The organism is Brevundimonas sp. (genome assembly GCF_051858995.1).
GTDB lineage: Bacteria > Pseudomonadota > Alphaproteobacteria > Caulobacterales > Caulobacteraceae > Brevundimonas.
This window is the reverse complement of the sequence record NZ_JBHYGN010000013.1, coordinates 1-55,206: the sequence shown is the minus strand read 5'-3', so window position 1 is coordinate 55,206 and position 55,206 is coordinate 1. Positions and strand designations below refer to the sequence as shown.

Genomic DNA, 55,206 nt, shown 5'->3' with positions numbered 1-55,206 from the left:
AGGGATTAGGGAATAGGGACCAGGGATTAGGTAGGGGCGACGCGACCGGGGTACTGCCGACCTAATCCCCAATCCCCGATCCCTCAAAGCCGCGTCAAGCCGCCCGGATAATGCCCAGGAAGTCCGCCGCCTTCAGCGAGGCGCCGCCGACGAGGGCTCCACCGACCTCGGGAGTCGACAGGATGTCGCGGGCGTTGTCCGGCTTCACCGAGCCGCCGTACAGGATCGGCGTCGTGGCCGCGGCCAGCCCCAGCCGCTCGATCATGGCGGCGCGGACGGCCCGGTGGACCTCCTCGATCTGCTCCAGCGTCGGGGTCAGTCCGGTGCCGATGGCCCAGACCGGCTCATAGGCCACCGCGAAGGCCTGCCCGGCCAGAACCAGCGGCAGGGAGTGGATGACCTGTTCACGCACCACCTCGACGGCGCGCCCGGCCTCGCGCTCCTGCAGGGTCTCGCCCACACAGATGATCGGCGACAGGCCCGCGGCCAGCGCGGCCTCGGCCTTGGCCAGCACCAGGGCGTCCGTTTCGCCATACCCCTGACGACGTTCCGAGTGACCGAGGATGACCAGCGTCGCGCCCGCGTCCTTCAGCATGGCGGCGGAAATATCGCCGGTGTAGGCGCCTGAGGCCTCGGCGCGGCAATCCTGCCCCCCGACCTCGACGGGACCGCCCGCGCAGGCTTCCGTCATCCGGTCCACCAGCGTCGCGGGCGGGCACAGGGCCACCCGGCAGGTCGCCGGTTCCGCCTCCAGCGCGCTGCGCAGGGCCTCCGCCTCGGCCAGGCTCGCGCCCAGCCCGTTCATTTTCCAGTTGCCTGCGATCAGGCTCTTCACGGATTGTTTCATGCCGCCTCTCTAGGCGGGCGCGGCGGACAAGCCAAGACGTCCGGGACACTGTGAAGCGTCGCCATCGTCTTGCCGTGCTGGCCCGTCACGCCCTATAGGCCGAAGCGGCCATTCTCGCCGCCCATCCGTCAGGACCGACCATGCTCACCGCGTTCCGCAAATTCGCCAAGTCCAAGTGGGCTATCGGCCTGTTCGTTGTTCTGGCCCTGGGCTTGCTGGTCACCGGCGGTTCGCAGATGCCGGACCTGCTGGCCAGCTTCGGGCCCAAGCACGTGATCTCCGCAGGGGATCGCAGCATGGACGCGACGGAATTCCGCGCCGACATGGAGCGCGTCCGCAATCAGGCCCAGGAACAGGCCGGTCGCGCCCTGACGTTCGAGGAACTGATCGGCGGCGGGCAGCTCCCGGCTTATCTGGCCGAGCAGTCGCAGCGTCTGGGCTTCATGTCGTGGGCCAACAGCACCGGCATCCGCCCGAGCGAGGAACTGGTCCTGCGCCAGATCCGCAAGATCCCGGCCTTCTTCGATTCGGTCACCGGTCGCTTTGACCAGGAAGCCTACGCCTCGGCCCTGCAGCGCAACAATGCGACGCCCGAGCGGTTCGAACGCGAAATGCGCGACGAGATCGTGACCCGCCACTACGGCGCCGCCGTCGGCGCCGGCATCCGCCTGCCCCGCGTGTACGGCGCGGTTCTGGCCAATCAGGCCATGGAGACCCGCGACGGTCGCTGGTTCGCCGTCACCCAGGCGATGGCCGGCACGGCTTCGGCGCCGACCGATGACCAACTGAACGCCTTCATCCGCCAGAACCCCAACCAGTTCCGCCTGCCCGAATTCCGCAGCGCCTCCGTCGTGCTGTTCAACGCTCCCAACGATGGTCAGGGCGAGATCACCGAGGCCCGGATCGAGGAACGCTTCAACTTCCGTCGCGACGCCCTGTCGCAACCGGAAACCCGCACCTTCGTGACCCTGACCGCCCCGAACAAGGCGGTCGCGGATCGCATCGCCGCCGCCCTGCGCGCCGGTCAGGACCCGCAGGCCGTTGGTCAGGCCAACAACCTGCAACCGACGACCTTCACCGACCGCCCGCGTTCGGCCGTCACCGACCCGGCCGTGGCCGCGGCCGTGTTCGGCCTGACGGCGAACCAGGTTTCGGACCCGGTGCAAGCCCGCGTCGGCTTCGTCGTCGCCAAGCTGAGCGGCATCAAGGCCGGTCGTCCGTCGACCCTGAATGACGTCCGCGCCCAGATCATCGACGAACTGCGCGCCGAAGACGTCCGCGCCGCCGTCTATGCCCGCGTCGAGGCCTACGACAAGGCCCGTAAGGACGGCAAAACCCTGGAAGCCGCCGTGGCCGAGATCGGCGCCCGCATCCTGCCGGTTCCGCCTGTGACCCAGGACGGTCGCAGCATGGTCCAACCGAATTTCCGCGCCCCGCCGCAACTGCTGGAGGCCATGTGGAAGCTCGGCCGCAACGGCGAGAGCGAGGTCCTGGAAGCCGGTCAGGGCGAATACTTCGTCGTCCGCGTCAACGAGATCACGCCGCCGGCCCTGGTCTCGCTGAGCAGCCCGGGCGTGCGCGCTGAACTGGCCGCCAACTGGATCGCCCGCGAGAACAACCGCCTCCTGAGCGCCCGCGCCAACGCCCTGGCCGCCCGCGTTCGCGGCGGCGAGGACATCGCCGCCGTCGCCCGCTCCGCCAACGCCGCCCTGCAGACCGCCGCCCGTATCGGCGCCCAGGACCAGTCGGCGGGCCAGGGCGTGGTCACCGGCCTGTTCTCGACCCCGCGTGGTCAGGTCTTCGCCCAGCAGCAAGCCGCCGACACCTTCATCATCGGCCGTACGGAAGCCGTCACGGCCCCGAACGCGACCCTGGCCGCCGGTCCGGCTGACCAGTTCCGCGCCCGCATGGCCGGCGACAACCTGAACGCCATCGGCGAGACGGCGATCAAGGCCGCCGCCAACCGCGTCGGCGCCACCTTCAGCGAGCCGCAGGCCCGTCTGGCTCTGGGCCTGTCGGAAGTGGCTCCGGCGGCTCCGGCCACGGGTGGCGCGGCTCCGCGCCCCGCTCCGGCGCAATGACGGCGGCGGATCTTTCCGCCGTCTTCTCCGCCTTCCAGGACGGCTGGTCCTCGGATCGGCCGCAGGTGGTCGTCCGCCGTCTGGTGGACGATCTGGAGACACCCGTTTCGGCCTTCCTGAAGGTGGGTCGGGGCCGTCCCCACGCCTTCCTGCTGGAGTCGGTCGAGGGCGGCGCGGTGAACGGGCGCTATTCGATCATCACTCGCGAGCCGGACGTCGTCTGGCGCTGCCGGGACCGCAAGCCGGAACTGGCGCGCGGGGAAGCCGCCATCGCGGCGGGCGCCTACAGCCCTGATGGCGACGATCCGCTGGCTTCGCTGCGGGCCCTGATGGCCGCCTCACGCTTCGACCTGCCGGACGACCTGCCGCCCATGGCCGCGGGCCTGTTCGGGGTGTTCGGCTATGACATGGTCCGGCTGCTGGAGCCGCTGGGCGAGCCCAATCCCGATCCACTGAACCTGCCGGATGCGGTCCTGACCCGCCCGGCCATCGTCGGCATCTTCGATTCGGTGAAGCACGAGATCGTTCTGGTCTCGGCGGCCTATCCGGACAGCAGACTGGACGCGCGCGCCGCCTTCGACGCCGCCGTCGCCCGGCTGGACCGGTTCGAGACCGACCTGCGCACGCCCCTGCCTGCCCTGCCCGTTCCGGTCGAGGCGCCCGGTCCGGACTTCGCCTCGCCCGTGGACGAAGCCGCCTTCGGCCAGATGGTCGCCCGGGCCAAGGACTACATCGGCGCCGGCGACATCTTCCAGGTCGTGCTCAGCCACCGCTTCTCGGCGGACTGGGACGCGGACCCGCTGGCCTTCTACCGCGCCCTGCGCCGCCAGAACCCGTCGCCCTATCTGTTCTTCCTGGACTTCGGCGACTTCCAACTGGCCGGATCCAGCCCGGAAATCCTAGTCCGGCTGAAGGACGGTCGGGTGACCATCCGCCCGCTGGCCGGCACCCGGCCGCGCGGCGAGACGCCGGAAGCCGACAAGGCGCTGGAAGCGGAGCTTCTGGCGGATCCCAAGGAACGGGCCGAGCATCTGATGCTGCTCGATCTGGGCCGCAACGACGTGGGCCGGGTGTCCGCACCGGGCACGGTCGAGGTGACTGAGAGCTTCGTCGTCGAGCGCTACAGCTCGGTCATGCACATCGTCTCGGACGTGCAGGGCGTCGCCGATCCCAAGCTGGACGCCGTCGACACCCTGCTGGCCGCGCTGCCGGCGGGCACCCTGTCGGGCGCGCCCAAGGTGCGGGCGATGGAGATCATCGACGAATTGGAAGAGGTGAAACGCGGCGTCGGCTACGGCGGCGGCGTGGGCTACATCTCGGCGGGCGGCGAAGCGGACATCTGCATCGTCCTGCGCACCGCCCTGTTCGCCGACGGCCAGATCCACGTCCAGGCGGGCGCCGGCGTCGTGTCGGACAGCGATCCGGCGGCGGAGTATGCGGAGACCCAGGCCAAGGCCCGTGCGCCCATGCGGGCCGCGGACGAGGCTTGGCGCTATCCGTTCGGCAACAGGTCCTGAGCCACCGGCGGGGCGTCCTGGAAGCGGACGCCCGGTCCGAGGATCATCACCCCGGCCATCAGGACCGCCGCCGTCGCCGCCAGCGCAGCCGCGCCCAACGCGCTCCACGGACTGTCAGCGACCGCCTCCGGCGTCATCAGCAAGGCGCGCGCTTTCTGGATGCTGTCGGCCATTCGAGCCTCCCCCGTCGAAGAGTCCCAATTCGATCCAACAAGGTTAACGCCATCTTACCGCACCCCCGGTGCTTGGCCTGACGGCCTCAACTCCCTAGAACCAGAGCCATGATCCTCGTCGTCGATAACTACGACAGCTTTACCTACAACCTCGTCCACTACCTCGCGGAGCTGGGCGCGGAGACCAAGGTCGTGCGCAACGACGACCTGACCACCGCCGAGGCCTGGGCGCTGAAGCCCGAGGCCGTGCTGCTGTCGCCGGGCCCGTGCACGCCGAACGAGGCCGGCATCTGCCTGGCCCTGCTGGACACCGCGCCGCTAGAGATGCCGATCTTCGGCGTCTGCCTGGGCCACCAGTCGATGGGACAGGCCTTCGGCGGCGACGTGATCCGCGCCAAGGCCCTGATGCACGGCAAGACCTCGCCCATCCTGCACGAGGGCAAGAGCGTCTTCCGGGGCCTGCCCTCGCCCTTCACCGCGACCCGCTACCATTCGCTGGCCGTGAAGCGCGAGACCCTGCCGGACGTGCTGGAGGTCACCGCCTGGACCGCCGACGGCGAGATCATGGGGCTGGCCCACAAGACCCGGCCGATCCACGGAGTCCAGTTCCACCCGGAATCGATCGCCACCGAGCATGGTCACGACCTGCTGGCCAATTTCCTCGACCTGGCGAACGTGCGCCGGACCGCGATGGTCTGACGTGGCGGATGTAAAGCCTCTGCTGGCCAAGCTGGTCGACGGTCAGGTGCTGTCGGACGCGGAGGCGCACGCCTTCTTCGCCGCCTGCCTGCGCGGCGAGCCGACCCCGTCGCAGGTCGCCGCCGCCGTCACCGCGCTGCGCATCCGCGGCGAGACGGTCGGCGAGATCGCGGCCTTCGCCACCGCCATGCGCGAGGCGGCCCTGACGCTGGACCATCCGTGGGAGGTGATCGACACCTGCGGCACCGGCGGAGACGGCCAGCACACCTACAACATCTCCACCGCCGCGGCCTTGGTGCTGGCGGGCGCGGGGCTGAAGGTCGCCAAGCACGGCAACCGGGCGCTGAGCTCCAAGTCCGGCTCGTCCGACGTCCTGTCCGCGCTGGGCGTGAACCTGCAGGCCAGCGAGGCGCAGCAGCTGCGCGCGCTGGACACCGCCGGCATCGCCTTCCTGTTCGCCCCGACCTACCACGGGGCCATGCGCCACGTCGGGCCGGTGCGGGCCGAGATCGGCTTCCGCACTGTGTTTAACCTGCTGGGCCCCCTGTCCAATCCCGCGCAGGCCAAGCGGCAGGTCATGGGCGTCTATGACCCCCGCCTGCTGGAGCCCCTAGCGGAGGTGCTGGGCCGTCTGGGCGCGATCCGGGCCTGGACCGTCCATGGTCAGGGCCTCGACGAGCTGACCGTCACCGGCAAGACCGAGGTGGCGGAATGGAAGGACGGCGCCGTGCGCCGCTTCACCGTCACGCCCGAGGACGCCGGGCTTTCCCGCCACGACATCAGCGCCATCCGCGGCGGCGATGCCGAGGAGAACGCCGCCGCCCTGCGCGCCCTACTGGACGGCGCGACCGGCGCCTATCGCGATGTGGTCCTGCTGAACGCCGCCGCCGCCCTGGTCGTGGCCGACAAGGCCGCCGATCTGGCCGAGGGCGCCGCCCAGGCCGCCGCCGTCATCGACGAAGGCCGTGCGTCGCGGGCGCTCGCCGCCCTCGTCGAGGCCACCAACACCTCCATCAACAGTGAAGAGGACCCGGCATGACCGATGTGCTGGAACGGATCGCCGCCTACAAGCGCGAGGACGTCGCCGCCCGGAAAGCCGCTCTCTCACAGGATGCCGTCGAGGCCCGCGCGGCGCTCGCGTCGGCTCCGCGCGGTTTCCGCGCCGCGCTGGAAAACCACGTCGAGGAAACCGGTCGCCCGGCCCTGATCGCCGAGATCAAGAAGGCCAGCCCGTCCAAGGGCCTGATCCGCGCCGACTTCGATCCGCCCGCGCTGGCGCAGGCCTATGAGGGCGGCGGCGCCACCTGCCTGTCGATCCTGACTGACGGCCCGAGCTTCCAGGGCGACGACAGCTATCTGGCCGCCGCCCGTGACGCGGTGGCCCTGCCCTGCCTGCGCAAGGACTTCCTGGTCGATCCGTGGCAGGTGGCCGAGAGCCGGGCCCTGGGCGCCGACTGCATCCTGATCATCCTGGCCATGATCGACGACGCCTTGGCCGCCGAACTGCTGGCCGAGGCCGAGCGCTTCGGCATGGACGCCCTGATCGAAACCCACGACGAGGCCGAGATGGCCCGCGCCTGCAAGCTGGGCGGGGATCTGGTGGGCGTGAACAACCGCTCGCTGCGCACCTTCGAGGTCGATCTGGAGACGACCGAACGTCTCGCCATGCTGAGCCCGGTGAAGGCCCTGCTGGTCGCCGAAAGCGGCATCTTCACCCCGGACGACGTCCAGCGCGTCTCCGACGCCCACGCCCAGGCCATCCTCGTCGGCGAAAGCCTGATGCGTCAGGACGATGTGGAAGCGGCGACGCGGGCGCTGCTGGGGTGAGCGAGGACCAGCCGAGGATCAGCTCTGTCAAGGTCACTCTCGCTGTCCTTGGCGCCGTTGCCCTCCTGTTCGTCGGCTGCGTTCAGATATCCACGCAAGGACAGGCGTTTAACGTCAGCGGGAACGCCAAGTTGTTCGGCGGAGCTTATCTGATCGCCGGCGCCGCGCTCGTGTTCTGGCTCTACCGCATCGCTTTCAAGTCGAAGCCGTCCTTCGTCTTGCATGGGGATCGGATCGAATTCTACGGCCAGCCGACCCATTTTCGAGACATTGATGAGGTCGTTTTCACACCTGCGGAAATCTGGCTGAAGCGCCCGCCTCAGCTCTTTCTTCGCCTCAGGAATGGTTCAGTCCAGCACCTGCCGTACGGACTGATGACGCACGGCCCCGAAGCTTTCGCCGAACTGCTGAGCCAGGCTCTGGCGCGCTACCGGATTGAGGAGACCAGCCCGCCGGTAACCGGACCTTAACCGGAACACCACAGGAACAGAATCTGGACGTTTGCGATTTGTTCCGTTAGCGTTCTCCAAACCGGATTCGCCCTGAGGTCTGCATGCTCACCCGCAAACAGCACGAACTGCTCATGTTCATCCACGAGCGGATTCAGGAGACCGGCGTGTCTCCGTCGTTCGACGAGATGAAGGAGGCGCTGGATCTGGCGTCCAAGTCGGGCATCCACCGCCTGATCACGGCGCTGGAGGAGCGGGGCTTCATCCGCCGCCTCGCCCACCGCGCCCGGGCGCTGGAAGTCACCAAGCTGCCGGAACAGGCCACGGCGGGCGCGCCGCGCGGCCATGCTGGCTTCAAGCCCGGCGTGATCGAGGGCGGCGGTCGTCCCAAGGCCGCCGAACCGGCCAACGACACCCGCGAACTGTCCCTGATGGGCAAGATCGCGGCGGGCACCCCCATCGACGCCATCGAGCATGAGACCGCCCGCTATCCGGTGCCGGAAGCCATGCTGGGCTCGGGCGAGCACTATCTGCTCGAGATCGAGGGCGACTCGATGATCGAGGCCGGCATTCTCAACGGCGACATGGTCATCATCAAATCGACCGAGAACTGTTCGTCGGGCGAGATCGTCGTGGCCCTGGTCGAGGGCGAACAGGCCACGCTGAAGCGGCTGCGCAAGAAGGGCGCCTCCATCGCCCTGGAGCCCGCCAACCGCAACTATGAGACCAAGATCTACGGCGCCGATCAGGTCGCTGTTCAGGGCAAGCTGGTCGGCCTGATCCGCCGCTATCACTGACCCTCGGCGTCGCCGTAGCGTCCCGGCTCAAGGCCGGGATGACAACGGCGCCTTGTCATCCCGGAAGCGGCGCAGCCGCTACCCGGGACCAGGGCCGATCGCCACGCACGTCTGAGACCCACAGGGCTCGCCAGCGGTTCGCCGCGGCGGGCCCTTCGCGTTTCAGCTCCACCGCCCCGCCTCGCGTGTAGTCCAGCCCGTCCAGCACCAGCCTGCCGGCACAGGACGACGGCAGGGCGGACACGACCGTCCGTATACTGACGACTGAGGCGGATCGGCAAAGTCCGCCCAGCTGTTCGAGGCTCGGCGCCCGCCTGCCCCACCACAGCGCGACCGGCCCTGACGCCTCGGGCGCGCAGGAAAACCGTCCGCAGGTCCAGCCCTCTGTCGAACGGTCCGTCGGCTCCAGCCCTCGCCGCCGGGTCCAGACATCGGCCGCGAACTGGCGCACGCCCGGGCGCATCACCACCGCATGCCCGTCCTGCACGAAGGCTGCCTGGAGCCCGCTGTCGCCAATCCAGAGGTCGGGCGTCGGCGTCCTCGGCCAGATCAACACGGCGCAGGCCAGCGGCAGGCCCAGCCAGCGCAGCGGCCCGCGCCACAGGCAGCAGAACAGTATGCCGATGAAGGCGATGGGCAGAACGATGTCCGGGGCGCTGGCGATGGTCCTGACGGCGCCCGGCAGGCCCGCCACCCACTCCCCGATGGCCAGCATCAGATCGATGCCCCGCGCCGCCAGCCACAGGAAGGGCGCGCCCAGCTCCACCGGCTCCAGCAAGGCCCCTAGCGCCAGCGCGGGCATGATCAGGAAGTCCGACAGCGGGGCCGTCGCAAGGTTGGCTCCCAGTCCGTACATGGCCGAGCGGTTGAAATGCTGCATGGCGAACGGGCCGGTCGCCGCCCCGGCGACGAGGCTGGCCAGCACCGCCGCCCCGATCCACGTCCCCGTCCGCTGGACCGCCAGAATGGGCCAGGGCGCGGAGATCTCCCTCGGTCGCCGGGGCCAGGCCTCGACTAGGGCCACCAGCGCCGCCGTGGCGGCGAAGGACATCTGGAAGCCCGGCGTGACGATGGCTTCGGGCTGCAGCAGCAGGACCACGAAGGCCGCCACCGCCAGCGCGTGCATGGTGATCGCCTGCCGGTCCAGCAGGACCGCGAGGAAGGCGATGGAGGCGGTGATGGCCGCCCGTTCGGCCGGCGGCGGCGCGCCGGACACCACCAGATAGGTGCCGACCGCCAGCAGCCCCGCCCAGGCCGCCACCTTCTTGCCGGACACCCGCAGAGCCAACCAAGGCCAAAGGGCGACCAGCAGGCGCACGAGGAAGAAGGCGAAGCCGCCCACCACCGCCATATGCAGACCCGAGATCGACAGGATGTGCGCCAGCCCGGAATCGCGCATGATATCGACCTCGGCCGGGTCCAGCCAGGCCTCCTGCCCCGTGGTCATGGCCGCCGCGACGCCGCCCGCCCTTTCGCCCTGCCGCGCCACGATCCGCTTGGCCAGGTCGAAGCGAAAGGCGTTGACCTTCATCACCAGCCTCAGCCGCCAGGGCGCCTCGGGCACGACAGCGGGCCGGGTCTCGCCCAGGCTGAAGGCCACCCCGCCGATGCGCTGGAAGAAGGCCGTGCGGCCGAAATCATAAGCGCCGGGGCTGGCGGGCGCGGGCGGTGGATTGAGGATGGCGAACAGTCGGATCGCCTGTCCCGGCTCGGGCGGCGTCGCATCCCGGACCGTGGCGCGGATGCGCACGGGGGTCGCTTCGGGCGCCAGCCCTCGGATCCGAACCGGCGCGATGATCACGCGCGGTCCCGCCGAGCCCGGGCTGTCCACATCGACCACCCAGCCCTCGATCACCACCGGTCGCTCCAGCGTCGGCGTGACGGGCGCGGCCACGGACGCGGTCCTTAGCTTGGCCGCCGCCAGCCCGAGCGCGAAACAGGCCAGCATCAGCAGGATCAGGCTCCAGACCCGCGCCAGATGCAGCCGCCGTCCGCCCAGCCACGCCCCGCTCGCCACGACGGCGAACAGGAACAGGGGCCACATCGGAGGCTCGGTCCTGAGGGCGAAATAGGTGGCGCAGCCCGCGCCGAACGCCACCGGCGTCCACAGCCGCCAGCGCAGGGTCTGGGCCGCGACCTGCGCCGACAGCCAATCCGCCACCGCTTCCCGTGTGATCGCCACCACCCGCCAGATCCCCCCGCCTCCCAAGGCCGGAAGAACCATGACGACAAACTCAAGCTTTTCACAATCTATGGATACGGCCGCTCCCGACGCTGGCTGTAATCGCTCCTGCTCAGACAGGGCTAGGCTCAGCCCCCTGCGGCGCTATAACCCCCGCCATGAGCCTCCCCGTCGTCACCCGCTTCGCCCCCTCGCCTACCGGCTTCCTGCACATCGGCGGCGCCCGCACCGCCCTGTTCAACTATCTGTTCGCCCGGCGTCACGGCGGCAAATTCCTGGTCCGCGTCGAGGACACCGACCGCGAGCGTTCGACCGACGAGGCGGTGAAGGCCATCTTCGACGGCATGGCCTGGCTGGAGCTGTTCGCGGACGAGGAGCCGGTGTTCCAGTTTTCGCGCGCCGAACGCCACCGCGAGGTCGCCAATGTCCTGCTTGAGACCGGCCACGCCTATCGCGACTTCCTGACCGCCGACGAGACCGCCGCCCTGCGCGATCAGGCCAAGGCCGAAGGCAAGACCTTCGAGTCGCCATGGCGCGACCGCGAGCCGACCGTCGATGACCTGCTGAAGCCCCACACCGTCCGCTTCCGTCGCCCGGCGGACGCGCCCGTCGTCGTGGACGACGCGGTGCAGGGCACGGTGCGCTGGGAGACCGCGTCGCTGGACGATCTGGTTATCCTGCGTTCGGACGGCGCGCCGACCTACAATCTCGCGGTGGTGGTTGATGACCACGACATGGGCGTGACCCACGTCATCCGCGGCGACGACCACCTGAACAACGCCGCCCGCCAGAGCCTGATCTACGATGCGCTCGGCTGGACGCGCCCGACCTTCGCCCACATCCCCCTGATCCACGGTCCGGACGGCGCCAAGCTGTCCAAGCGGCACGGGGCGCAGGCGGTGCATGAATACGCCGAGATGGGCTACCTGCCCGAGGCCATGCGAAACTATCTGGCCCGCCTCGGCTGGGCCCACGGCGACGACGAACTGTTCTCGGACGAACAGGCCCGCGAGTGGTTCGATCTGGGCGGCATCGGCAAGGCGCCGTCGCGGCTGGACTTCGACAAGCTGGCCCACGTCAACAGCCACTGGATCCGGCTAGCCCAGGACGACCGGCTGGCCAAGATGACGCTGGACGTCCACCTGTCGCGCGGCCACACGCTGGCGCCGGACGACGAGGCCCGCCTGCTGCGCGCCATGCCGTTCGTGAAGGACCGGGCCAAGACCACGCTGGAACTGGCCGACCAGACCGCCTTCGTGCTGAAGCCCCGCCCCCTTTCCATTGATGAAAAGGGCCAGGGCCTGCTGTCCGGGGAGTCCGGAGAGCGCATCGGCCGCCTGCGCGACCGGCTGAAGCTGTTCGCCAGCTGGGACGTCTTCGCCCTCGAGGCCGAGCTGAAAGTCTTCGCCGAAGACGAGGGCGTGGGCTTTGGAAAGATCGGTCCGGCGACCCGCGCGGCCCTGACCGGCGGGGCCACATCGCCCGACATCGCGAAAACGTTGGCGGCTCTCGGGCGAGAAGAAAGCCTCGGGCGCTTGGATGATGCGCTGCAACAGACTAAGTGACGTTCACAAATGAAACGCGGTCCGTCGCCTCCCCGCGCGAGACCGTTCTGACAAAGGGGCTGAAATGACTGAACAAGCGAAACCCGCCGGCACGGCGACCCTCAACTACGCGGGCAAGACCGTTGATCTGCCGGTGCTGTCGGGTTCGACCGGCCCTGACGTCATCGACATCCGCAAACTCTACGCGGGCACCGACGCCTTCACCTTTGACCCCGGCTTCACCTCGACCGCCGCGTGCGAGTCGGCCCTGACCTTCATCGACGGCGACGCCGGCGTGCTGCTGCACCGCGGCTACCCGATCGACCAGCTGGCCTCGCAATCGAACTTCATCGAGGTCTGCCACCTGCTGCTGCACGGCGAACTGCCGAACGCCGCGCAGTACGAAGAGTTCAAGAACAGCGTGACCATGCACACCATGCTGCATGCCCAGTTCGACCGCTTCTTCGAGGGCTTCCGCCGCGACGCCCACCCGATGTCGATCATGGTCGGCACCGTCGGCGCCCTGTCGGCCTTCTATCACGACAGCCTGGACATCCATGATCCGGTCCAGCGCAACATCTCGGCCATCCGCCTGATCGCCAAGATGCCGACCATCGCGGCCCGCGCCTACAAATACCACATCGGCCAACCGTTCGTGTCGCCGCGCAACGACCTGTCCTACGCCGAGAACTTCCTGCGCATGTGCTTCGCCGTTCCGGCCGAGGACTATCAGGTCGATCCGCGTCTGGTCCGCGCCATGGACCGCATCTTCACCCTGCACGCCGACCACGAGCAGAACGCCTCGACCTCGACCGTCCGTCTGGCCGGTTCGTCGGGCGCCAACCCGTTCGCCTGTATCGCCGCCGGCATCGCCTGTTTGTGGGGCCCGTCGCACGGCGGCGCCAACGAAGAGGCGCTGAATATGCTCAAGGAGATCGGCACCCCGGACAAGATCCCGGAGTTCATCCAGGGCGTGAAGGACCGCAAGTACAAGCTGATGGGCTTCGGCCACCGCGTGTACAAGAACTACGACCCGCGCGCGAAGGTCATGCAGCAGTCGGCCTACGAAGTGCTGGAAGCCACCGGCCGCCAGAACGACCCGCTGTTTGTCGTCGCCAAGGAGCTGGAGAAGGTCGCCCTGCAGGACGAGTACTTCACCAGCCGCAAGCTGTTCCCGAACGTCGACTTCTACTCGGGCATCACCCTGTCGGCGATGGGCTTCCCGACCAGCATGTTCACCGTGCTGTTCGCCCTGGCCCGCACCGTCGGCTGGATCGCCCAGTGGCAGGAAATGATGGCCGACCCGGGCCAGAAGATCGGCCGCCCGCGCCAGCTGTACACCGGCCCGACCGAGCGCGACTACGTGCCGATCGAGAAGCGCGGCTAAGCCGTCCTTCACGGACAAGACGCGAAACGCCGGGGCGACAGCTCCGGCGTTTTTCGTGTCCGGACACGATTTCCGCCCCGTCCGGACAACACCTCAATTGATCCGGGCGCATCGCCGCCCTTTGCTCAGCCCATGACCGAACATATCGAAAAGCCCCGGAACGGCCCCGTTAGCGAAGTGATCGAAACCGTCCGCACGGTCGGGATCGGCCTGCTGGCCGCCGTCGCCATCCAGACCAGCCTGTTCCAGCCCTTCACCATCCCCTCGTCGTCGATGGAGCCGGGACTGGTGATCGGCGACTATGTGGTGGTGTCGAAATTCGCCTACGGCTGGAGCCGGGCCTCCCTGCCTTTCAACCCGCCCCTGCCGGAAGGGCGTCTGTTCGGCAAACAGGCCGAGCGCGGCGACGTGGTCGTCTTCCGCCGCCCCAGCGAGCCGGATCAGACCTGGGTCAAGCGGGTCATCGGCCTGCCCGGCGACCGGGTTCAGGTCATGGGCGGCGTGGTCTTCATCAACGGCAAGGCCGTCCCGCGCACCCCGCTGAACATCACCCAGGACCATGACCAGCCGGAGCGCACCGTGTTGCAGGTCCGCGAGACCCTGCCCAACGGTCGCCAGCTGGTCACCTACGACGGCGGATCGGGCCGCGACGGCGACGACACCGAGGTGTTCGTGGTGCCCGAGGATCAGTATTTCATGATGGGCGACAACCGCGACAACTCGCTGGACAGCCGCTGGCCCGCCGACGTCGGCGTGGGCCTGCTGCCCGCCACCAACATCGTCGGCAAGGCCGAGATCATCGTCGCCTCATGGAAGCCCGGCGCCGGCTTGTTCAAGCCCTGGACCTGGTTCAACCTGCGCGGCGGGCGGTTCTTCAAGTCCGTCGATTAGCGCCGGAATTCGTCGTAGCTGATCACGCCGTCGCCGTTGCGGTCCAACCGTTCGAAGGTCGCGCGCGAGCCGTGCGGGGTCTGCGTCTGGGCCAGTGACGGGGCGGCGACCGCACCCAGCGCCAGACCCGCCGCCAGCGCCGCGAAGGCGTGCCACAGCCGGGTGCGCCCGCGCCCGGCCTGTCCGCCGCCGATCTCGCGCTCCATGAAGCTCCGCACCGCCTCGCTGACGGTCTGGCCATTGCGGCGGCAATGATCGGCGAAGGCGGTCTTGGCGCCATAGGGCACCCGAACCTCGATCGTTTCGCTCTTCTTGGGCGGCTTCATCGGTCCATCCTCGTCCAGAGCCCAGAGAGCCCTGCGTCGCGGACCAGAATGTGGCGTCCGCGGCGTCCCGTCTAGACCAGATGCAGGTCACGGAAACGGGCGATCAGATCGTCCAGGTCCCGGTGCATGTGGGTCAGGCCGATGGCCGCCGCGCCCCGGGCCAGATCGCCGTCTTCGCCCCCCAGCTTCAGGGCCGCGTCCGGGTCACCAAGAAACTCCGTCGCCTGGCCTCTGGACAGGGTCTCCAGCCGCCGCACGGCCTCATGCGTCGCCTCGCCCCACGGCCCCAGCCGGTCCAGCGCGCCCTCGGCCTGAAAGCCGCGCCCCAGGATCACGATGTCGCTTCGGACCCGCCAGAAGGTTCGCACCAGGGCCGCGCGATCCGCCGTCTCCTTCTGCGCGCCGGGCAGGTCGATGACCGCGCCCGCCGCCTGCCCCAGCGCATCCAGCCGCTTCTTCATGTCCGCATGTCGGCGGGACAGCTCCGCCCCGTCCGCCGCCGCGCCCTTCATCACCAGCGCCAGCAGCTCCGCCGCCTTCCCCGCGGCCTCGAGCGCCTGCAGCTTGAAGGTCTGGCGGGCATGGCGGGGGAACAGCAGCAGGATGGCGATCACGCCAACGCCGCTGCCGACCAGGATCTCCATCACCCGGTCCAGCGCCAGTTGCGCCGGCCCTTCCGGCCCCGCGCTGCCCGCGATGATGATGGCGGCGGTCACCGGCGCCACCTTCAACCAGGGCCGCCCGGGGCTGAAGAAGGCCAGTCCCGCGACCGATGCCGCCAGCCCGGCCATCATCCAGTTGACGCCCTCGGGCCGAACAAAGGCCACCAGTCCGCCCACGACCGCGCCCGCCAGCGTTCCAAGGGCCCGGTCCCGCGCCACTGTGAGCACGCTGCCCCCGACGCTGGTCTGGATGACCACGATGGCCGAGATCACGCTCCAGTAGGCGTGCGGTAGCTTCAGCGCCGTGGCCAGATAGAAGGCGGCGACCGCGCCGATGGCGATCTGCAGGGCCGCACGCACCTCGGCTGCCCGGCGGGGGCTCAGGGCGCGCGCCATCTCAGCGCTCCATCCAGCGGGCCAGCGCCCCGCTGACCAGTTCCGGCGCCTCGATGGGCGTCAGGTGGCCGCAGCTGGGCGCGATGACCAGCTCCGCGTCCGGGAGCAGGGCCGCCATCTCGCGATGCCCCTCGGGCGGGGTGATCTGGTCGACCGCGCCGCACAACACCAGCGCCGGACGGGCGAAGCCGCGCAGCGCCGCCTCTCCGTCCTCGCGCATCAGCCCGCTCTGGCGGATGAAGACCTCCGCCCCCAGCCGCTGGGTCATGGCCTTCACCCGCTCGGCCATGACCGGATCGGCGGCATGGTCCGCCGCCAGATAGGTCTTCAGCAGCCGGTCGCCGATGCCCAGAAACTTGCCCGAGGCCGTGGCCAGCCGGGTCAGGTGCGCCCGCTCCGCCGCCCGCTCGGGCGTATCCGGCCGGAAGGCGGTGTCCAGCAGGGCCAGCCGCTCGATCCGCTCGGGATGCCGCATCAGCATGGCCTGGGCCACATAGCCACCCAGCGAAAAGCCCGCGACGGCCAGCGGTCCGTCCGCCAGCGCGAACACCGTCCCGACCAGCGCGTCCATGGTCTCGCCCCGGGTGATGTCGGCCACCCACACGTCGAACCGGTCCGACAGGGCCGCGACCTGATCCCGCCACAGGTCCGCGTCGTTCAACAGCCCCGGGATCAGGATCAGGGACGCGCGCGACACCGTCTCAGCGGCCCGCCCTGGCCGCGATGACCCGCAGCACGGCGTCCGCCGCAAGGCTGGACGGGTCCGGCGCGTTTCGGCCCATCAGGTCCAGCGCCGCCGTCTGACGCTCGGCCTGCGCACGGCGCGCTTCCGGATCGGCCAGCAGACGGCCCACCTCGGCGGCGACCTTCTCGGGCGTCGCGTCCTTCTGGATCAGCTCGCGCGTGATCTCTTCGTCGGCGGCGTGATTGAACAGGGTCGCGTACTTGCCCGTGAAGAAGGGCTTCATGATCGCGTAGCTGAGCGGCTGGAAGCGATAGCCGATGACCATGGGCGCGCCCGCCAGCGCCAGTTCGGTCGAGACCGTGCCGCTGGTCGCCAGCGCCACCGTCGCGGCCTTCATCGCATCGTATTTCTCGGCCTCCGAGACCAGATGCACCCGGAACGGCCAGGCGGCGATGCGGCCGGCGACGTCGTCCGCCACCGTGCCCGCCGCGACCACGGCGACTTCCAGCCCCGGATCCGCCCGCTTCAACAGACCGACCGCGCCCTCATAGACGGGCGTCATCAGCCTGATCTCGGACGGACGGCTGCCCGGCAGGACCAACAGCAGGTTCGCATCCGGCGCGATGCCCCGGCGCGCCCGAAAGGCGGCGGGATCGGCCTTGCTCATGTCCACATGCAGGGCCTGCGAGCCGACCACGGTCGTCTCCAGCCCCTCCCGCTCGAACCACGGCGCGTCAAAGGCGTAGAGGGCCAGCAGGTGATCGACCGACTGCGCCAGCGTCTTCGCCCGCCCCGGACGCGAGGCCCAGACCTGCGGCCCGACGTATTTGATCAGCGGCACGCCCGGCAGCGCCTCTTTCAGGGCCTTGGCCACCCGGATGGTGAAGCCCCAGCTGTCGATCAGGACCACGGCGTCAGGCTTCTCGGCCACCGCATGGGCGACCGTGTCGGCCACCCGCTGCTTGACCAGCCCATAGGCCTTCAGCCCCTCCAGCCAGCCCAGGATCGACAGGTCGGCGATATCGAACGGGCTAGCCACGCCTTCGGCCGCCATCTTGGGCCCGCCGACGCCGGCGAAGCTGACGTCCGCGCCCAACCGCTGCTTCAACGCCTGCGCCAGACCGGCGCCCAGCGCATCGCCCGAGGCTTCGGCGGCGATCAGCATGACTTTCAACGGACGGCTCACTCGTCTTCGCCCCAGACATAGAGGCCCAACCGGTCGGCGGCCTCGATCAGGGCGGCGCGATCGATCACGATCAGCTTGCCCGTCACCCCGCCCACGCCCGCCAGACCGGCGGCGGCGGCCATCTCAATGGTGTGAGCGCCCATCACCGGCATGTCGACCCGCAGGTCCTGGATCGGTTTGGGCGCCTTGCCTAGCGCGCCCTTGCGGGCCGCCGGAGAGCCGCGCAGATCACCGGGCAGGCTGGCGACGCGCATCAGCATGGCGTCGGTGCCTTCCTGCGCCTCCACGGCCAGTACGAGGCCGTCGCAGACGACCGCGCCCTGCCCGATGTCCAGTTCGCCGGACTTCTCGGCCACGTACAGCGCCTTGCGCAGGTCGGCCAACTGCTCGTCGGTCGGCTGGACCTTGCCCAGCGCGCCGGACGGCAGGGTCTCGCCGCCGAGAATGTCGTCGGCCCCCTCGACCGCGTAGCCGTCAGTCTCGAACACCGATAGTATCTGGCGCAGCAGGGCGTCGTCGCCCTTGGTCGCCGCCGCGATGATGCCCGGCAGGACCATCGCGCCCTTGAAGTCGGGCTTCAGGTTCTTGAAGTCGGGCCGGCTGACCGTCCCCGCCAGACAGACCGCCTTGCAGCCCGCCTTCTTCATCGCCGACAGGATCTTGCCGATCTCGGCCATCCCCGCCTCGATGCCCGGATAATGGGCCAAGTGCGGATCGGCGAAGCCCGCCAGCCGGATCACGAACACCGGACGGCCCTCGGCCTCGCAACGCGCGGCCACGGAGACGGGCAGAGCCCCTCCCCCCGCGATAAGCGCCAGCTTGCCGCTCATCGCTCCGGCAGCGCCACCGGACGCCGGGTGTCCTCGCGGATGAAGGCGATGATCTCGAGGATTTCTGGCAGGTCGGCGTAGGTCGCCCCGGCGGCGTCCAGCCGTTCCGAGAACAGGCCCTCGCCCTCGAAGATGTCGCGATAGGCGGCCAGCAGGCGGCGGATGGCGTCCTTGCCATAGCCCTTCCGCTTCAGCCCGATCAGGTTCAGCCCGTGCAGCCGCACGTGATTGCCCCAGGCCGAGCCGTAGGGAATGACGTCGCGCGTCACCGCCGACAGGCCGCCGACGATGGCGCCCTGCCCGATCCGGCCGAACTGGTGCACCGCCGCCAGTCCGCCCAGGAAGACCTTGTTCCCCACCCGGGCGTGACCGCCCAGGGTGGCGTTGTTGGCGAAGGTGACGTTGTCGCCGACGATGCAGTCGTGGCCGATGTGGGCGCCGGTCATGAACAGGCCGTTCGAACCGATGGTGGTCAGCTTGCGATCGCCCGGCGTGCCCCGATTGAAGGTCGAGTGCTCGCGGATGGTGTTGTTCTCGCCGATCTCCAGCGCCACCGGCTCGCCCTTGTAGCCGCCGTGCTGCGGATCGCCGCCCATGACGCAGAAGGGATGGATCGTGGTGCCCGCGCCCACCGTCGTGTCCTGCTGGATCACCACATGGCTGGCGACGCGCACGCCCTCGGCCAGGACGACGTTCGGCCCGATGATGCTCCACGGGCCGACCTCGACACCGTCCGTTAGCCGGGCGCTGGCGTCGACCTGGGCTGTCGGGTGGATGGCCATCAGGTCGCCGGCTGCTCGACGGTCACGACCATGGCCATGAACTCGGCTTCGGCGGCCAGCTTGCCGTCGATGAAGGTCTCTCCCCGGAACTTGTAGGCGTCGCCGCGCGCGCGGGTCACCTTGACCTCCATGCGCAGTTGATCGCCCGGACGCGCGGGCTTGCGGAAGCGCACGCCGTCGATCGACATGAACATGATGACCTTGTCGGCCACGGCCACGTCCATCGTCTTGGACATCAGCAGGGCGCCGGTCTGGGCCATGGCCTCGACGATCAGCACGCCCGGCATGACCGGATCGATCGGGAAGTGGCCCGGGAAGAAGGGCTCATTGTGCGTGACGTTCTTGATGCCCGTGATCGAGGTCGCGGGCACGAAGTCCTCGGCCTTGTCCACCAGCAGGAACGGGTAGCGGTGGGGCAGCCGCCGCATCACTTCGGCGTAGTCAATCTTGACGGTGTCTTCGGCCATCAGCCTACTCCCTGTCGTCTTTCTTCTTCGCGGCCTGTTTGGACACCCAGACGGTCTCGCGCAAGAATTGACGAATGGGTTTCGCGGGATAACCCGACCATGTCTCGCCGGGCGGGATGTCCGCCAGCAGGCCCGCGCCCCCCGCGACGCGTGCGCCATCGCCTATGGTCAGGTGGTCGCCCACCCCCGCCTTGCCGCCGAACATGACGCCGTCGCCGACCTTCACCGAGCCGGAAATGCCCGTGTGGGCGGCGATCAGGCAGTTTCGACCGATGACGCAGTTGTGGGCGATCATGACCAGATTATCGATCTTGGTGTTCTCGCCGATGACCGTATCGTCATAGGCGCCGCGGTCGATGCAGGTGTTGGCGCCCACGGTGACGCCGTCCTGAATGATGACCCGGCCCAGCTGGGGCACGTCCACCGCCCCCGTCCGCGATCCGGCCGCGCCGAAGCCCGGCTCGCCGATGCAGACGCCCGCGTACACCTTCACCCGGTCGCCGATCAGGGCGAAACCGATGGTGACGTTGGAGCCGATCAGGCAGTCGCGGCCGATCTGCACGCCCGGTCCGATGACCGTATTGGCGCCGACGCGGGTGCCCCGCCCGATGCGCGCGCCCTCGCCCAGCACCACGCCGGGAGCCAGAACGACCGTCTCGTCCTCGATCACCGTCGCCGGATCGGCGGCCACGTCGAGCATATGCGGACGATGCAGCAGCAGGGACGCCGCGGCCCAGCTGGCCTGGGGCGTCGCGGAGACCAGCACGGCGGCCGAGGCCGGCGCCATGTCCACCGCGGCGGCGGGCACGATCACGCAGCCGGCGCCCGTGGTCTTCAGTTGTTCAGCGAATTTGCGGTCGCCGAGGAAGGCGACGTCAGTCGAGGCGGCGGTCCCCAAAGGCGCAACGGCGGAGACCTTTCGGTCCCCGCCGCGCGAGACTTCAGCCCCGATCCGTTCGGCAAGCCCGGCGACATCCAGTGTCGGCAGGCTTTCGAAAAAGCGCGGATCAGGCATTTCGACGTAGCTTACTGCTGGGCTTGAGCCGGCACAGCGCTGCGCGTGAATTGCGGCAGCGACGGCAGAGCCTGGTTCAGGCGCTGAACGGCGGCTTCCGTCAGATCCATCTGCGGGTTGATGGCCAGCACATTGCCGCCGTCCAGCAGGATGCTGCAGCCCTTTTCCTGATACAGGGCGGCGATGATCGGACGGGCGGCCGTCACGATGGCCTGGGTTTGCAGACGCTCGGTGTAGCGCAGCTCGTTGGTGCGGGTTTCTTCCAGCTGCTGAGCTTCCTGCAGACGCTGCTGCCAGGCGCGGGCGCGCGATCCATCCGGGTCAGCGGCCTGGCCGCCTTGTTGCAGGGCGGTGGCTTCGCTTTCCAGCGAGGTGGCGTACGGGGCCAGCTCGCCGCGGACTTCCTCGCCCAGGCGCTGCAGGCCGGTGGCGAGCGAACGACCGGCGGTGCTGGTGGCGATCAGGGCCTGCGGGTTGTAGGCGCAGACACCGGTCACGACCGGGCCGTGGGTCAGCGGCGGAGTCTGGGTCTGGGCCGAGGCGGCGCCGGCGACGAGAGTGGCGACAGCGAAGGCGCCGAGAGCGATCAGTTTCATGGTCAGGCCTTTGGAGCGGGACAGCATCCCGCGGTTTAGAACTGGGTAGAGGTCGAGAAGCGGAAGGTTTCGGTCTTGTCGTACTCTTCCTTGCCGAGGATGTGGCTCAGGTCGAAGCGGATCGGCCCCATCGGCGAACGCCAGTGGATGCTAACGCCCGCCGAGGCGCGGAGCTTGAGCTCGTCAACGATGTTCGGATCCGGCTGACCGGCGTTCGTGCCGCTGCGGATCACGGTGTAGCGGTCATCCAGCATCCCCAGGGTGCCGACGTCCGTGAAGAGCGAGGTCCGGATGCCGTACTCTTCCGGCAGATAGTTCGGGACCGTCAGCTCCAGGGTGCCGACGACATAGAAGTTGCCGCCCAGGGCGTCGGTCGTGTTCAGATCGCGCGGACCGATACCGGCGGTCTCAAAGCCGCGGAAGCTGTTGCCGCCCTTGAAGAAGCGGTCGTTGATCCGGATCGGATCGCCGCCCCAGCCCGAAACATAGCCGGTCGAGGCGGTCGCGCTGACCACCCACTGGGGCGAGATGCCCCAATAGGCCGACACGTCCGCTTCGGTCTTGACGTAGTTCACGTCGCCGCCGATGCCCGCGAAGTCCTGGCGCAGGCTGCCGGTCCAGCCGCGGGTCGGGCGGACCGGATCGTTCCGGCGATCCACCAGCAGGGTGTAGCCCGCCGAGGAGTTGATGAACGAGCCGACCTGGTCGCACAGGGCAGTCGAACCGGTGCCGCTGGTGCCGCAGTAGTTCGACGGCACGATGATCTCGTCCGACTTCAGGAAGTAGCGGGTGCTCAGCAGGGTGTAGCCGTTGAGCGGATACGACAGGCGCACGCCTCCGCCGGTCGAGCGATAGTCGTAGGATGAGTACTCGCTGAGGTCATAGCGCGAGTGGAAGGCGTCGAAGCCCGCCCGCAGGTCACGCCCCAGGAAGCGCGGCTCGGTGAAGCGGAAATCGATCTGCTGGCGCAGCGAGCCCCATTCCAGACGGGCGACCACGTTCTGGCCGCGACCGCGGAAGTTCCGCTCAGTGATGCCCAGGTTCAGCACGAAGGAGTCGACCGAGCTGAAGCCGGCGCCGACCGACAGTTCGCCGGTGGGCTGTTCCTGCACGGTCACATTGACGATCGAGCGGTCCGGAGCCGAGCCGCGCGCTTCCTCGACGGTCACGTCCTTGAAGAAGCCCAGCGCGCGCATGTTGTTGCGCGACCGCTCCAGCAGGGTGCGGTTGAAGGCGTCGCCCTCGCTCAGCATCATCTCGCGACGGATGACGTTGTCCAGGGTGCGGGTGTTGCCGACCACGTTGATCCGGTCGACGTAAACGCGCTGGCCTTCCTTGATGTTGAAGGTCACGTCGATGGTGTCGGTGTCCGGATTGGCCCGGTACTCGGGCTCGATCTCGACGAAGGCGTAGCCCGCCGAGCCGGCGGCGAACGTCAGGGCGTCGACGGCCGTCTCGATCCGGTCGCTCTCGTAGAGGTCGCCTTCCTGGATCGGCAGCAGCAGCTTCAGGAAGTCCGGGTTCAGGCGGGCGTTCTCGGTGACGATGTTGATCGCGCCGAAATTATAGCGGTCGCCCTCGTCCACCGTCAGGGTGACGCCGAAGCTCGACTCGTCCGGAGCCAGCTCGCTGACCGCCGACAGAACGCGGAAGTCGTAGTAGCCGCGGTTGGTGTAGAATTTCCGTAGCTGTTCGCGGTCGTAGTCCAGACGGTTCGGATCGTAGTTGTCGTTGGTCGAGAACAGGCGCCACCACTGGCTCTGCTTGGTGACCATGACCTCGCGCAGATCGCTGTCCGAGAAGGCGCTGTTGCCCAGGAAGGTGATCGCGCGAACCCCCGTCTCCGGGCCTTCGTTGATTTCGAACACCACATCGACGCGGTTCTGTTCCAGCTGGACGATCTTCGGCGTCACGGTCGCGCCGATGCGGCCCGACAGGCGGTACAGTTCGACGATCTTGCCGACGTCTTCCTGGATGCGGGCGCGGGTGTAGATGCCGCGCGGCTTCAGGGTGACTTCCTCGGTCAGCTTCTCCTCGCCGATCGCGCGGTTACCCTCGAACACCACCTGGTTGATGATCGGGTTTTCGACGATCTCGACGATCAGGTCGCCGTTCGGCTGCACGCCCAGCTGGACGTCAGCGAACAGCTGGGTGCGGGTCAGGGTGCGGACCGCGACGTCCAGCACGGCGGCGTCGACGACGTCGCCCGGCTGGATCGGCAGATAGGACAGGACCGTCGTCTGATCGATACGCTGGTTGCCGCGCACCAGGATGCGGGCGATCTGGACACGATCCGCAGGGGCGGCGGCCGGAGCGGCCTGCGCGCCTTCGGGGGCGGTCTGGATCGGCGCCCCGGGCTGCACGGCGGGCGCCGGCGGGGCGCTCTGGGCCAGGGCCGGACCGGCCAGACCGGCGGCGACGGCCAGCACCAGCAGGCTGGGGCTCGCGGCGCGGGCGAAACGAAGGGCGGACGCGTCTTTTCGGATCATACGGGAAACCATCGGGGGCTGGCGTCGGCTCATCAGGCGAGCCCGCCGAGGAATTTGAACAAACTCAGCTTCTGGAGATCGTTCCAGGTTGCGAACAACATCAATCCCGCCAGCAAAGCAAGACCGACCCTGTAACCGACCTCCTGAACCCTTGCGGGAACTGGCCTGCGCGCCACAGCCTCATAGCCGTAGAACATCAGGTGCCCGCCATCGAGGACGGGAATCGGCAACAGATTAACAATACCCATTCCGATCGAAATTATGGCTGCAAATTGCAGACCGGTCAGCAGCAGGTTCAGCGCCAGGATCGCCGGGGGCGCCTCATAGGACACCGCCTGCTTGGTGACCCCGCCCGCCGCCTTGGCGATGCCCAGCGGGCCGTTCAGCATGTCGCCGGACTCCTTGCCGACGAAGATGCGTCCCAGATAGCGGAAGGTGGTGGTGACGGTCGAAACCATCGTGTCCGCCCCCTTGCCCACCGCCTCGAACGGATTCAGGCGACGATAGCTGTAGTCCGAGCGCTGCATCGCCCCCAGTTGCATACCCGTCCGCGCCACCCAGGCCCGGCCCGAGATCGGATTGTCTTCCAGCACGCGCACCGGGGTCGCCACCAGTTCCAAGGTGCGATCGCCGCGCTCGACGGTGAAGGTCAGGCGGTCGTTCGCCGACAGGATGATCGTCTCGGTGACGTCGGTGGCCTCGGTCATCGGACGACCGTTGATCGCGGTGATCAGATCCCGCGGCTGGAAGCCCGCGGCCGCGGCCGGCGTGCCCTGGTCGACCCGGACCACCCGCGGCGCCACGCGCTGCTCGCCGATCACGCTGAACAGGATGGTCAGCAGCACCAGCGCCAGGGCGAAGTTAGCGAACGGCCCCGCCGCCACGATCAGGGCGCGCTGCCAGACCGGCTTGAAATGGAAATAGTCGCGCTCGCCGCCCGGGCCATGCTCGGCGATCACCCGCGACTTCAGCTCGGCCAGCCCCTCGGCGTCCGGCACGCTGGAGGCGTCCAGATCACCCGAGAATTTCACGTAACCGCCCAGCGGCAGCCAGGCGATGCGCCATTCGACGCCGCGCTTGTCCGTCCGACTGACGATGGTCTTGCCGAAGCCGATGGAGAACCGGTCGATCTTTACGCCGAAGGCGCGCGCGACAAGGAAATGGCCCAGTTCGTGGATGGTGACGATGAACGTCAACACCAGCAGGAACGGCACGATGTAGATCAGCGCTTGGCCGAGAAAGCCCGTCATGCCGAAAAGGAATCCTCTGCCGTTCAGGCCGCTGCGGCGAGACCTCGAACGATCGATTCCGCCACCCGTCGCGCCTCCGCATCCACAGCCAGGGCCGCGTCGCAAGCGTTGTGGGACCCGGAATCCACCCCCGAAGCCGTCATGCGCGACAAGGTGTCGGCGACGACTGCGGCAATATTGAGAAAGCCCAGTCGACGGTCAAGGAAAGCCAGCGCGGCCACCTCATTGGCGGCGTTGAAAATAATCGGCGCCGCGCCCCCGGCCTGCAGCGACCGGCGGGCCAACCCCAGCAGCGGGAAGCGCGCCTCGTCCGGCGCCTCGAAGGTCAGACGGCCCAGCGCAGCCAGATCCAGCCGCGGCGCCGGCCAGGGCAGCCGGTCCGGCCAGCCCAGCGCGCAGGCGATGGGCGTCTTCATGTCCGGCGGCCCCATCTGGGCCAGGGTGGAGCCGTCCACGTACTCGACAGTGCTGTGAATGATCGATTCCGGGTGCACCACCACGTCGATCCGCTCGGCGGGCATGTCGAACAGATAGGCCGCCTCGATCATCTCGAGGCCCTTGTTGGCCATGCTGGCGCTATCGACCGAAATCTTGGCGCCCATGCTCCAGTTCGGGTGGGCCACGGCCTGCTCGGGCGTGATCGAGCCCATCTCGGCGGCCGCGCGCGTCCGGAACGGCCCGCCCGACGCCGTCAACGTCAGCTTCGACACCTGCTCGGGGGCGCCATGAGGGAAGACCTGGAAGATGGCCGAATGCTCGGAATCGACCGGAATCAGCCGCCCGCCCGACACCTTCACCCGCTGGATCAGGGCCGGACCGCAGCAGACCAGGCTTTCCTTGTTCGCCAGCGCCAGCGTCGCGCCGGTCCCGGCGGCGGCCCAGGCCGACTTCAGTCCCGCCGCCCCGACGATGGAGGCCATGACCCAATCGGCGGGCCGCGAGGCCGCCTCGGTGATCGCCGCCTCGCCCGCCGCGGCCTCGACGCCGCTGCCGGACAGGGCGTCGCGCAGTTCGTCCAGACGGGCCGGATCGGCGGTCACCGCCACCTTCGGCTTCCAGCGACGGGCCTGCTCGGCCAGTCGCGCGATATTGGCGCCGCCGGTCAGGGCTTCGACCTCAAAGGCCCCCGCCCCGCCCGCCTCGGCCTGTTCCATCAGGTCCAGGGTGGAGCAGCCGACCGAGCCCGTGGAGCCCAGCACGGTGATGCGACGACGGATCACGCCCCGCCCCCGCCGGTCATCAGAATGATCAGGCGTCCGCAGGCCACGACCACCACGGCGAACATCAGGCCGTCGACCCGGTCCAGCAGCCCGCCGTGACCGGGGATCAGATTGCCCGCGTCCTTGACGCCGTAGCGACGTTTCAGCGCCGATTCCCACAGATCGCCCGCCATGGTGGCGATAGCTGCCGCGAGACCCAGAACCCCGCCCCACAGGCCGATGCCCATATCCAGATAGACGCCCATCAGGGCGCCGGCGACCGTGCCCGCCGCCAGACCGCCGATGAAGCCGGACCAGGTCTTGTTGGGCGAGAAGCGCGGCCACAGCTTGGGGCCGCCGATGGTCGATCCGGCCAGATAGGCCATGATGTCCGAGGCCCATGCGATGGCGAAGGCGAAGACCGTCCAGTACAGCCCCATGTGCGGACCGGTGTCGCTGTCGGCGGCGCGCAGCCAGATCAGCAGGACGGCGGGCCAGCCGAGGTAGAGCACGCCATAGGCGGCATCCAGCGCCTCCTGCCCCCGGCTGCGGGCGAACAGGCCCGCGGCGGCGGCGCAGAAGACCAGCATGACCAGCGCCAGCGACAACTGACCGACGTGGGCCGAGATCACCGCCGCGACCAGGCCCAGACCAACGGCCCCGGCCATCAGGCGCCAGGCCTTGGGCGCGCTCATCATCGCCCATTCGATCGCCAGCAGGGCGCAGGCGGTCAGCATCAGGCCCAGGAACCACAGCCCGCCCGCCCAGATGGCCAGGACGGCGGCGGGCGCCAGCACGACGGCCGAGGCGGCCCTCAGGCCGATATCGCGCGCCGCGACGGCCATCAGCCGGCCACGCGGGCGGCGGGACGGCCGCCAAAGCGACGGTCGCGGTTGCGGAACTGCTCGACCACATCGGCCAGGGCGGCCTCGCCGTAGTCGGGCCAGAGAATGTCCTGATAGACCAGCTCTGCGTAGGCGGCTTCCCACAGCAGGAAGTTCGACAGCCGGTATTCGCCCGAGGTGCGGACGATCACGTCCACCGGAGGTCCGCCCGCGGTCGACAGGCCCGCGCCCAGCGCGGCCTCGTCCAGCGGCTCGACCGCCTCACCCGCCTTCACCCGGTCCACATATCGCTGGGCCGCATCGACGATGTCGGCCCGGCCGCCGTAGTTGAAGGCGACCTGCAGGATGAATTTGTCGTTGTGGGCCGTGGTCGCCTCGGCCTTGTCGACGATCTTGGCGATGTCGTCCGGCAGGCCCTTGCGACGTCCCAGGATGCGCAGCCGCACCCCCTCCTTCTCCAGCCGCTTCAGATCGCTGCCGACATAGGTCCGGACCAGCCCCATCAGGTCCGACACCTCTTCCGCCGGGCGCTGCCAGTTCTCGGTCGAGAACCCGAAGACGGTCAGGCACTTGATGCCCAGCTTCGGCGCGGCCTGGATGGTCCGCTTCAGCGCCTGAACCCCTTCCCGGTGCCCGATGGCGCGCGGCAGGCCGCGCGCCTCGGCCCAGCGGCCGTTGCCGTCCATGATCAACGCGACATGGCGCGGCCCCAGAGAGGCAAGACCCGGGGGCTGGTCAGAGAGGGGTTCGGCGCTCATGCGTCGGCTATCCTATGGCAGATCGGGCCGTCAGACCTGCATGATTTCGACTTCCTTGACCTTCAAGGCCTCGTCGATGCGCTTGATGGCCGCATCCGTGTCCTTCTGGACGTCGGCTTCCATCTTCTTCTGCTCGTCCTGGCTGATGTCCGAAGCCTTCTCGGCCTTCTTCAGGTCGTCGTTGGCGTCGCGACGCACGTTGCGGACGGCGATCTTCTGCTGCTCGGCGTATTTGCCGGCCAGCTTCACATATTCCTTGCGGCGCTCTTCGGTCAGCGGCGGGATCGGGATGCGCAGGGTCTGGCCGTCCACGATCGGGTTCAGGCCCAGACCGGCGGCGCGGATGGCCTTCTCGACCGAGACCACCATGCCCTTGTCCCAGACGCTGACCGAGATCATGCGGGGCTCCGGCACGCTGATGGCGGCGACGGCGGTGATCGGCGAGGTCGAGCCGTAGGCCTCGACCCGAACCGGGTCCAGCAGGCCCGCGTTGGCGCGGCCGGTGCGCAGGCCGGCGAATTCTTCCTTCAGGGCGTCGACCGCCTTGTCCATGCGGTCGCGGTAGGTCTTGAGATCGGGCTTGGCCATGATCGTTTCTCTCGGCTTCTTATAGGGTTGTCAGGCGGCCTTGCCGTCAGCGCTGATGACGGTGAAATGGCCCTTCCCGGTCAGGGCGTTCCGGAACGAACCGTCCTCCCGGATCGAGAAGACCACGATCGGAATGCCCGAGTCACGCATCAGGGCCACAGCCGAGGCGTCCATGACCTTCAGGTCACGGGCCAGAACGTCGTGGTAGGTCAGGGTGTCGTAGCGGGTGGCGTTCGGGTCCTTCTTGGGGTCGGCGGTATAGACGCCGTCCACGCTGGTGCCCTTCAGCAGGGCGTCGCAGCCCATTTCGGCGGCCCGCAGGGCGGCGCCCGAGTCGGTCGTGAAGAACGGCGCGCCCACGCCCGCGGCGAAGATGACCACGCGGCCCTTCTCGAGGTGACGAAGGGCGCGGCGACGCACATAGGGCTCGGCCACGGCGTTCATCACCAGGGCGCTCTGCACCCGGGTCTGGACGCCGATCTTCTCCAGCGCCGCCTGCATGGCCAGGGCGTTCATCACGGTCGCCAGCATGCCCATGTAGTCGGCCGAGGCGCGATCCATGTCGCCCGCCGCCTTCGACAGGCCGCGGAAGATGTTGCCGCCGCCGATGACCAGGCAGATCTCGACACCCTCGCGGGCCACCTCGGCGATGGCCCCGGCCACGTCGGCCACGGTCTTCATGTCGATGCCGTAGCCCTGATCGCCCATCAGCACCTCGCCCGAGACCTTGAGCAGGACGCGCTTGTAGCGGAACTCGGACGGGACGTCGGGCATGGGGGCAGACCTTGGGCGGGGGAATCGGCTCCTTATAGGAACCTCGCCGCCCGCTTCAAAGCCCCGGACGATCTCTGACGGTGGATCGCGCCAGATAACCTCCCCGCCCCTACCCCCGTCCCTCAGATGCGCAGGATGATCGTCTCGACGATCGGGCGACGATCCCAGACCGACTGGCTGGCCTTCTTGAGGGCGCGGGCCACGGCCTGTTCGACCACCAGCTCGTCCTCCAGCGCCTCGCCCTTCAGGCCGCGCACCACCTGCTCGACCCGCTCGGCCATGGTGTCGAGGATGTCGCCCAGCGGCGTGTCCTCATCACCCGGCAGGCCCAGGCCGCGCACATCAATGTCGCTGACGATCTTGCCGCGCTTGTCGAGCGCGAAGCTGACGATCAGCACCCCGTTGGTCGAGGCGTGACGGCGCTCGCGCAGGGCCTCGCCCGCCTCCTCGACCAGCATGCCGCCGTCGACGAACAGGCGGCCCGAGGGCACTTCGTCGATAATCCCCGCCGGACCGGGAGCCAGGCGGATCATGTCGCCGTTGCGGGGCGTGACCGTCTCCGGCACTTGCATATCCTTGGCCAGCAGGGCGTGCTCGGCCAGGTGGCGGCGCATGCCGTGGGTCGGCACCGCGATCTGCGGCCGCGCCCACTGGTACATCTGGCGCAGTTCATCCCGGCACGGGTGACCCGACACGTGGATGCCCCGGTATTCCTTCTCGGTGTAGATGCGCACCCCGCGCTCAGACAGGGTGTCCTGCAGCCGTCCGATGGCCAGTTCGTTGCCCGGGATCACCCGCGACGAGAAGATGCAGTGGTCGCCCTTGCCCAGCTTGATGAACGGGTGGGTCCCCTCGGCGACGCGCGACAGGGCCGCGCGGCTTTCGCCCTGGCTGCCGGTGCAGAGGTACAGGATGCCCTCCGCCGGCCAGTGGCGCGCCTGCTCTTCCGACAGGAAGGGCTGGATGTCCGACAGCATGCCGACCGACTTGGCCGCCGCCGTGATCCGGTGCATCGACCGGCCCGCCAGCGCCACGCGGCGCCCGGCGGCCTCGGCAGCGCGGATCACGCTGTCCATCCGGGCCACGTTCGACGCGAAGCAGCCCACGGCCACCCGACCCTTCAGGCCCGAGATCAGCTCGGCCAGCGCGACCTTCACATCGCCTTCCGAGCCCGCCACGCCTTCCTGGAAGACGTTGGTCGAGTCGCAGACCATGGCCAGAACGCCCTCGTCGCCGAGACGTTTGATGGTGTCGACGTCGGTCCGCTCGCCCACGACCGGATCGTTGTCGATCTTCCAGTCGCCGGTGTGCAGGACGGTGCCCAGTGGGGTCTTGATGGCCAGGCCGTTCGGCTCGGCGATCGAGTGGGTGATGGTCACCATCTCGACGTTGAATGGGCCCAGGTCGATCTGGCCGCCCAGCGGCACTTCGTGCAGGGTCACCCGATCCAGCAGGCCCGCGTCGCGCAGCTTCTCGCGGATCAGGAAAGCGGTGAACGGCGTGGCGTACAGCGGCGCCTTGATGCGCGGCCACAGCCAGCCCAGGGCGCCGATATGGTCCTCGTGCGCGTGGGTCAGCACGATGCCGAGTATGTCCTCGCCCTCGAGGTAGGTCGGGTCGGGCACGATCACGTCGACGCCCGGGGTGGAGTTGTCGCCGAAGGTCACGCCGACATCGACGACGATCCACTGGCGGTTCTCGGCGGGCCCGAAGCCGTAGGCGTTCAGGTTCATGCCGATCTCGTTAGAGCCGCCCAGCGGCAGGAAGACGAGTTCGTTCTCTTTGGATTTGGTTTTGGTCATTGGCCCGTGATGTGGGTGTTCCGCCGCCAGATTTCGAGCAGGCCGCGGATGGTCAGGTCCGGATCGAACCGGTCGATGCTGTCGGTCGCGCCTTCGAACAGGGACACCACGCCCCCGGTTCCGATGACGGTCATGGGCTTGCCCCACTCAGCCTTGATCCGGGCCACCAGGCCCTCGATCAGGGCGATATAGCCCCAGAACACGCCAGACTGCATGTTCGAGACCGTGTCCTTGCCGATCACCTTGTCCGGCTTCTGGATGGCGATGCGCGGCAGCATGGCCGCCGCTTCGTGCAGGGCCTGCAGGCTCAGGTTCACGCCCGGCGCGATGATTCCGCCCTCGAAGGCGCCGTCGGCGGCGATCACGTCGAAGGTGGTGGCCGTGCCGCTGTCGATGACGATCAGGTCGCCGGGATACATCAGGTGCGCCCCGATGGCGTTGACCAGCCGGTCCGCCCCCGCCTCGCTCGGCTTCAGGATGCGCGCCGTCATGCCCAGCTCGGCATTGTCGCCGATCACCAGCGGCTCGGCCGACAGATAGCGGCGCGACAGGTTGCGCAGGTTGAAGATCGACTGTGGCACCACGGACGAGATGATGCACCCCGTCAGGTCCGCCAGCGTCAGCCCGCGCGTGGTCAGCAGTTGGGCCAGCCAGACGGCGTACTCGTCCGCCGTCCGCTGCGAATCGGTGGACGCGCGCCACTGGGCGATCCACTCGCTCCCGTCATGGACCGCGAACAGCGTGTTGGTGTTGCCCTGCTCGATCGCCAGCAGCATCAGTGGGTCCCCCCGAAGAATACGTCGCCCGCCGACACCAGCCGCAGCGAACCATCCGCCAGCCTCAGACGCAACGCCCCGTCCGGCGCGACGCCCTCCGCCCGGCCCTCGAGGGTCTCATGCCCCAGCCGGGCGATGGCGGGACCGTCCAGCCCCGGCGTGCGCGCGGCCCAGGCGTCGAGGATCGGCTGGAAGCCCAGCGTCTCCCAACGGTCCAGCCACACGCCGAAGGTCCCGGCCAGCTCCTCCGCCGCCCGCTCCACCGGCGGCGGGGCGATATGGTCAGCGGACAGGTGATGGGACAGGGCCGTCGCCGGACGCTCGGTCCCCCCCGGCGCCTCGGCCAGATTGACCCCGATCCCCACGGCCAGCCACAGCCCGCCATCGGCATGGGCGCCGGACTCCACCAGGATGCCGCACGTCTTCACCCCCGCCAGCATCACGTCATTGGGCCATTTGATCGTCACCACGGACGGGGGCGCATAGCGGTCCAGCAGGTCCGCCACGGCCAGGGCCGCGATGAAGGTCACCTGCGCCGCCTCGGCGGGCGGCTTGCGGGTGGTGGTCAGCAGGGTGCTGAACAGGTTGCCGCTGTTGTCCTGCCACGCCCTGCCCCGCCGACCGCGCCCGGCGGTCTGGCGGTGGGCGGCGATCCACAGGGGTCCGGTCTCGCCCGCCTCGGCCCGGCGACGGGCCTCGGCGTTGGTGGAGTCGATCTGGTCGAGCAGCAGGACCGGCGCGGTCGCCAAGGCCTCAGCCGACCCCGAAGCCCACGGCGGCGCGTTCGGCCGCCGGAACCAGCCAGATCAGGGCCATGATGACCAGCGGGAAGCTGAAGGCGGCGGCGCCCAGGGCGATGGTCTTGGCTTCCACCGGCGCGGCGTCGGTCGGCGCGGTCCCTTCCGGGGCCGGGTCGAACCACATCACCTTGATGATGCGCAGGTAGTAGAAGCCCGCCACGACCGAGGCCACCAGACCGGCGGCGCCGGCCATCCAGTAGCCCGCGTCGGCGGCGGCGCCGAAGACGTAGTACTTGGCCCAGAAGCCAGACAGCGGCGGCATGCCCAGCACCGAAAGCGACAGGATGGTCAGCGCGACGGTGGTCAGCGGACGCTCCTTACGCAGGCCGGCCAGATCGCTGATCTTGCGGATCGGACGGCCGTTGCGGCCCAGCGACAGCAACAGGCCGAAGAAGCCGAACTGGTCGATGATGTACAGGGTCATGAAGATCAGCATCGCCTGGATGCCGAAGGTCGTGCCCGCCGCGATGCCCAGCAGGGCGTAGCCGATGTTGGCGATCGACGAATAGGCCAGCAGGCGCTGGATGTCCTTCTGCACCAGACCGCCGAACGCGCCCACGGCGAACGAGATCAGCGAGATCAGGATCAGCACCTGCGCCCACTGGTGGTGTGAGTTGGCGAAGGCCCCTTCGAGAGTGCGGGCGATCAGCACCATGGCGGCCATCTTCGGGGCCGAGGCGAACAGGGCCACGACCGGGGTCGGCGCGCCTTCGTAGACGTCCGGCGTCCACATGTGGAACGGCGCGGCCGAGACCTTGAAGGCCAGACCCGAAATCAGGAACACCAGGCCGAAGATCAGGCCGGTCGACGGGTTGGCGGCGGCGTAGGCGGCGATGTCCTCGAAGCGCATCGAGCCGGTGAAGCCGTAGATCAGGCTGGCGCCGTACAGCAGCAGGCCCGACGACAGGGCGCCCAGCACGAAATACTTCAGGCCCGCTTCCGACGCCTTCAGGTCGTCGCGGTGATAGGCGGCCAGCACATACAGGGCCAGCGAGTGCAGCTCGATGCCGACGTAGAGCGAGATCAGGTCGCCCGACGAGGCCATCATGCCCATGCCCGCCGAAGCCAGCACGATCAGGATCGGAAACTCGAACTTGGCGATCTTCTGGCGGTGCATCCAGCCGTTGCCGAGCACGATGGCGGCGGCGCTGGACAGGAAGATCACGGCCTTGCCGTAGACGGCCAGCGGATCAGCCACATAGGCGCCGCTGAAGGCCCGCCCCAGCGGCCCGGTGACGGTCACGGCGGTGGCGGCGATCAGCAGGGCCACCGAAAGCCAGGACACCAGGCCGGTGGCGCGTTCGCCCGAGAAGGCGCCGATCATCAGCAGCACAAGGCCGCCGACCGCGAGCGTGATCTCGGGGGCCGAGATTTGAAGGGCGGAAATCAGATCAGGCATCATGGTCTCAGCCACCGATCGCGAGTTGATAGGCGGACGTCAGGGCGTGAACGGAGGCGTTTGTGTAGTCCAGCACCAGGCCGGGCTGAACGCCCAGCAGCAGGGTGCCGACGATGAGCGGCACGAAGATCAGCAGCTCGCGCTTGTCGATGTCCGCGATGTCCTTGAGCTTCGGATTGGTGATCTCGCCGAACATGACGTTGCGGTACAGCGTCAGGGCGTAGACCGCCGAGAAGATCACGCCCGAGGCCGCGAACAGCGCCGTCCAGGTCGACACCTGATAGATGCCGGTCATCGTCAGGATTTCGCCGATGAAGCCCGAGGTCCCCGGCAGGCCGACGTTGGCCATGGTGAACATCAGGAAGATGGCGGCGAACCAAGGCATCCGGCTGGTCAGACCGCCGTAGAAGGCGATCTCGCGGGTGTGCATCCGGTCGTAGACGACGCCGACGCAGAGGAAGAGCGCGCCCGAGATCAGGCCGTGGCTCAACATCTGGAAGACCGCGCCCTGCACGCCCTGATCATTGCCGGCGAAGATGCCCATGGTCACGAAGCCCATGTGGGCGACCGACGAATAGGCGATCAGCTTCTTGATGTCGGTCTGACGGAAGGCGACCAGCGAGGTGTAGACCACGGCGATGGCCGACAGGGTCCAGACCAGCGGGGCGAACATCTGCGACGCCTGCGGGAACATGGGCAGGTTGAACAGGATGAAGCCGTAGCCGCCCAGCTTCAGCAGGATGCCGGCCAGGATGACCGAACCCGCCGTCGGCGCCTGCACGTGGGCGTCGGGCAGCCAGGTGTGCACCGGCCACATCGGCATCTTCACCGCGAACGAGGCGAAGAAGGCCAGCCACAGCAGCGGCTGCACGGTCGGCGAGAAGGCGTAGTCCTTCAGTTCCGGAATGCTGGTGGTGCCGGCGGTGTGCGCCATCCACAGCATGGCCAGCAGCATCAGGACCGATCCCAGCAGGGTGTACAGGAAGAATTTGTACGCCGCGTAGATGCGGTTCTGGCCGCCCCACACCCCGATGATGATGAACATCGGGACGAGGGTGCCTTCGAAGAAGATGTAGAACAGGAAAAGGTCCAGCGACGTGAACACGCCGATGACCAGCGTCTCCAGCACCAGGAAGGCGATCATATAGTCGCTGACGCGCTCCTTGATCGTGCTCCAGCTGGCCAGGATGCAGATTGGCATCAGGAAGGCGGTCAGCAGGACGAACAGGATCGAAATCCCGTCCACGCCCAGGTGATAGCTGGCGCCCGAGAACCACTGGACCAGCTCAACGAACTGGTAGGCCGGGTTCGACGAGTCGAAATTGGCCACCAGCACGACCGAGACGACCAGGGTCGCCAGGGTCGTCGTCAGGGCGATCCAGCGCGCGGCGCTGTCCGAGCCCTTGCCGCCCAGACGGGTCAGCAGCAGCAGGGCGGCGCCCACCAGCGGCAGGAAGGTGACGACGCTCAGGATGAAGGGGATCTGGGGCAAGATCAGGCTCCCCACCAATAGATAGCGAAGGCGAGGAAGCCGGCCAGGCCGAGCAGCATCACGAAGGCGTAGAAATAGACATAGCCGGACTGGAAGCGGGCCAGCCCGCCGGCGAACTTGCGGGACAGCCAGGCGAAGCCGTTGGGCCCTCCCCCGTCGATGATCTTCACGTCGCCGATCTTCCAGAAGAAGTCGCCGACAGCCTTGGCGCCCTTGACGAAAATGAAGTCGTACAGCTCGTCGAAGTACCACTTGTTCATCAGGAAGGCGTGGACCGGGCTTCCGCGATCGGCCATCCGGCGCGCCATGCCCTCCTTGAGGACATAGAGCCAGAAGGCCGCGAAGGTGCCGATCAGGGTCATGATCAGCGGCGACCACTTCACCCAGGTCGGAACCGAGTGGGCGTCGTGCAGGACGTGGTTGTGCGGACCCGAGAAGATGGCGGCCTTCCAGAACTCGCCCTCGTGGTGCCCGATGAAGAAGGGCGCGAAGACCAGACCGGCGAAGACGGCGCCGACCGACAGCAGCAGCAGCGGAACCAGCATCACCGGCGGGCTCTCGTGCGGCTTCAGCGGACCGTGGTGGCCGTGGTCATCATGGGCGTGATCGTCGTGATCGGCCAGCGGCTCGTCGTGCGTCTCGATCTGGGCGTGCGCGGCGTGATCAGCATGCGCGTGGGAATGATCATCATGGTGCTCGTCCTTCCAGACCGGCTTGTTGTGGAAGGTCATGAAGACCAGACGCCACGAATAGTAGGCCGTCAGACCGGCGGCGAAGATGCCGACGAAGAAGGCGAACAGGCCGATCGGCGAATGGCCCGAGGCCGCGGCGGCGAAGGCGCTCTCGATGATCGCGTCCTTCGAATAGAAGCCCGCCAGACCGCCGATCCCGGGGATGCCCAGACCGGTGATGGCGATCGTGCCGATGGTCATCACCGCATAGGTGATCGGCAGCAGCTTCCACAGGCCGCCCATCTTCCGCATGTCCTGCTCGTGGTGCATGCCGTGGATCACCGAACCGGCGCCCAGGAACAGCAGGGCCTTGAAGAAGGCGTGGGTGAACAGGTGGAACATGGCCGCCTCATAGGCGCCCACGCCCGCGGCGAAGAACATGTAGCCGAGCTGCGAACAGGTCGAATAGGCGATGACCCGCTTGATGTCGTTCTGGGCCAGACCGACCGTCGCGGCGAACAGGGCCGTGACCGCGCCAATGGTGGCGACGATGGCCGAGGCCGTCGGCGCATACTCGAACAGCGGCGACAGCAGGCAGACCATGTAGACGCCGGCGGTCACCATGGTCGCCGCGTGGATCAGGGCCGACACCGGGGTCGGGCCTTCCATCGCGTCCGGCAGCCAGGTGTGCAGGAAGAACTGCGCCGACTTGCCCATCGCGCCGATGAACAGGAGGAAGGCGGCCAGATCGAGCGCCGACCAGGTGTGGCCCAGGAACTCCCAGCCCGTGCCCGCCTTGGCGGCGATCAGCGGGAAGAACTCGGCGAACTGGATCGTGCCGAACATCCAGAAGACGGTGAAAATGCCAAGGGCAAAGCCGAAGTCGCCAACGCGGTTGACCACGAAGGCCTTGATGGCGGCGGCGCTGGCGGTGGGCTTCTTGTACCAGAAGCCGATCAGCAGATACGAGGCCAGACCCACGCCTTCCCAGCCGAAGAAAAGCTGCATGAAGTCGGCGGCGGTTACCAGCGCCAGCATGGCGAAGGTGAACAGCGACAGATAGGCGAAGAACCGCGGCTTGTCCGGGTCCTCGGCCATGTAGCCCCAGCTGTACAGGTGAACCAGCGACGAGACGCTGGTCACCACCACCAGCATCGTGGCCGACAGGGCGTCGATGCGGATCGACCAGTTCGAGATGAAGTCGCCGACGTGGATGAACGGCGCCAGCGTGATGGTGAAGGGCTCGAGATGGCCCCAGGTCCACTGGCCGAAGACAGTCCAGGAGACGGCGCAGGCGAAGAACAGCAGACCCGTGGTGATGGACTGCGACAGGACATTGCCCAACCGGCGGCCCGACAGGCCGACGATGGCCGCGCCCAGCAGCGGCGCGAAGATCCCGAGAGTGACGAGGAGCTGGAGGTTCACGATCAGCCCTTCATGACCGAGGCGTCGTCCACGGCGATATCGCCGCGGTTACGGAAGAAGGTCACCAGGATGGCCAGGCCCACGGCGGCCTCGGCGGCCGCGACGGTAAGCACGAACATGGCCATGATCTGCCCCGACACGTCGTTGAGGTAGGTCGAGAAGGCGACGAAGTTGATGTTCACGGCCAGCAGGATCAGCTCGACCGACATCAGGATGATGATGACGTTCTTGCGGTTCACGAAGATGCCGAAGACACCGATGGTGAACAGGATGGCGGCGACCGCCAGATAGTGCTGCAGGGTGACGACCATCAGATCAGATCCTCGGGGGTGACGCCCGCGCCGGTGGCGACCGACTTCACTTCCATGGCCTTCTTGGCGTCGCGACCGACCTGATCAGCGACGTTCTGGCGTTTGACGTGGGGCTTGTGGCGCAGGGTCAGGACGATGGCGCCGATCATCGCGATCAGCAGGACGATGCCCGCCGCCTGGAAGAAGTAGACGTAGTCCGTATAGAGCACCCGACCGATGGTCTCGATGTTCGAGGCGTCCGCCGTGGCGGCCACCGGAACCGTCGCATCCGCAGCCGCGCCGCCGACGACCGTGGCCAGGGAGATCATGATCATCTCGGCCAGCAGCACGCCCGCCACGATCACCGCCAGCGGCATGTAGCGCGCGAACCCTTCCCGCAGCCGCAGGAAGTCGACGTCCAGCATCATGACCACGAACAGGAACAGCACCGCGACGGCGCCGACGTAGACGACCACCAGCAGCATGGCGAGGAACTCCGCGCCGAGCAGGACGAACAGACCCGCCGCCGTGAAGAAGGTCAGGATGAGGAAGAGAACACTGTGCACGGGGTTCTTCGAGGTGACGACCAGGAGGGCGCTCACCACGGCAACCGCCGCCAGCAGATAGAAGGCAATGCCTTGCAACATCGGAGGCCAGAGCCCCTTTCGGTTATGGGCGGCGACCCCGTTCGGAATCGCCCTCCCCGTTCAGCGTGTGCGCCCTAGACCATTTTTGCCTTGGGCCGAATGGCCCAAATCCAAAAAATGGTCGGATATCACTGGAGCGAAATCTGAGCCCGACGCCCAAGGCGCCGGGCCGATTTCGCTCTAGCGATAAGGCGCGTCGAGTTCCAGATTCTTGGCGATCAGTCGTTCCCAACGATCCCCGTTCGAGAGCAGGCGCTCCTTGTCGTACAGCAGTTCCTCGCGGGTCTCGGTCGTGAACTCCGAGTTCGGACCCTCGACGATCGCGTCCACCGGGCAGGCCTCCTGGCACAGGCCGCAGTAGATGCATTTCACCATGTCGATGTCGTAGCGGGTCGTGCGGCGGCTGCCGTCGGCGCGCGGTTCGGCCTCGATGGTGATGGCCTGGGCCGGGCAGATGGCCTCGCACAGCTTGCAGGCGATGCAGCGTTCCTCGCCGTTCGCATAGCGGCGCAGCGCGTGCTCGCCCCGGAAGCGCGGCGACTGCGGATTCCTCTCGAAGGGATAGTTCACCGTCATCTTGGGACGGGCCATGTATTTCAGGGTCAGGCCGAAGGCGCCGACGGCGTCGATCAGCAACGCCCCCTTCGCGGCCTGGACGAGACGGTTCAACATTATTGCGCGCCTCCGGTACGCGGGCACTCGCGGGCGTAACGCTCGCTTTGTTTATCCATCGCCTCGCAACGCTGAAGGCGCTCGGCCTCCCGGCGTTCGATGCGTTCCTGCCGCTGCTGCCACTGATAGCCAGACACAGGCAGGGGTTCATACGGTTTGCCGGCGCAGGCGGTCAGCGTGACCGCGGCCAGGATGAGGGTCGCTAGACGGATCATCGGCCCCGCCTCACCACGCGCTCGCAGCCTTCCGGCTGGTCGTCGCGCTCGCTGCGATCCGACCGGCAGGCCGGATGGTTGCGCGCGTTGCGGTCGCGCGCCCGCTCCGCCCGCGCCAGATCGCCCATGGGCGAGCTCGCCTCCGGCTGGATCGGCCGGAAGACGGTCTGGCAGCCGCCGGCGGACAGGGCCGCCAGCATCAGGCCGGAAAGGACGAGCGCGCGGATCATCAGTGGCCCACCGCGAACACGCGCCAGGCCGCCGTGAAGACCACCGCCACCAGCGAGGTCGGCAGGAAGATCTTCCAGCCCAGACGCATCAGCTGGTCATAGCGGTAGCGCGGCACGAAGCCCTTCACGATGGCGAACATCAGGAACCAGAAGACGATCTTCGCGAAGAAGGTCAGCAGGTAGATCGTGTACTCGAGCCACGCCGGCAGGGCGTCCAGCCAGGCCTGCGGCACGCCGGGGTTCCAACCGCCGAAGAACAGGATCGAGATCATGGCGCACATGAAGACGATGTTCACGTACTCGCCCATCATGAAGAGCAGGTACGGGGTCGAGCTGTATTCCACCTGATAGCCGGCCACGAGTTCCGACTCCGCTTCCGGCAGGTCGAACGGCGGGCGGTTGGTCTCGGCCAGGGCCGAGACGAAGAAGACGATCATCATCGGGAACAGCACGATGATCGTCGGCCAGGTGTCGAGCCCGCCGCCGAAGACGAACCAGTTCCAGATCCCGCCCTGCTGGGCCGAGACGATCTCGGACAGGTTCATCGTGCCGGCCAGCAGGATGACGTTGATGATCACCAGGCCGATCGAGACTTCGTACGACACCATCTGCGCCGCCGAACGCAGGGCGCCCAGGAACGGATACTTCGAGTTCGAAGCCCAGCCGCCCATGATGATGCCGTAGACGCCCAGCGAGCTGATCGCGAGCACGTACAGGATGCCGATGTTCAGGTCAGAGATGACCCAGCCCGGCGCGAACGGGATGACCGCCCAGACCATGAAGGCCGTGATCACGGTGATGATCGGCGCGAGCAGGAAGATCGACTTGTCGGCGCCCGCCGGCACGACGATTTCCTTCAGCACGAACTTGATCATGTCCGCGAAGGACTGAAGCAGGCCGAACGGGCCGACGACGTTCGGGCCCTTGCGCATCTGGATGCCGGCCCAGACCTTGCGGTCAGCCAGCAGCAGGAAGGCGACGGCCACCAGCACGCCGACGGTGACGAGCAGGATCGCGCCGATGGTGGCGAGGGTCCAGCCGAGAGGAGTGGTCCAGAAGTCCATAGAGCCTTACTCCGCCGCCATCGCGACCGGGGCGATCCGCTGGGCGGACAGCTCGGCCATGGTCACGCTGGCGCGCGTGATCGGATTGTTCAGATAGGGGTCGCGCACCAGCGAGGCGAAGGCGATGTCGCCCAGGTCGCCCTTCTGGCCCAGCGCCGCCACGTCGAACGACGCGGGCGCCGGCAGATAGTCGATGCGGCCGAACGTCGGATGATCCGCCATCAGCTTCGAACGCAGGGCGTCCAGGGTGTCATACGGCAGGGTCTGGCCGACCAGGGCCGACAGGGCGCGCAGGACGGCCCAGTCTTCCTTGGCCTGTCCCTTCGGGAAGACGACGCGTTCCGCCATCTGCACCCGGCCCTCGGTGTTCACGTACAGGCCCGCCTTCTCGGTGTAGGCCGAGCCCGGCAGGATCACATCGGCGCCGTGCGCGCCGCGGTCGCCGTGCGACCCCAGATAGACGCGGAAGGCGTCCGAACCGCCCAGTTCGATCTCGTCCGCGCCGAGCAGGAACAGCACGTCCAGCGCGCCCGGCTTGATCATTTCGAAGACGGTCTTGCCGCCCTCGCCCGGGATGAAGCCCATGTCCAGGCCGGCGACGCGCGAGGCGGCGGCGTGCAGGACGTTGAAGCCGTTCCAGCCCTCGGTGACCACGCCGACCTTCTTGGCCAGCGCGCCCAGGGCGTTCAACACGGCCGGGCCGGTCGCGCCGGTCAGGGCGCCCGAGCCGACGATGATCGCCGGGCGCTCGGCCTTGGTCAGGAAGTCGACGGCCGCCTTGGGCAGCTTGCCCAGGGTCTTCGAACCGGCGCCCAGCCAGTTGTAGTCGAAGGTCAGGGCCGCCTGTTCGCCGATCAGGCCGATCTCGGTCTTGCCGGCCAGCCAGGCCTTGCGCAGGCGGGCGTTCAGCAGCGGAGCCTCGCTGCGCGGATTGGCGCCGACGATGAGGACAGCGTCCGCGTTTTCAATGCCTTGCAGGCCGCTGTTGAACAGCCAGCCCTCGCGCGGACCGACGCCCAGCGCCGCGCCGTCCTGACGGCAGTCCGTGTTGGCCGAGCCCAGGGCGCGGAACAGGTCCAGCGCCGCCTTCATCGATTCCGCGTCCTGCAGGTCGCCCGCGACCACGCCGATGCGGTCCGCCGGGGCGGCGTTAAGCTTGGCGGCCACGACGCCCAGAGCCTCATCCCACGAGGCGGCGCGCAGGCGACCGTTTTCACGGACGTAGGGGCGGTCCAGACGTTGGCGCTGCAGGCCGTCGACGGCGTAGCGGCTGATGTCCGACAGCCACTCCTCGTTGATGCCTTCATTCACGCGCGGCAGCACGCGCATGACTTCCGAGCCCTTGAAGTCGGCGCGGATGTTCGAGCCCAGCGCGTCCATGACGTCGATGGTCTCGGTCTTCTTCAGCTCCCACGGACGATAGTGGTACTGCCACGGGCGGTGCGTCAGGGCCCCCACCGGGCAAAGGTCGTTGACGTTTCCAGACAGCTCGCTGTCGATGTTCTTTTCCAGATAGGTGGTGATCTCGGCGTCCTCGCCGCGCGAGATCATGCCGATGTCGGGCACGCCCGCCACCTCGGTGATGAAGCGGACACAACGGGTGCACTGGATGCACCGCGTCATGAAGGTCTTCACCGTCGGACCCATGTTCTTTTCTTCGACCGCGCGCTTGTTCTCGGCGTAGCGCGAGCCGTCACGACCGTAGCCGACGGCCTGGTCCTGCAGGTCGCACTCCCCGCCCTGGTCGCAGATCGGGCAGTCCAGCGGGTGGTTGATGAGCAGGAACTCCATCACCCCTTCGCGGGCCTTCTTCACCATCGGCGTGTCGGTGAAGATTTCCTGGCCGTCGGCGGCCGGGAGCGCGCACGAAGCCTGCGGCTTCGGCGGTCCCGGCTTCACCTCGACAAGGCACATGCGGCAGTTGCCGGCGATCGACAGCCGCTCGTGGTAGCAGAAGCGCGGAATTTCATGACCGGCGCGCTCGGCGACCTGGAGCACGGTCATACCGGGCTCGAACTCGGTCTCTACGCCGTTGACTTTCGCGATGGGCATTACCCGCGACCTCTGCGTTTCTTTTACTTAAGCGGACCGGATCAGAACCAGGACTTGTTCCCCACGACATAGTCGCGGTTGAACTCGGCGTCCGATTTGACCAGGTAGATGATGAATTCGATGAAGGCGATGATCCAGATGATCCCCGGCACGATGCCGAAGGTGATCCAGCCGATCGTGCCGCACAGCAGCATGATCACCCCGGCGGTCGTCTTGCCGAGGTAGAATTTGTGGATCCCGATCCCGCCGAGGAAGAAGGCCAGCAGGGCAGCGACGATCTTGTTCTTGTCGCCCGACAGAGAGCTCGCGCCGCCACCGGTGACGTAGATGTTGGTGGCCACGCCGTCGGCCACTTCGAAGTCGACGTCCATGCCCTGGAACACCTCACGGGCGCCCATCAGGCCGCCGCGCGTGAAGGTGTAGCGGCCGCCGTCGTCGCCGCTGATCAGGCCGGAGCCCGTGTAGTCGTCATAGCTCAGGATCTTGCCACGCATATCAAACTCCCCCGTTGATAAAGACACCGGCCGGCGCAGTCGCCCGGCCTGAAATGATCATGTCCACGCCCATCAGCCGCGCTCCGCGGGCAGGTCGACCGTCTGCGAGGCGGTCGTTCCGTCCGGCAGGGTCGTATTGATGGTGATGGCGTCCCCGTCCAGCACGAAACGCGTCACCGGATCGCCCGACTGGTTCATCCAGCGATTGGATTCCGGCGTCGGGGCGTCGACCGGCTTCCAGGTCACCAGATCGCCGTCCACACGGCACTGACCACGACGACGTCCGCCGTCGACCGGGGCGCGCCACGACAGATTCACCACCTGCCCTTCCAGCCCATCCACCTCGATGGCCAAGACGTCCTGGCCGTGGATGGCCGCCAGTCCCGCCCGGCAGACGCGACGCAGTTCGGGCGCGGTCAGCACGACCGGCACGCTCGCCTGCCCGTCCGAGGCCGGATTGGCCGCCGACACCTTTTCCGCCGGGGTCGAGGCAGGCACGTCCGTCCGCTCGCCGCAGGCGGCGAGGGTCAGAAGGGCCAGCATCGAAACGGCGGTCAGGCGCATCGTTACTCCGCGGCGATCGCGTGGCCGGCGAAGCTCGCGCGGCGGCTTCGGTAGGTGGAGATGCGGTCCTCGATCTCGTGGCGGAAGTGACGGATCAGGCCCTGAACCGGCCAGGCCGCCGCGTCGCCCAGGGCGCAAATCGTGTGACCTTCGATCTGGGTCGAGACTTCCAGCAGCATGTCGATTTCCGACGGGTCGGCTTCACCGATCGCCATCCGCTCCAGCACGCGCCACATCCAGCCGGTGCCTTCACGGCACGGCGTGCACTGGCCGCAGCTCTCGTGCTTGAAGAAGTAGCTGATGCGGGCGATCGCCTTCACGATGTCGGTGGACTCGTCCATCACGGTCACGCCCGCGGTGCCCAGCGACGATCGCAGCTCGCGCATCGAGTCGAAGTCCATCAGGGCGACTTCAGCCTGTTCGCGGGTGATCACCGGGCAGGACGCGCCGCCGGGGATGATGGCTTTCAGGTTGCCCCAGCCGCCGCGCACGCCGCCGCCGTGATCCTCGATCAGCTGGCGCAGCGGCATCGACATGGCCTCTTCAACCACGCACGGCGTGTTGATGTGCCCGGCCAGCGACATCAGCTTGGTGCCGGTGTTGTTCGGACGACCGAAGCTGGCGAACCAGTCCGCGCCGCGGCGCAGGATGGTGCCGACCACGGCGATCGATTCCACGTTGTTCACGGTCGTCGGGCAGCCATAGAGACCTGCGCCGGCCGGGAACGGCGGCTTCAGGCGCGGCTGGCCTTTCTTGCCTTCCAGCGACTCCAGCAGGGCCGTCTCTTCACCGCAGATGTACGCGCCGGCGCCGTGGTGGATGTAGACGTCGAAGTCCCAGCCATGGACGTTGTTCTTGCCGATCAGCTTGGCCTCGTAGGCCTGCTTCACTGCGGCTTCCATCCGCTCGCGCTCCAGCACGTACTCGCCGCGCAGGTAGATGTAGCAGGCGTGGGCCTGCATCGCGAAGCTGGCGATCAGGCAGCCTTCGATCAGCAGCTGCGGATCGTGGCGCATGATCTCGCGATCCTTGCAGGTCGCGGGCTCGGATTCGTCGGCGTTCACCACCAGGTAGTGAGGACGATCCTTCACTTCCTTGGGCATGAAGGACCACTTCAGGCCGGTCGAGAAGCCGGCGCCGCCGCGTCCGCGCAGGCCCGAGTTCTTGACGTTGGTGATGATCCAGTCCCGACCCAGGTCGAGCATGTCCTTCGTCGCGTTCCACGCGCCGCGCGTCTTCGCGCCCTCGAGGCCCCAGTCCTGGAGACCATAGAGGTTGGTGAAGATGCGATCCTTGTCTTCGAGAATGCCGACCATGGTCAGTTCAGATCTCCGCGGCGGTCGCCCGCCTGACTCAATTTGTGCCGTCCCCACAGGACGATGCCGACGCCGATCACGGCGATCACCGCGCCGACGACAGCCAGGATTTCCATGTCCGGCCCGATCAGGTCGGTCAGCCCGGCGAAGGCCATGCCCGCGCCGATGACTAAGTCACCCACGCCGGCCAGAATCATCACGCGCCAGGTCGCTGAGGGGTCCGCCTGCTTCGCCATCACAGCCCCTCCGCCAGACGGCGCTTGTGGTAGCGGGTCCGCATCCAGGTCGCGGCCAGGAACAGCACCCATCCCGCGGCGACGAAGCCGTAGGCGACCAGCATCAGGGGCTCGATCACCGGCACGGCGTCGTAGCGGGTGGCGATGACATAGCCGGCGCCCAGCAGGATCAGCGCCAGACCGCCCAGCCGGAACGGACGGCCGACAGCCTTCACCTCGGCGCGGTAGGCCGCGCGGCCCTCCTCCGTGTCGAGATCAGGCAGGCTCATGCTTTCACCGGCTCGCTGTTCGGCAGCTTCTTGATCGGCTTGGCGGCCGAGCCGTCATACAGCTTCGGATCGGTCAGCGTGCGAGCGCCGCCTTCCGGCTCCGAGGTGTGACGACCGACGCGCGAGCCAGGCTTGGGCTTCTTGCCGGCGGCGAAGTCGTCGATGATCTGGGCCAGATTGTCCGGCGTCAGGTCTTCGAAATAGTAGTCGTTGATCGCGGCCATGGGGGCATTGGCGCAGGCGCCCATGCACTCGACTTCTTCCCAGGTGAAGCGGCCGTCGGCGCTCAGCGTCTGCTTCGGCCCGATCTTCTTCTTGCAGACGTCCATCAGGTCGTTGGCGCCGCGCAGCATGCACGGCGTCGTGCCGCACACCTGAATCAGGGCCGCCGTGCCCACCGGCTCCAGCATGAACATGGTGTAGAAGGTCGCGACCTCCAGCACCCGGATGTAGGGCATGCCCAGCAGCTCGGCGATGGCGCGGATAGCGGGCTCCGAGACCCAGCCTTCCTGCTTCTGCACCAGCCACAGGATCGGGATCACCGCCGATTGCTGACGGCCTTCCGGATATTTGGCGATCCACCAGTCGCATTTCGTCTTGGTTGCCTTCGAGAAGGCGAACGAGGCGGGCTGTTCCTTGGCGAGACGACGAACGCTCATCGGTCCACTTCTCCGAAAACGATGTCGAGCGAGCCCAGGATGGCCGAGACGTCGGCCAGCTGGTGGTTGCGGTTCATCCAGTCCATCGCCTGCAGGTGACGGAAACCCGGCGCCGAGATCTTCACCCGGTACGGCTTGTTGGTGCCGTCGGAGACCAGATAGATGCCGAACTCGCCCTTCGGCGCCTCGACAGCGGCGTAGGACTCGCCTTCCGGCGTCTTGAAGCCCTCGGTGTAGAGCTTGAAGTGGTGGATCAGCGCTTCCATCGAGCGCTTCATCTCACCCCGGCGCGGCGGGACGATCTTGTTGTCCTCGATCATGACCGGCTCGCCCGGGCAGTTGCGCAGCTTGTGCACGCACTGCTCCATGATCCGCACCGACTGCTTCATCTCCTCGACGCGGCAGAGGTAGCGGTCCCAGCAGTCGCCGTTCTTGCCGACCGGAACGTCGAATTCCATCTCGGCATAGCATTCGTACGGCTGCGACTTGCGCAGGTCCCAGGCGATGTCCGAGCCGCGCAGCATCACGCCGGTGAAGCCCCAGTCCAGGGCCTCCTGCTTCGACACCACGCCGATGTCGACGTTACGCTGCTTGAAGATGCGGTTCTCGGTGACCAGCGCCTCGATATCCTTCAGCGCGTCCGGGAAGGTCTGGCACCAGCGACCGATGTCGTCGATCAGGTCCATCGGCAGGTCCTGGTGGACGCCACCGGGACGGAAATAGTTGGCGTGCAGACGGGCGCCACAAGCGCGCTCGTAGAACACCATCAGCTTCTCGCGCTCTTCGTGGCCCCACAGCGGGGGCGTCAGGGCGCCGACGTCCATGGCCTGCATGGTCGCGTTCAGCAGGTGGTTCCCGATCCGGCCGATCTCGGAATACAGCACGCGGATCAGCTGAGCGCGGTAAGGCACCTCGATCCCGAGCAGCTTCTCGATGGCCAGGCAGAAGGCGTGCTCCTGGTTCATCGGCGCGACGTAGTCGAGGCGATCCAGGTACGGCACGTTCTGCAGATAGGTCCGCGCCTCCATCAGCTTCTCGGTGCCGCGGTGCAGCAGGCCGATATGCGGATCCACGCGGGTCACGATCTCGCCGTCCAGCTCCAGCACCAGGCGCAGCACGCCGTGCGCGGCCGGGTGTTGCGGGCCGAAGTTGATGGTGAACTTGCGGTCGTCCATCTCGCGCGCGTGGGCGGTGCGGCCGTCTTCCATGTCGTCGAAGACGTCGGTCGCGCCGAGCGGAGCCGGAATGCTCGAACCTTCGGCCATCACTTCACCTTCTCGTCGCCCGGCAGGACCGGGGCGGGATACTCAGCGCCTTCCCACGGAGACAGGAAGTCGAAGTTCCGGAACTCCTGGGTCAGCTTGACGGGTTCGTAGACGACCCGCTTCTGCTCCTCATCGTACCGCACCTCGACGTAGCCCGTCATCGGGAAGTCCTTGCGCAGCGGATGCCCCTGGAAGCCGTAGTCGGTCAGGATGCGGCGCAGGTCCGGGTGGCCCGAGAACAGCATGCCGTACATGTCGAACGCCTCGCGCTCGAACCAGTCGGCGTTCGGATAGACCGACACGGCGCTCGGCACCGGCTGGACCTCGTCCGTCGTCACCTTCACCCGCACGCGCACGTTCCGGGTCATCGACAGCAGGTGATAGACCACCTCGAACCGCTCCTCGCGATCCGGGAAGTCCACGCCGCACAGATCGATCAGCTGCTGGAAGCCGAAACGCTCCTTAAGCACCGACAGCACCTCGGCGATCTTCTCGCGCTCGGCAATCAGCGTCAGTTCGCCGAACGCCACCTGCGCCTGCACGCCCAGCTCGGCCACCATCTCGGCGCCCAGCGGCGTCAGGGCGGTTTCCAGCTCTTGCTGCTTCACCAGAGAGGTCATCGTTCGATGGTCCCCGTGCGACGGATCTTCTTCTGCAGCTGCAGCAGGCCGTACAGCAGCGCCTCCGCCGTCGGCGGGCACCCGGGCACATAGACGTCCACCGGCACCACGCGGTCACAACCGCGAACAACGCTGTAGCTGTAGTGATAATACCCGCCGCCGTTCGCGCAGCTGCCCATCGACACCACGTAACGCGGGTCAGGCATCTGGTCGTAGACCTTGCGCAGGGCCGGGGCCATCTTGTTGGTCAGGGTGCCGGCGACGATCATCAGGTCCGACTGACGCGGGCTGGCGCGCGGGGCCATGCCGAAGCGCTCGACGTCGAAGCGCGGCATCGACATCTGAATCATCTCGACGGCGCAGCAGGCCAGGCCGAAGGTCATCCACATCAGCGAGCCGGTCCGGGCCCACTGGATCACGTCGTCCAGCGAGGTCGTCAGGAAGCCGCGCTCGCCGAGCTCGGTGTTCACCGCCTCGAAGAACTTGTCGTGGATCGCGGGATCATAGCCCTCGACCATCGAGCGGGCGCCCAGGCCGTAGGCGACGGGCGACGACCCGCCCGGGCCCACCGGCGACGCGCCGGAGTTGCCCATGCCGATCAGCGGCACGTTGTTGGTGGTCACTCCCATTCGAGCGCGCCCTTCTTCCATTCGTAGATGAAGCCGACGGTCAGAACGCCGAGGAAGATCATCATCGACCAGAAGGCGAAGATCATGCCCGCGTGCGACAGGTCGAACATCGACACCGCCCACGGGAACAGGAAGGCTACTTCCAGATCGAAGATGATGAAGAGGATCGACACCAGATAGAAGCGCACGTCGAACTTCATGCGCGCATCATCGAACGCGTTGAAGCCGCACTCATAGGCGGACAGCTTCTCCGAGTCCGGATTCGTCGGAGCCATGATCCAGGCCGCCAACATGAAGACGAGCCCGATCACCGCCGCGATCCCGAGAAAGATCACGATCGGCAGATATTCGAGAAGGAATGCATTCATCCGTTTGGACCTCGTCCGCCACAGAGGGAGGGGCGGATTCGGCGCTTTCTAGACCCGTAACCCCCACGGTTCAAACCCATATGGAGAAAGGTTTTTCTTGCGAACGGTTCGCAGTTTTGCGGACAGCGTGTCGCAGGTCCGACCGCTTGCCCCCGAGCCCGGCCTCAAGCCCTATGGCCGACTGTCCAAAGGGTCCTCGGGGAGAAACGCATGACTATCGGAGCCCGGGTGCTCAACGGCATCGAACGCATCGGCAACCGGCTGCCGGATCCGGTCTTTCTCTTCCTCTGGCTGATCGGAGGGCTGATCGTCCTCAGCCTGATCGGCTCCGGCCTCGGCTGGTCGGCGGTCAATCCGGTCACCGGCGACACCCTGGTCGCTGAAAGCCTGCTGTCTCCGGCGAACCTGGAGCAGCTCTTCATCGGCATGCCCGCGACCCTTACCGACTTCCCGCCTCTGGGGATCGTGGTCACCATTATATACGGGGCGTCAGTCGCCGAGCGCAGCGGCCTGTTCACCACCGCCATCCGCGGCGCCCTGCTGAATGCGCCCAAGCTGATCCTCACCCCGGTCATCGTCATCACCGGCATGGTCTCGCACCACGCCTCGGACGCCGCCTATGTGGTGGTCATCCCCCTGGCCGCCGTCATGTTCGCCGCCGCCGGCCGGCATCCGCTGGCCGGCCTCGCCGCCGGCTTCGCGGCCGTCTCGGGCGGATACGCCGGCAACCTCTTCCCCGGCGCCCAGGACGCCCTGCTGCTGGGTATCACCGAGCCCGCCGCCCATCTGATCGATCCGTCCTATTCGGTGAACATCGCCGGCAACTGGTTCTTCATCGTCGGGGTCGTGCTCGTCTTCACCCCCATCGTCTGGTTCATCACCGACCGGATCATCGAGCCCCGCCTCGGACCATGGCAACCCGCGGGCGCGACCGTCCCGACAAAGGAAGAGAAGACGCCCCTCACCGCCGACGAGAAGCGCGGCCTGGCCTATGCGGGCCTGACCGTGCTGGCCATGATCGCCGTCTGGGCCCTGATCACCCTCCTGCCCGGCTCGCCCTTCATCGATGCCGACGCCGAGCCCCAGCAGCGCTTCAATCCGCTCTACAAGTCGCTGGCCGCCTTCTTCGCCCTCACCTTCTTCCTGTCCGGCGCGGCCTTCGGCGTCGGTTCGAAGAGCGTCCAGAGCCACCGCGACCTGGTCCGCATGATGCGCGAGGGCATCGTCCAGCTGGCCCCCTATCTCGTGCTGGTCTTCTTCGCCGCCCACTTCGTGGCCATGTTCAACTGGTCGGGTCTGGGCCCGATCCTGGCCATCAACGCCGCCGAACAGCTGAAAGCCATCGACCTCCCCGCCCCCTTGCTGCTGATCAGCGTGGTGCTGGTCTCCTGCTTCTTCGACCTGTTCGTCGGCTCGGCCTCGGCCAAGTGGTCGGCGCTGGCGCCCATCGTGGTGCCGATGTTCATGCTGCTGGGAATCAGTCCCGAGATGACCACCGCCGGCTACCGCATGGGGGATTCGGTCACCAACATCGCCACGCCGCTGATGAGCTACTTCCCGCTGATTCTGACCTTCGCCCAGCGCTGGGACCCGAAATTCGGCCTCGGCTCGCTGATGTCGACCATGCTGCCCTACGCCGGAGCCTTCCTGGTGGCCGGTCTGAGCATGGTCGCCCTGTGGGTGGCGCTGGACCTGCCGCTGGGGCCGGGCGTGGGCGTGCACTACGAAGCGCCCCCGCCCGCCGTGGCCGTCCAGCCCCCTGCGGAGGGCGGTCTGATGGGTCCGACGGCCCTGCCGGAGGCCGCCGCCGTGGCCGGTCCGGGCATCGCCAACCGGTGATCTGAATTTTTCCTGACACGGCCTGTTGACGTCCCCGGCGAGCCCGCCTAAACGACGCCCCTCGCCGCGGCGCACCAGCGCTTCGGTCGGGAAACGCGGGTGTAGCTCAGTTGGTTAGAGTGCCGGCCTGTCACGCCGGAGGTCGCGGGTTCGAGCCCCGTCACTCGCGCCACTTTCTTACGAAAGTGGCGCACCTCGTTTCTCTCCATTGTCTGTGACGATGACCACACGGCCGCTCCTCGGGGAGCGGCCGTTTGTGTTTCTGCCCCTCCCCCCACACCCCGAAGATGATGAATTCCGCCCATGCGCGCGGAACGGGACTCGCCGGGTGAGCGAGTTCATGCCTCTACTGTCTGGCGGTCGCGTCCCGCGGCCTTCAGCCAGAGGAGCCCTCCCCATGTCGTTCGCTCGATCCTGCGCCGTCACCGGCCTGTCCACAGCCCTCGCCCTGGCGTCCGTGGCGCCCGCCGCCGCCCAGACGCCGGGCCGGCTGTCCGATCTGGTCGGCGCCCGCGCCGGTCAGGCCGAGGGCGAACTGGGGCGCCGGGGCTATCAGGTCACCGACCGCAGCGAGGTCGTCGGCGATGGACGCCTGACCTACTGGCGCCGGGGCGACGAATGCGTGGCCATCATGACCCGCGACGGTCGCTATCAGTCGATCAATCAGGCCGGTCGCTCGGAGTGCGGAAGCGAGGGCTCAAACCACGACCACACCGCCGCCGTCGTCGCGGGCGTGGCCATCGTCGGCCTGGCCGCCGCCATCGCCGCTCACAACCGTCGCCACAACGACGCCGACCGCGACCATGATTCCGAGTACCAGCGCGGCTATCAAGCGGGCCTCTACGGCTCCCCCTACGACGACCGTCACGAGACCGAGGGCTATCACGAGGGCTACCTCGCCGGTGAGGGCGAGGCGTCCAACCGCCGCCACTCCAACTCCAGCTGGGTCCGCCGGGCGCCCTGGCCCGCCCAGAACGCCTGCTCGCGCCGCGCCGACGAGTATCAGAACAGCCCCCAGGGCTCGAGCACGCCGATCAGCGTACGCGACCTCGGGCGAGACCAGTGGGAGCTGACCATGGCGACCGGCAGCTACCGCTCGGTCTGCCGGGCCACCTCTGACGGCCGCGTCCTCTCGATCGATCCCTATTGATGGCGAGCACATCGCGGCCCCTGCCCTTCGCCGACGAGGGCGCCGCCCGGCCGGTCGCCTGGCGCTGGGCCGTCGCCCTGCTCGCCGTCGCGGCGGGCTTCACCGCCCTGCTGTTGGGGGAGGCCACGCTGGGCATGCTTCCGGCGGTGCTCCTGTTCGTCGGCGTGCCGCTGGTCGGCCTGTACGTTCTGACGGAGGGCCGTCTCGGCCTGGTCCTGCCCCGGCCCACGGGGCGGGACATCGCCGTCGGGCTGGGCTTCGGCCTTCTGAATCTGCTCGCGGTCCCACTGCTCGGATTGGGCGTCACCCAGCTCATCCCGACCGCGCCCAACCCGGTCGGCGACCTGCTGTCAGGGCTCACGCCTGGCGCCGTTCCCGGCTTCTTCGCCCTGACGGGACTTCAGCTGGTCGGCGAGGAGTTGGTCACGGTCATCCCCTTCCTCGCTGTCATGGCGCTGATGCGGCGGCTGGGCCTGCCGCGCGGAGCCGCCGTCGCCATCGGCACGATCGCCGCCGCCCTCGCCTTCGCGGCGATGCATTTTCCGACCTATCAGTGGCACATCCTGCAAGCGGTCGTGCTGATCGGCGGCGCGCGCCTGATCCTGCTCGGCGCGTATCTGACCACGCGGAACCTCTGGGCGTCCGTGATCGCCCACGTCTTCAACGACTGGACCCTGTTCGGGGTGTTGCTGCTGGTGGCGAACGCCGGGGGCTAGGCCCCTACTGCCGCCCGGCGACCAGCACGTTCTGTACGCGGCGGCCCAGCGGGTCGCGGCTGTGCCAGGTGTCGCCGATGTCGGCTTCGATCATCGCGGTGCAGAAGCGCGGGATCAGCATGTTGGGGCGCATATTGGTCAGGCAGACCCGCTCGCCCTGCACGCTCCAGCGCGCGGCCAGACGGCGACCGTCCGAGAATTGCGCATTGTAGCTGCCGTCCGGATTGAACCAGTGCTTGACCCAGCCCCCGTCGGGGTAACGCGACACCACTGTATTCCCGAACGCGGAGTTCATGTCGGCCCGACCCGGACCGGCGGCGAGACATGCGACCGCAAAGGTCGCTACGGCCAGCGCACGCAGCATGCAGATACCCTCACTCAGACCCTTCCCAAGGCGGAGCAACTATTAACAGCATGTTAGGTTCTGCCAACCCCCGAACGATGCGACACGAATAGTTGACTATCGCGTGGGGGCTTCTATATGCGGCGCAGGTTTCGGGACAGGACTGGCGAATTCGCGCCGCCCGCTCGCCCACGGCACGGGCGGTTCCGCGACATCGCATGACGGCCCGATGCGCGGGGCGTCCTTATTACAGTCCCAAGGACCCATGACGGAATTCTCGCAACTGGGCCTCTCGCCCACGACCCTGCAAGCGGTCGCCGATACCGGCTATACGACCGCCACCCCCATCCAGGCCCAGGCCATTCCGGTCGCCCTCGCCGGGCGCGACGTGCTGGGCATCGCCCAGACCGGCACCGGCAAGACCGCCGCCTTCACCCTGCCCCTCATCGACCGGCTGCAGTCCGGCCGCGCCCGCGCCCGCATGCCGCGCGCCCTGGTGCTGGCCCCGACCCGTGAACTGGCCGACCAGGTCGCCGAAAGCTTCGCCAAATACGCCAAGGGCACCAAGCTGAACTGGGTGCTGCTGATCGGCGGCGTCTCCATGGGCGACCAGGTCGCGGCCCTGAACAAGGGCGTGGACGTGCTGATCGCCACCCCGGGCCGCCTGATCGACCTGTTCGAACGCGGCAAGATGCTGCTGACCGGCGTCGAGCTGATGGTCGTCGACGAAGCCGACCGCATGCTGGACATGGGCTTCATCCCGGACATCGAGAAGATCTTCAAACTGACGCCGCCCAAGCGCCAGACCCTGTTCTTCTCGGCCACCATGCCGCCGGAGATCACGCGTCTGACCACGCAGTTCCTCAAGGATCCGACCCGGATCGAGGTCTCGCGTCCGGCCCAGACCGCCGACACCATCACCCAGTACATCACCCGCCTGCCGACCTCGGACCCCAAGGCCAAGCGCACCGCCCTGCGCATGCTGATCGAGCGGGGCGACGTGCAGAACGGCATCGTCTTCTGCAATCGCAAGTCGGAAGTCGATATCGTCGCCAAGTCGCTGAAGACGCACGGCTTCGACGCCGCGCCGATCCACGGCGATCTGGACCAGTCGCTGCGCATGAAGACCCTGGCCGACTTCCGCGCGGGCGCGCTGAAGCTGCTGGTGGCCTCCGACGTCGCCGCGCGCGGCCTGGACATCCCGGCCGTCAGCCACGTCTTCAACTACGACGTCCCGCACCACGCGGACGACTACGTCCACCGCATCGGCCGCACCGGCCGCGCCGGACGTCTGGGCGAGGCCTTCATGATCACCACCCCGGCGGACGAGAAGTCGCTGGATAAGGTGCTCAAGCTGATCAAGAAGGACCCGGTCGAGCTGCCGCTGGAAGGCGTCGACTTCGCCGCCATCAAGGATCTCCGCCGCGAAGGCGGTCGTGACGGAGGCCGTGGCGACAAGCGTGGTCGTGGCCGCGGCGAACGGGGCGACCGCCCTGCCCGCGCCCCGCGCCATGAGGACGCCGCCGTCGAGGTCGCCGCCGAACAGCCCGCGCCGGTCGAGGCCGCCGCCGAGGACGCCGCCCCCGCCCGCCGCAGCCGCAGCCGTCGGGGCGCCAAGCCCGCCGTGGAAACCCCGGTCGAGGCCGCCTTCGCCGCCGAGACCGCGCCGGACGTGGTCGAGGAGGCCCGCGAACCGCGTGAGCCGCGCCGCGAACGCGGTCGGGGTCGGGATCGCGACCGCAACGACCGTCGCGAGGCCGCTCAGGCCGACGAACCGCGCACCGTTTCGGGCCGTCCGTTCGGCGACGCCGACATCCCAGCCTTCCTGCGCCGCCCGGTGACCATCAAGGGCTGAAATTTTCCGGCCCCGAACGGTCACGCTTAACCCGGCGTTACCGATCATGCCCTAGGTCCAATCGACATTCAGGGGATTCACTTGCGGCCTGATGCGTGATTCATGG

57 protein-coding genes and 1 tRNA gene are annotated in these 55,206 nt (G+C 67.8%); 15 read left to right on the top strand and 43 right to left on the bottom strand.

Annotation, left to right across the window (positions count from 1 at the left end):
• Positions 1-94 precede the first annotated feature (94 nt).
• Positions 95-847, bottom strand: coding sequence for a triose-phosphate isomerase (gene tpiA, locus ACTIEF_RS15225; protein ID WP_439472988.1), 753 nt, complete (start codon positions 845-847; stop codon positions 95-97).
• Positions 848-987: 140 nt separating this feature from the next.
• Here tpiA and ACTIEF_RS15220 point away from each other — a divergent pair, with 140 nt between their 5' ends.
• Entirely contained in the window at positions 988-2,928 is a 1,941-nt protein-coding gene (locus ACTIEF_RS15220) for a peptidyl-prolyl cis-trans isomerase (RefSeq protein ID WP_439472987.1), read from the top strand.
• Entirely contained in the window at positions 2,925-4,445 is a 1,521-nt protein-coding gene (trpE, locus tag ACTIEF_RS15215; RefSeq protein ID WP_439472986.1) for an anthranilate synthase component I, read from the top strand. Before ACTIEF_RS15220 ends, trpE begins: the two co-directional genes overlap by 4 nt.
• Here the strand turns inward: trpE and ACTIEF_RS15210 are convergent.
• A complete protein-coding gene (locus tag ACTIEF_RS15210; RefSeq protein WP_439472985.1) occupies positions 4,421-4,618 on the bottom strand; it encodes a peptidoglycan-binding protein in 198 nt (65 codons plus the stop codon). The genes trpE and ACTIEF_RS15210 overlap by 25 nt on opposite strands.
• Positions 4,619-4,726: 108 nt before the next feature.
• Here ACTIEF_RS15210 and ACTIEF_RS15205 point away from each other — a divergent pair, with 108 nt between their 5' ends.
• From ACTIEF_RS15205 to lexA, 5 genes are all read left to right on the top strand, one after another.
• Positions 4,727-5,317, top strand: a complete 591-nt coding sequence (locus ACTIEF_RS15205; RefSeq protein ID WP_439472984.1) for an anthranilate synthase component II — start codon at positions 4,727-4,729, stop codon at positions 5,315-5,317.
• Between the two features lies 1 nt (position 5,318).
• Positions 5,319-6,356 (top strand): anthranilate phosphoribosyltransferase, encoded by a 1,038-nt coding sequence (gene trpD / locus ACTIEF_RS15200; protein ID WP_439472983.1) that lies wholly within the window; start codon positions 5,319-5,321, stop codon positions 6,354-6,356.
• Positions 6,353-7,144, top strand: a complete 792-nt coding sequence (gene trpC, locus ACTIEF_RS15195) for an indole-3-glycerol phosphate synthase TrpC (RefSeq protein WP_439472982.1) — start codon at positions 6,353-6,355, stop codon at positions 7,142-7,144. The genes trpD and trpC overlap by 4 nt, the downstream gene beginning before the upstream one ends.
• Positions 7,141-7,614, top strand: coding sequence for a hypothetical protein (locus ACTIEF_RS15190; protein WP_439472981.1), 474 nt, complete (start codon positions 7,141-7,143; stop codon positions 7,612-7,614). Before trpC ends, ACTIEF_RS15190 begins: the two co-directional genes overlap by 4 nt.
• Before the next feature lie 83 nt (positions 7,615-7,697).
• Positions 7,698-8,390: a transcriptional repressor LexA gene (gene lexA, locus ACTIEF_RS15185; RefSeq protein WP_141626530.1), complete on the top strand. Its 693-nt coding sequence runs from the start codon at positions 7,698-7,700 to the stop codon at positions 8,388-8,390.
• 55 nt (positions 8,391-8,445) lie between these two features.
• Here the strand turns inward: lexA and ACTIEF_RS15180 are convergent, their stop codons facing one another.
• Entirely contained in the window at positions 8,446-10,572 is a 2,127-nt protein-coding gene (locus ACTIEF_RS15180; RefSeq protein ID WP_439472980.1) for a ComEC/Rec2 family competence protein, read from the bottom strand.
• Between the two features lie 158 nt (positions 10,573-10,730).
• Here ACTIEF_RS15180 and gltX point away from each other — a divergent pair, with 158 nt between their 5' ends.
• The 3 genes from gltX to lepB all read left to right on the top strand — a co-directional run bounded on the left by gltX (position 10,731) and on the right by lepB (position 14,394).
• Positions 10,731-12,137, top strand: a complete 1,407-nt coding sequence (gene gltX / locus ACTIEF_RS15175) for a glutamate--tRNA ligase (RefSeq protein ID WP_439472979.1) — start codon at positions 10,731-10,733, stop codon at positions 12,135-12,137.
• Between the two features lie 64 nt (positions 12,138-12,201).
• On the top strand, positions 12,202-13,503 hold the full coding sequence (gene gltA / locus ACTIEF_RS15170; protein ID WP_439472978.1) for a citrate synthase: 1,302 nt from the start codon (positions 12,202-12,204) through the stop codon (positions 13,501-13,503).
• 132 nt (positions 13,504-13,635) lie between these two features.
• On the top strand, positions 13,636-14,394 hold the full coding sequence (lepB, locus tag ACTIEF_RS15165; protein ID WP_439472977.1) for a signal peptidase I: 759 nt from the start codon (positions 13,636-13,638) through the stop codon (positions 14,392-14,394).
• Here the strand turns inward: lepB and ACTIEF_RS15160 are convergent.
• The 39 genes from ACTIEF_RS15160 to ACTIEF_RS14970 all read right to left on the bottom strand — a co-directional run bounded on the left by ACTIEF_RS15160 (position 14,391) and on the right by ACTIEF_RS14970 (position 49,197).
• On the bottom strand, positions 14,391-14,720 hold the full coding sequence (locus tag ACTIEF_RS15160) for an EF-hand domain-containing protein (RefSeq protein WP_439472976.1): 330 nt from the start codon (positions 14,718-14,720) through the stop codon (positions 14,391-14,393). The two genes, lepB and ACTIEF_RS15160, sit on opposite strands and share 4 nt — an antisense overlap.
• 71 nt (positions 14,721-14,791) lie before the next feature.
• Complete coding sequence (locus ACTIEF_RS15155; protein WP_439472975.1) at positions 14,792-15,778, bottom strand: FUSC family protein; 987 nt, start codon at positions 15,776-15,778, stop codon at positions 14,792-14,794.
• A 1-nt stretch (position 15,779) separates the two neighbouring features.
• Positions 15,780-16,475 (bottom strand): alpha/beta fold hydrolase, encoded by a 696-nt coding sequence (locus ACTIEF_RS15150; protein ID WP_439472974.1) that lies wholly within the window; start codon positions 16,473-16,475, stop codon positions 15,780-15,782.
• 4 nt (positions 16,476-16,479) lie between these two features.
• Complete coding sequence (gene lpxB / locus ACTIEF_RS15145) at positions 16,480-17,649, bottom strand: lipid-A-disaccharide synthase (protein ID WP_439472973.1); 1,170 nt, start codon at positions 17,647-17,649, stop codon at positions 16,480-16,482.
• Positions 17,646-18,479: a UDP-2,3-diacylglucosamine diphosphatase gene (gene lpxI, locus ACTIEF_RS15140; protein WP_439472972.1), complete on the bottom strand. Its 834-nt coding sequence runs from the start codon at positions 18,477-18,479 to the stop codon at positions 17,646-17,648. The genes lpxB and lpxI overlap by 4 nt, the downstream gene beginning before the upstream one ends.
• The gene (lpxA, locus tag ACTIEF_RS15135) at positions 18,476-19,261 is read right to left on the bottom strand and encodes an acyl-ACP--UDP-N-acetylglucosamine O-acyltransferase (RefSeq protein WP_439472971.1); all 786 of its coding nucleotides are present in this window, start codon (positions 19,259-19,261) and stop codon (positions 18,476-18,478) included. Before lpxA ends, lpxI begins: the two co-directional genes overlap by 4 nt.
• Positions 19,261-19,728: a 3-hydroxyacyl-ACP dehydratase FabZ gene (fabZ, locus tag ACTIEF_RS15130; RefSeq protein ID WP_439472970.1), complete on the bottom strand. Its 468-nt coding sequence runs from the start codon at positions 19,726-19,728 to the stop codon at positions 19,261-19,263. Before fabZ ends, lpxA begins: the two co-directional genes overlap by 1 nt.
• 4 nt (positions 19,729-19,732) lie before the next feature.
• A complete protein-coding gene (lpxD, locus tag ACTIEF_RS15125) occupies positions 19,733-20,743 on the bottom strand; it encodes a UDP-3-O-(3-hydroxymyristoyl)glucosamine N-acyltransferase (protein WP_439472969.1) in 1,011 nt (336 codons plus the stop codon).
• 11 nt (positions 20,744-20,754) lie between these two features.
• On the bottom strand, positions 20,755-21,339 hold the full coding sequence (locus ACTIEF_RS15120) for an OmpH family outer membrane protein (RefSeq protein ID WP_439472968.1): 585 nt from the start codon (positions 21,337-21,339) through the stop codon (positions 20,755-20,757).
• Between the two features lie 35 nt (positions 21,340-21,374).
• A complete protein-coding gene (bamA, locus tag ACTIEF_RS15115; RefSeq protein ID WP_439472967.1) occupies positions 21,375-23,828 on the bottom strand; it encodes an outer membrane protein assembly factor BamA in 2,454 nt (817 codons plus the stop codon).
• A gap of 32 nt (positions 23,829-23,860) precedes the next feature.
• On the bottom strand, positions 23,861-25,078 hold the full coding sequence (locus tag ACTIEF_RS15110; protein WP_439472966.1) for a M50 family metallopeptidase: 1,218 nt from the start codon (positions 25,076-25,078) through the stop codon (positions 23,861-23,863).
• A gap of 23 nt (positions 25,079-25,101) precedes the next feature.
• A complete protein-coding gene (gene dxr / locus ACTIEF_RS15105; RefSeq protein WP_439472965.1) occupies positions 25,102-26,298 on the bottom strand; it encodes a 1-deoxy-D-xylulose-5-phosphate reductoisomerase in 1,197 nt (398 codons plus the stop codon).
• Positions 26,295-27,122, bottom strand: a complete 828-nt coding sequence (locus tag ACTIEF_RS15100) for a phosphatidate cytidylyltransferase (RefSeq protein WP_439472964.1) — start codon at positions 27,120-27,122, stop codon at positions 26,295-26,297. Before ACTIEF_RS15100 ends, dxr begins: the two co-directional genes overlap by 4 nt.
• Positions 27,122-27,880: a polyprenyl diphosphate synthase gene (uppS, locus tag ACTIEF_RS15095; protein ID WP_439472963.1), complete on the bottom strand. Its 759-nt coding sequence runs from the start codon at positions 27,878-27,880 to the stop codon at positions 27,122-27,124. Before uppS ends, ACTIEF_RS15100 begins: the two co-directional genes overlap by 1 nt.
• Before the next feature lie 30 nt (positions 27,881-27,910).
• The gene (gene frr, locus ACTIEF_RS15090) at positions 27,911-28,468 is read right to left on the bottom strand and encodes a ribosome recycling factor (RefSeq protein ID WP_439472962.1); all 558 of its coding nucleotides are present in this window, start codon (positions 28,466-28,468) and stop codon (positions 27,911-27,913) included.
• A 30-nt stretch (positions 28,469-28,498) separates the two neighbouring features.
• A complete protein-coding gene (gene pyrH, locus ACTIEF_RS15085) occupies positions 28,499-29,242 on the bottom strand; it encodes a UMP kinase (RefSeq protein ID WP_439472961.1) in 744 nt (247 codons plus the stop codon).
• A 122-nt stretch (positions 29,243-29,364) separates the two neighbouring features.
• Positions 29,365-31,044 (bottom strand): ribonuclease J, encoded by a 1,680-nt coding sequence (locus ACTIEF_RS15080; protein ID WP_439472960.1) that lies wholly within the window; start codon positions 31,042-31,044, stop codon positions 29,365-29,367.
• Positions 31,041-31,823, bottom strand: coding sequence for a type III pantothenate kinase (locus ACTIEF_RS15075; protein ID WP_439473121.1), 783 nt, complete (start codon positions 31,821-31,823; stop codon positions 31,041-31,043). Before ACTIEF_RS15075 ends, ACTIEF_RS15080 begins: the two co-directional genes overlap by 4 nt.
• Positions 31,820-32,569, bottom strand: coding sequence for a biotin--[acetyl-CoA-carboxylase] ligase (locus ACTIEF_RS15070; RefSeq protein WP_439472959.1), 750 nt, complete (start codon positions 32,567-32,569; stop codon positions 31,820-31,822). The genes ACTIEF_RS15075 and ACTIEF_RS15070 overlap by 4 nt, the downstream gene beginning before the upstream one ends.
• A 4-nt stretch (positions 32,570-32,573) precedes the next feature.
• On the bottom strand, positions 32,574-34,019 hold the full coding sequence (gene nuoN / locus ACTIEF_RS15065; RefSeq protein ID WP_439472958.1) for an NADH-quinone oxidoreductase subunit NuoN: 1,446 nt from the start codon (positions 34,017-34,019) through the stop codon (positions 32,574-32,576).
• A 7-nt stretch (positions 34,020-34,026) separates the two neighbouring features.
• Positions 34,027-35,502, bottom strand: coding sequence for an NADH-quinone oxidoreductase subunit M (locus tag ACTIEF_RS15060; RefSeq protein ID WP_439473120.1), 1,476 nt, complete (start codon positions 35,500-35,502; stop codon positions 34,027-34,029).
• Positions 35,503-35,513: 11 nt separating this feature from the next.
• Complete coding sequence (gene nuoL / locus ACTIEF_RS15055; RefSeq protein WP_439472957.1) at positions 35,514-37,607, bottom strand: NADH-quinone oxidoreductase subunit L; 2,094 nt, start codon at positions 37,605-37,607, stop codon at positions 35,514-35,516.
• Between the two features lie 2 nt (positions 37,608-37,609).
• Positions 37,610-37,918: an NADH-quinone oxidoreductase subunit NuoK gene (gene nuoK / locus ACTIEF_RS15050; protein WP_141626506.1), complete on the bottom strand. Its 309-nt coding sequence runs from the start codon at positions 37,916-37,918 to the stop codon at positions 37,610-37,612.
• On the bottom strand, positions 37,918-38,544 hold the full coding sequence (locus ACTIEF_RS15045; RefSeq protein ID WP_439472956.1) for an NADH-quinone oxidoreductase subunit J: 627 nt from the start codon (positions 38,542-38,544) through the stop codon (positions 37,918-37,920). Before ACTIEF_RS15045 ends, nuoK begins: the two co-directional genes overlap by 1 nt.
• Positions 38,545-38,724: 180 nt before the next feature.
• Complete coding sequence (gene nuoI, locus ACTIEF_RS15040; protein ID WP_439472955.1) at positions 38,725-39,216, bottom strand: NADH-quinone oxidoreductase subunit NuoI; 492 nt, start codon at positions 39,214-39,216, stop codon at positions 38,725-38,727.
• Positions 39,216-39,431 (bottom strand): hypothetical protein, encoded by a 216-nt coding sequence (locus tag ACTIEF_RS15035; RefSeq protein WP_439472954.1) that lies wholly within the window; start codon positions 39,429-39,431, stop codon positions 39,216-39,218. The genes nuoI and ACTIEF_RS15035 overlap by 1 nt, the downstream gene beginning before the upstream one ends.
• Positions 39,428-39,661, bottom strand: coding sequence for a hypothetical protein (locus tag ACTIEF_RS15030; RefSeq protein WP_439472953.1), 234 nt, complete (start codon positions 39,659-39,661; stop codon positions 39,428-39,430). Before ACTIEF_RS15030 ends, ACTIEF_RS15035 begins: the two co-directional genes overlap by 4 nt.
• Positions 39,661-40,725, bottom strand: a complete 1,065-nt coding sequence (gene nuoH, locus ACTIEF_RS15025; RefSeq protein WP_439472952.1) for an NADH-quinone oxidoreductase subunit NuoH — start codon at positions 40,723-40,725, stop codon at positions 39,661-39,663. The genes ACTIEF_RS15030 and nuoH overlap by 1 nt, the downstream gene beginning before the upstream one ends.
• Positions 40,726-40,731: 6 nt before the next feature.
• Entirely contained in the window at positions 40,732-42,777 is a 2,046-nt protein-coding gene (nuoG, locus tag ACTIEF_RS15020; RefSeq protein ID WP_439472951.1) for an NADH-quinone oxidoreductase subunit NuoG, read from the bottom strand.
• A gap of 41 nt (positions 42,778-42,818) precedes the next feature.
• Entirely contained in the window at positions 42,819-43,271 is a 453-nt protein-coding gene (locus ACTIEF_RS15015) for a TM2 domain-containing protein (RefSeq protein WP_439472950.1), read from the bottom strand.
• Between the two features lie 72 nt (positions 43,272-43,343).
• Entirely contained in the window at positions 43,344-43,835 is a 492-nt protein-coding gene (locus ACTIEF_RS15010) for a hypothetical protein (protein ID WP_439472949.1), read from the bottom strand.
• 2 nt (positions 43,836-43,837) lie between these two features.
• Positions 43,838-45,151, bottom strand: a complete 1,314-nt coding sequence (gene nuoF / locus ACTIEF_RS15005) for an NADH-quinone oxidoreductase subunit NuoF (RefSeq protein WP_439472948.1) — start codon at positions 45,149-45,151, stop codon at positions 43,838-43,840.
• A 2-nt stretch (positions 45,152-45,153) separates the two neighbouring features.
• The gene (locus ACTIEF_RS15000; RefSeq protein ID WP_439472947.1) at positions 45,154-45,387 is read right to left on the bottom strand and encodes a hypothetical protein; all 234 of its coding nucleotides are present in this window, start codon (positions 45,385-45,387) and stop codon (positions 45,154-45,156) included.
• On the bottom strand, positions 45,387-45,656 hold the full coding sequence (locus ACTIEF_RS14995) for a hypothetical protein (RefSeq protein WP_439472946.1): 270 nt from the start codon (positions 45,654-45,656) through the stop codon (positions 45,387-45,389). The genes ACTIEF_RS15000 and ACTIEF_RS14995 overlap by 1 nt, the downstream gene beginning before the upstream one ends.
• Positions 45,653-46,315, bottom strand: a complete 663-nt coding sequence (gene nuoE, locus ACTIEF_RS14990; RefSeq protein WP_439472945.1) for an NADH-quinone oxidoreductase subunit NuoE — start codon at positions 46,313-46,315, stop codon at positions 45,653-45,655. Before nuoE ends, ACTIEF_RS14995 begins: the two co-directional genes overlap by 4 nt.
• Positions 46,312-47,580 (bottom strand): NADH-quinone oxidoreductase subunit D, encoded by a 1,269-nt coding sequence (locus ACTIEF_RS14985; protein ID WP_439472944.1) that lies wholly within the window; start codon positions 47,578-47,580, stop codon positions 46,312-46,314. The genes nuoE and ACTIEF_RS14985 overlap by 4 nt, the downstream gene beginning before the upstream one ends.
• Positions 47,580-48,173 (bottom strand): NADH-quinone oxidoreductase subunit C, encoded by a 594-nt coding sequence (locus ACTIEF_RS14980; protein ID WP_439473119.1) that lies wholly within the window; start codon positions 48,171-48,173, stop codon positions 47,580-47,582. Before ACTIEF_RS14980 ends, ACTIEF_RS14985 begins: the two co-directional genes overlap by 1 nt.
• A 23-nt stretch (positions 48,174-48,196) precedes the next feature.
• Entirely contained in the window at positions 48,197-48,850 is a 654-nt protein-coding gene (locus tag ACTIEF_RS14975; protein ID WP_439472943.1) for a NuoB/complex I 20 kDa subunit family protein, read from the bottom strand.
• A complete protein-coding gene (locus ACTIEF_RS14970) occupies positions 48,820-49,197 on the bottom strand; it encodes an NADH-quinone oxidoreductase subunit A (RefSeq protein ID WP_439472942.1) in 378 nt (125 codons plus the stop codon). The genes ACTIEF_RS14975 and ACTIEF_RS14970 overlap by 31 nt, the downstream gene beginning before the upstream one ends.
• 210 nt (positions 49,198-49,407) lie before the next feature.
• On the opposite strand from ACTIEF_RS14970, the gene ACTIEF_RS14965 reads away from it, so the two are divergent.
• The 4 genes from ACTIEF_RS14965 (at position 49,408) to ACTIEF_RS14950 (ending at position 52,902) form a co-directional block, all read left to right on the top strand.
• Entirely contained in the window at positions 49,408-51,036 is a 1,629-nt protein-coding gene (locus tag ACTIEF_RS14965) for an AbgT family transporter (RefSeq protein ID WP_439472941.1), read from the top strand.
• 95 nt (positions 51,037-51,131) lie between these two features.
• Positions 51,132-51,208, top strand: a tRNA-Asp gene (locus ACTIEF_RS14960).
• A 225-nt stretch (positions 51,209-51,433) separates the two neighbouring features.
• Complete coding sequence (locus tag ACTIEF_RS14955) at positions 51,434-52,186, top strand: hypothetical protein (protein ID WP_439472940.1); 753 nt, start codon at positions 51,434-51,436, stop codon at positions 52,184-52,186.
• On the top strand, positions 52,186-52,902 hold the full coding sequence (locus ACTIEF_RS14950) for a CPBP family glutamic-type intramembrane protease (RefSeq protein WP_439472939.1): 717 nt from the start codon (positions 52,186-52,188) through the stop codon (positions 52,900-52,902). Before ACTIEF_RS14955 ends, ACTIEF_RS14950 begins: the two co-directional genes overlap by 1 nt.
• Before the next feature lie 4 nt (positions 52,903-52,906).
• Here the strand turns inward: ACTIEF_RS14950 and ACTIEF_RS14945 are convergent, their stop codons facing one another.
• Complete coding sequence (locus ACTIEF_RS14945; RefSeq protein WP_439472938.1) at positions 52,907-53,170, bottom strand: hypothetical protein; 264 nt, start codon at positions 53,168-53,170, stop codon at positions 52,907-52,909.
• A 340-nt stretch (positions 53,171-53,510) separates the two neighbouring features.
• Between ACTIEF_RS14945 and ACTIEF_RS14940 the strand changes: the two genes are divergently transcribed.
• Positions 53,511-55,100 carry a DEAD/DEAH box helicase gene (locus tag ACTIEF_RS14940; RefSeq protein ID WP_439472937.1) on the top strand — a complete coding sequence of 530 codons (1,590 nt, stop codon included), beginning with the start codon at positions 53,511-53,513 and terminating at the stop codon, positions 55,098-55,100.
• Positions 55,101-55,206 lie beyond the last annotated feature (106 nt).

Bases quoted from the DNA above. Each gene is read 5' to 3' on its own strand.
- ACTIEF_RS15010 (WP_439472949.1), bottom strand. From the start codon at position 43,835: ATGCGCCTGACCGCCGTTTCGATGCTGGCCCTTCTGACCCTCGCCGCC.
- pyrH (WP_439472961.1), bottom strand. From the start codon at position 29,242: ATGCCCGACGTCCCGTCCGAGTTCCGCTACAAGCGCGTCCTGCTCAAG.
- ACTIEF_RS15155 (WP_439472975.1), bottom strand. From the start codon at position 15,778: ATGGCGCGCGCCCTGAGCCCCCGCCGGGCAGCCGAGGTGCGTGCGGCC.
- ACTIEF_RS14970 (WP_439472942.1), bottom strand. From the start codon at position 49,197: ATGAATGCATTCCTTCTCGAATATCTGCCGATCGTGATCTTTCTCGGG.
- ACTIEF_RS14985 (WP_439472944.1), bottom strand. From the start codon at position 47,580: ATGGCCGAAGGTTCGAGCATTCCGGCTCCGCTCGGCGCGACCGACGTC.
- ACTIEF_RS14955 (WP_439472940.1), top strand. From the start codon at position 51,434: ATGTCGTTCGCTCGATCCTGCGCCGTCACCGGCCTGTCCACAGCCCTC.
- lpxI (WP_439472972.1), bottom strand. From the start codon at position 18,479: ATGAGCGGCAAGCTGGCGCTTATCGCGGGGGGAGGGGCTCTGCCCGTC.
- nuoH (WP_439472952.1), bottom strand. From the start codon at position 40,725: ATGGACTTCTGGACCACTCCTCTCGGCTGGACCCTCGCCACCATCGGC.
- lpxD (WP_439472969.1), bottom strand. From the start codon at position 20,743: ATGCCTGATCCGCGCTTTTTCGAAAGCCTGCCGACACTGGATGTCGCC.
- ACTIEF_RS14975 (WP_439472943.1), bottom strand. From the start codon at position 48,850: ATGGAAGAAGGGCGCGCTCGAATGGGAGTGACCACCAACAACGTGCCG.
- nuoF (WP_439472948.1), bottom strand. From the start codon at position 45,151: ATGGTCGGCATTCTCGAAGACAAGGATCGCATCTTCACCAACCTCTAT.
- ACTIEF_RS15120 (WP_439472968.1), bottom strand. From the start codon at position 21,339: ATGAAACTGATCGCTCTCGGCGCCTTCGCTGTCGCCACTCTCGTCGCC.
- trpE (WP_439472986.1), top strand. From the start codon at position 2,925: ATGACGGCGGCGGATCTTTCCGCCGTCTTCTCCGCCTTCCAGGACGGC.
- ACTIEF_RS15210 (WP_439472985.1), bottom strand. From the start codon at position 4,618: ATGGCCGACAGCATCCAGAAAGCGCGCGCCTTGCTGATGACGCCGGAG.
- ACTIEF_RS14965 (WP_439472941.1), top strand. From the start codon at position 49,408: ATGACTATCGGAGCCCGGGTGCTCAACGGCATCGAACGCATCGGCAAC.
- ACTIEF_RS15100 (WP_439472964.1), bottom strand. From the start codon at position 27,122: ATGGCCGTCGCGGCGCGCGATATCGGCCTGAGGGCCGCCTCGGCCGTC.
- ACTIEF_RS15045 (WP_439472956.1), bottom strand. From the start codon at position 38,544: ATGTTGCAAGGCATTGCCTTCTATCTGCTGGCGGCGGTTGCCGTGGTG.
- ACTIEF_RS15080 (WP_439472960.1), bottom strand. From the start codon at position 31,044: ATGACCAAAACCAAATCCAAAGAGAACGAACTCGTCTTCCTGCCGCTG.
- frr (WP_439472962.1), bottom strand. From the start codon at position 28,468: ATGGCCAAGCCCGATCTCAAGACCTACCGCGACCGCATGGACAAGGCG.
- nuoI (WP_439472955.1), bottom strand. From the start codon at position 39,216: ATGTTGAACCGTCTCGTCCAGGCCGCGAAGGGGGCGTTGCTGATCGAC.
- fabZ (WP_439472970.1), bottom strand. From the start codon at position 19,728: ATGGCCGAAGACACCGTCAAGATTGACTACGCCGAAGTGATGCGGCGG.
- trpC (WP_439472982.1), top strand. From the start codon at position 6,353: ATGACCGATGTGCTGGAACGGATCGCCGCCTACAAGCGCGAGGACGTC.
- tpiA (WP_439472988.1), bottom strand. From the start codon at position 847: ATGAAACAATCCGTGAAGAGCCTGATCGCAGGCAACTGGAAAATGAAC.
- ACTIEF_RS14950 (WP_439472939.1), top strand. From the start codon at position 52,186: ATGGCGAGCACATCGCGGCCCCTGCCCTTCGCCGACGAGGGCGCCGCC.
- ACTIEF_RS15220 (WP_439472987.1), top strand. From the start codon at position 988: ATGCTCACCGCGTTCCGCAAATTCGCCAAGTCCAAGTGGGCTATCGGC.
- uppS (WP_439472963.1), bottom strand. From the start codon at position 27,880: ATGAGCGCCGAACCCCTCTCTGACCAGCCCCCGGGTCTTGCCTCTCTG.
- ACTIEF_RS15110 (WP_439472966.1), bottom strand. From the start codon at position 25,078: ATGACGGGCTTTCTCGGCCAAGCGCTGATCTACATCGTGCCGTTCCTG.
- ACTIEF_RS15035 (WP_439472954.1), bottom strand. From the start codon at position 39,431: ATGATCCGTCTAGCGACCCTCATCCTGGCCGCGGTCACGCTGACCGCC.
- lpxA (WP_439472971.1), bottom strand. From the start codon at position 19,261: ATGGCCATCCACCCGACAGCCCAGGTCGACGCCAGCGCCCGGCTAACG.
- nuoK (WP_141626506.1), bottom strand. From the start codon at position 37,918: ATGGTCGTCACCCTGCAGCACTATCTGGCGGTCGCCGCCATCCTGTTC.
- ACTIEF_RS15160 (WP_439472976.1), bottom strand. From the start codon at position 14,720: ATGAAGCCGCCCAAGAAGAGCGAAACGATCGAGGTTCGGGTGCCCTAT.
- ACTIEF_RS15000 (WP_439472947.1), bottom strand. From the start codon at position 45,387: ATGGCGAAGCAGGCGGACCCCTCAGCGACCTGGCGCGTGATGATTCTG.
- gltA (WP_439472978.1), top strand. From the start codon at position 12,202: ATGACTGAACAAGCGAAACCCGCCGGCACGGCGACCCTCAACTACGCG.
- lepB (WP_439472977.1), top strand. From the start codon at position 13,636: ATGACCGAACATATCGAAAAGCCCCGGAACGGCCCCGTTAGCGAAGTG.
- bamA (WP_439472967.1), bottom strand. From the start codon at position 23,828: ATGATCCGAAAAGACGCGTCCGCCCTTCGTTTCGCCCGCGCCGCGAGC.
- ACTIEF_RS14940 (WP_439472937.1), top strand. From the start codon at position 53,511: ATGACGGAATTCTCGCAACTGGGCCTCTCGCCCACGACCCTGCAAGCG.
- ACTIEF_RS15030 (WP_439472953.1), bottom strand. From the start codon at position 39,661: ATGATCCGCGCGCTCGTCCTTTCCGGCCTGATGCTGGCGGCCCTGTCC.
- nuoN (WP_439472958.1), bottom strand. From the start codon at position 34,019: ATGCCTGATCTGATTTCCGCCCTTCAAATCTCGGCCCCCGAGATCACG.
- lexA (WP_141626530.1), top strand. From the start codon at position 7,698: ATGCTCACCCGCAAACAGCACGAACTGCTCATGTTCATCCACGAGCGG.
- ACTIEF_RS14995 (WP_439472946.1), bottom strand. From the start codon at position 45,656: ATGAGCCTGCCTGATCTCGACACGGAGGAGGGCCGCGCGGCCTACCGC.
- nuoE (WP_439472945.1), bottom strand. From the start codon at position 46,315: ATGAGCGTTCGTCGTCTCGCCAAGGAACAGCCCGCCTCGTTCGCCTTC.
- ACTIEF_RS15205 (WP_439472984.1), top strand. From the start codon at position 4,727: ATGATCCTCGTCGTCGATAACTACGACAGCTTTACCTACAACCTCGTC.
- gltX (WP_439472979.1), top strand. From the start codon at position 10,731: ATGAGCCTCCCCGTCGTCACCCGCTTCGCCCCCTCGCCTACCGGCTTC.
- nuoG (WP_439472951.1), bottom strand. From the start codon at position 42,777: ATGCCCATCGCGAAAGTCAACGGCGTAGAGACCGAGTTCGAGCCCGGT.
- ACTIEF_RS15015 (WP_439472950.1), bottom strand. From the start codon at position 43,271: ATGCGTGGCAAGATCCTGAGCTATGACGACTACACGGGCTCCGGCCTG.